The 45,956-nt window shown below is 34.6% G+C and carries 50 protein-coding genes (1 of these 50 only partly in view); 26 read left to right on the plus strand and 24 right to left on the minus strand.

The window, feature by feature from the left end:
- Both J2X31_RS12115 and J2X31_RS12120 read left to right on the plus strand, forming a co-directional pair.
- Positions 1-965, plus strand: partial view of a M14 family metallopeptidase gene (locus tag J2X31_RS12115; RefSeq protein WP_310027040.1) — the 3' portion only. 190 nt of this gene lie to the left of the window's left edge; the window shows 965 of its 1,155 coding nt (coding positions 191-1,155); the start codon falls outside the window, past its left edge; it ends in the stop codon at positions 963-965.
- A gap of 84 nt (positions 966-1,049) precedes the next feature.
- Positions 1,050-1,529, plus strand: a complete 480-nt coding sequence (locus J2X31_RS12120) for an Lrp/AsnC family transcriptional regulator (protein ID WP_026705124.1) — start codon at positions 1,050-1,052, stop codon at positions 1,527-1,529.
- Positions 1,530-1,600: 71 nt separating this feature from the next.
- Here the strand turns inward: J2X31_RS12120 and J2X31_RS12125 are convergent, their stop codons facing one another.
- Genes J2X31_RS12125 through J2X31_RS12135 form a run of 3 tightly spaced genes read right to left on the minus strand, consistent with a single transcriptional unit; the run spans position 1,601 to position 3,848 of the window.
- A complete protein-coding gene (locus J2X31_RS12125) occupies positions 1,601-1,984 on the minus strand; it encodes a DUF3037 domain-containing protein (RefSeq protein WP_310027044.1) in 384 nt (127 codons plus the stop codon).
- Positions 1,962-2,756 carry a HipA family kinase gene (locus J2X31_RS12130; RefSeq protein WP_310027046.1) on the minus strand — a complete coding sequence of 265 codons (795 nt, stop codon included), beginning with the start codon at positions 2,754-2,756 and terminating at the stop codon, positions 1,962-1,964. The genes J2X31_RS12125 and J2X31_RS12130 overlap by 23 nt, the downstream gene beginning before the upstream one ends.
- Before the next feature lie 54 nt (positions 2,757-2,810).
- Entirely contained in the window at positions 2,811-3,848 is a 1,038-nt protein-coding gene (locus J2X31_RS12135; RefSeq protein ID WP_310027048.1) for a formimidoylglutamase, read from the minus strand.
- A gap of 135 nt (positions 3,849-3,983) precedes the next feature.
- Here J2X31_RS12135 and J2X31_RS12140 point away from each other — a divergent pair, with 135 nt between their 5' ends.
- The gene (locus tag J2X31_RS12140) at positions 3,984-4,874 is read left to right on the plus strand and encodes a DUF8428 domain-containing protein (RefSeq protein WP_310027050.1); all 891 of its coding nucleotides are present in this window, start codon (positions 3,984-3,986) and stop codon (positions 4,872-4,874) included.
- Between the two features lie 94 nt (positions 4,875-4,968).
- Here the strand turns inward: J2X31_RS12140 and J2X31_RS12145 are convergent, their stop codons facing one another.
- Together J2X31_RS12145 and hutI are read right to left on the minus strand one after the other, a co-directional pair.
- A complete protein-coding gene (locus tag J2X31_RS12145) occupies positions 4,969-5,679 on the minus strand; it encodes an endonuclease/exonuclease/phosphatase family protein (RefSeq protein WP_310027052.1) in 711 nt (236 codons plus the stop codon).
- 65 nt (positions 5,680-5,744) lie between these two features.
- Positions 5,745-6,980 carry an imidazolonepropionase gene (gene hutI, locus J2X31_RS12150; protein ID WP_310027053.1) on the minus strand — a complete coding sequence of 412 codons (1,236 nt, stop codon included), beginning with the start codon at positions 6,978-6,980 and terminating at the stop codon, positions 5,745-5,747.
- Positions 6,981-7,265: 285 nt separating this feature from the next.
- Here hutI and corA point away from each other — a divergent pair, with 285 nt between their 5' ends.
- Together corA and J2X31_RS12160 are read left to right on the plus strand one after the other, a co-directional pair.
- Positions 7,266-8,348, plus strand: a complete 1,083-nt coding sequence (gene corA, locus J2X31_RS12155; protein WP_310027054.1) for a magnesium/cobalt transporter CorA — start codon at positions 7,266-7,268, stop codon at positions 8,346-8,348.
- A gap of 181 nt (positions 8,349-8,529) precedes the next feature.
- Entirely contained in the window at positions 8,530-9,225 is a 696-nt protein-coding gene (locus J2X31_RS12160; RefSeq protein WP_310027055.1) for a DUF1003 domain-containing protein, read from the plus strand.
- Between the two features lie 114 nt (positions 9,226-9,339).
- Here J2X31_RS12160 and J2X31_RS12165 read toward each other — a convergent pair whose 3' ends face one another.
- The gene (locus tag J2X31_RS12165) at positions 9,340-11,112 is read right to left on the minus strand and encodes an AMP-dependent synthetase/ligase (protein ID WP_310027056.1); all 1,773 of its coding nucleotides are present in this window, start codon (positions 11,110-11,112) and stop codon (positions 9,340-9,342) included.
- Between the two features lie 126 nt (positions 11,113-11,238).
- Between J2X31_RS12165 and J2X31_RS12170 the strand changes: the two genes are divergently transcribed.
- The gene (locus tag J2X31_RS12170; protein WP_310027058.1) at positions 11,239-13,170 is read left to right on the plus strand and encodes an LTA synthase family protein; all 1,932 of its coding nucleotides are present in this window, start codon (positions 11,239-11,241) and stop codon (positions 13,168-13,170) included.
- A gap of 127 nt (positions 13,171-13,297) precedes the next feature.
- Here the strand turns inward: J2X31_RS12170 and J2X31_RS12175 are convergent, their stop codons facing one another.
- From J2X31_RS12175 to J2X31_RS12185, 3 genes are read right to left on the minus strand one after another with little or no spacing between them, the layout of a single operon-like run.
- The gene (locus J2X31_RS12175; protein WP_310027059.1) at positions 13,298-13,453 is read right to left on the minus strand and encodes a DUF1398 family protein; all 156 of its coding nucleotides are present in this window, start codon (positions 13,451-13,453) and stop codon (positions 13,298-13,300) included.
- Between the two features lie 38 nt (positions 13,454-13,491).
- Positions 13,492-14,043 (minus strand): DNA-3-methyladenine glycosylase I, encoded by a 552-nt coding sequence (locus tag J2X31_RS12180; protein ID WP_310027060.1) that lies wholly within the window; start codon positions 14,041-14,043, stop codon positions 13,492-13,494.
- Positions 14,044-14,096: 53 nt separating this feature from the next.
- Positions 14,097-14,660, minus strand: coding sequence for a YdeI/OmpD-associated family protein (locus J2X31_RS12185; RefSeq protein ID WP_310027062.1), 564 nt, complete (start codon positions 14,658-14,660; stop codon positions 14,097-14,099).
- 124 nt (positions 14,661-14,784) lie between these two features.
- Here J2X31_RS12185 and J2X31_RS12190 point away from each other — a divergent pair, with 124 nt between their 5' ends.
- On the plus strand, positions 14,785-15,639 hold the full coding sequence (locus J2X31_RS12190; RefSeq protein WP_310027063.1) for a CvfB family protein: 855 nt from the start codon (positions 14,785-14,787) through the stop codon (positions 15,637-15,639).
- A 48-nt stretch (positions 15,640-15,687) separates the two neighbouring features.
- Positions 15,688-16,272 (plus strand): hypothetical protein, encoded by a 585-nt coding sequence (locus J2X31_RS12195; protein WP_310027065.1) that lies wholly within the window; start codon positions 15,688-15,690, stop codon positions 16,270-16,272.
- 187 nt (positions 16,273-16,459) lie between these two features.
- Here the strand turns inward: J2X31_RS12195 and dnaN are convergent, their stop codons facing one another.
- From dnaN to J2X31_RS12225, 6 genes are all read right to left on the minus strand, one after another.
- Positions 16,460-17,578, minus strand: coding sequence for a DNA polymerase III subunit beta (gene dnaN / locus J2X31_RS12200; protein WP_310027066.1), 1,119 nt, complete (start codon positions 17,576-17,578; stop codon positions 16,460-16,462).
- 250 nt (positions 17,579-17,828) lie between these two features.
- A complete protein-coding gene (gene gldG, locus J2X31_RS12205; RefSeq protein WP_310027067.1) occupies positions 17,829-19,493 on the minus strand; it encodes a gliding motility-associated ABC transporter substrate-binding protein GldG in 1,665 nt (554 codons plus the stop codon).
- Positions 19,493-20,218 carry a gliding motility-associated ABC transporter permease subunit GldF gene (gene gldF / locus J2X31_RS12210; protein ID WP_310027068.1) on the minus strand — a complete coding sequence of 242 codons (726 nt, stop codon included), beginning with the start codon at positions 20,216-20,218 and terminating at the stop codon, positions 19,493-19,495. Before gldF ends, gldG begins: the two co-directional genes overlap by 1 nt.
- Positions 20,218-20,937: a class I SAM-dependent methyltransferase gene (locus tag J2X31_RS12215; protein WP_310027069.1), complete on the minus strand. Its 720-nt coding sequence runs from the start codon at positions 20,935-20,937 to the stop codon at positions 20,218-20,220. Before J2X31_RS12215 ends, gldF begins: the two co-directional genes overlap by 1 nt.
- Positions 20,938-21,062: 125 nt before the next feature.
- Positions 21,063-21,359 (minus strand): putative quinol monooxygenase, encoded by a 297-nt coding sequence (locus tag J2X31_RS12220; protein ID WP_310027070.1) that lies wholly within the window; start codon positions 21,357-21,359, stop codon positions 21,063-21,065.
- Between the two features lie 82 nt (positions 21,360-21,441).
- Positions 21,442-22,293, minus strand: a complete 852-nt coding sequence (locus J2X31_RS12225; protein ID WP_310027072.1) for an SAM hydrolase/SAM-dependent halogenase family protein — start codon at positions 22,291-22,293, stop codon at positions 21,442-21,444.
- 152 nt (positions 22,294-22,445) lie between these two features.
- Between J2X31_RS12225 and J2X31_RS12230 the strand changes: the two genes are divergently transcribed.
- From J2X31_RS12230 to J2X31_RS12245, 4 genes are all read left to right on the plus strand, one after another.
- Positions 22,446-23,396, plus strand: coding sequence for a PhoH family protein (locus J2X31_RS12230; protein ID WP_310027073.1), 951 nt, complete (start codon positions 22,446-22,448; stop codon positions 23,394-23,396).
- 470 nt (positions 23,397-23,866) lie between these two features.
- Complete coding sequence (locus J2X31_RS12235) at positions 23,867-24,835, plus strand: phosphoribosylaminoimidazolesuccinocarboxamide synthase (RefSeq protein WP_310027074.1); 969 nt, start codon at positions 23,867-23,869, stop codon at positions 24,833-24,835.
- Positions 24,836-25,027: 192 nt separating this feature from the next.
- Positions 25,028-25,393: a hypothetical protein gene (locus tag J2X31_RS12240; protein ID WP_310027076.1), complete on the plus strand. Its 366-nt coding sequence runs from the start codon at positions 25,028-25,030 to the stop codon at positions 25,391-25,393.
- Positions 25,394-25,444: 51 nt separating this feature from the next.
- Positions 25,445-25,804, plus strand: a complete 360-nt coding sequence (locus tag J2X31_RS12245; protein ID WP_310027078.1) for an ankyrin repeat domain-containing protein — start codon at positions 25,445-25,447, stop codon at positions 25,802-25,804.
- 49 nt (positions 25,805-25,853) lie between these two features.
- Here the strand turns inward: J2X31_RS12245 and J2X31_RS12250 are convergent, their stop codons facing one another.
- The 9 genes from J2X31_RS12250 to J2X31_RS12290 form a co-directional block, all read right to left on the minus strand.
- Positions 25,854-27,203 (minus strand): DEAD/DEAH box helicase, encoded by a 1,350-nt coding sequence (locus J2X31_RS12250; protein ID WP_310027079.1) that lies wholly within the window; start codon positions 27,201-27,203, stop codon positions 25,854-25,856.
- A gap of 77 nt (positions 27,204-27,280) precedes the next feature.
- Positions 27,281-28,045 (minus strand): TIGR02757 family protein, encoded by a 765-nt coding sequence (locus tag J2X31_RS12255; protein WP_310027080.1) that lies wholly within the window; start codon positions 28,043-28,045, stop codon positions 27,281-27,283.
- Positions 28,046-28,495: a hypothetical protein gene (locus tag J2X31_RS12260; RefSeq protein ID WP_310027082.1), complete on the minus strand. Its 450-nt coding sequence runs from the start codon at positions 28,493-28,495 to the stop codon at positions 28,046-28,048. It lies immediately after the preceding gene.
- Positions 28,496-28,499: 4 nt separating this feature from the next.
- Entirely contained in the window at positions 28,500-29,165 is a 666-nt protein-coding gene (locus J2X31_RS12265) for an ABC transporter ATP-binding protein (protein WP_310027083.1), read from the minus strand.
- A gap of 67 nt (positions 29,166-29,232) precedes the next feature.
- Entirely contained in the window at positions 29,233-29,457 is a 225-nt protein-coding gene (locus tag J2X31_RS12270) for a hypothetical protein (protein WP_310027084.1), read from the minus strand.
- A gap of 81 nt (positions 29,458-29,538) precedes the next feature.
- Complete coding sequence (locus tag J2X31_RS12275) at positions 29,539-30,276, minus strand: hypothetical protein (RefSeq protein ID WP_310027085.1); 738 nt, start codon at positions 30,274-30,276, stop codon at positions 29,539-29,541.
- Between the two features lie 38 nt (positions 30,277-30,314).
- Positions 30,315-30,509, minus strand: a complete 195-nt coding sequence (locus J2X31_RS12280; protein ID WP_310027086.1) for a hypothetical protein — start codon at positions 30,507-30,509, stop codon at positions 30,315-30,317.
- Complete coding sequence (locus J2X31_RS12285; protein WP_310027087.1) at positions 30,502-31,353, minus strand: patatin-like phospholipase family protein; 852 nt, start codon at positions 31,351-31,353, stop codon at positions 30,502-30,504. Before J2X31_RS12285 ends, J2X31_RS12280 begins: the two co-directional genes overlap by 8 nt.
- 28 nt (positions 31,354-31,381) lie before the next feature.
- Positions 31,382-31,891: a M15 family metallopeptidase gene (locus J2X31_RS12290; protein ID WP_310027088.1), complete on the minus strand. Its 510-nt coding sequence runs from the start codon at positions 31,889-31,891 to the stop codon at positions 31,382-31,384.
- A gap of 261 nt (positions 31,892-32,152) precedes the next feature.
- Between J2X31_RS12290 and J2X31_RS12295 the strand changes: the two genes are divergently transcribed.
- The 14 genes from J2X31_RS12295 to J2X31_RS12360 all read left to right on the plus strand — a co-directional run bounded on the left by J2X31_RS12295 (position 32,153) and on the right by J2X31_RS12360 (position 45,920).
- Complete coding sequence (locus J2X31_RS12295; RefSeq protein ID WP_310027089.1) at positions 32,153-35,764, plus strand: hypothetical protein; 3,612 nt, start codon at positions 32,153-32,155, stop codon at positions 35,762-35,764.
- A 170-nt stretch (positions 35,765-35,934) separates the two neighbouring features.
- On the plus strand, positions 35,935-38,481 hold the full coding sequence (locus J2X31_RS12300) for a phage tail family protein (RefSeq protein ID WP_310027090.1): 2,547 nt from the start codon (positions 35,935-35,937) through the stop codon (positions 38,479-38,481).
- Positions 38,482-38,490: 9 nt separating this feature from the next.
- Positions 38,491-38,727, plus strand: coding sequence for a hypothetical protein (locus tag J2X31_RS12305; RefSeq protein WP_310027091.1), 237 nt, complete (start codon positions 38,491-38,493; stop codon positions 38,725-38,727).
- Between the two features lie 29 nt (positions 38,728-38,756).
- Positions 38,757-39,932, plus strand: coding sequence for a hypothetical protein (locus J2X31_RS12310; protein ID WP_310027092.1), 1,176 nt, complete (start codon positions 38,757-38,759; stop codon positions 39,930-39,932).
- Between the two features lie 14 nt (positions 39,933-39,946).
- Complete coding sequence (locus J2X31_RS12315; protein ID WP_310027093.1) at positions 39,947-40,285, plus strand: hypothetical protein; 339 nt, start codon at positions 39,947-39,949, stop codon at positions 40,283-40,285.
- Positions 40,286-40,327: 42 nt separating this feature from the next.
- Positions 40,328-41,239 (plus strand): cysteine peptidase family C39 domain-containing protein, encoded by a 912-nt coding sequence (locus J2X31_RS12320; protein ID WP_310027094.1) that lies wholly within the window; start codon positions 40,328-40,330, stop codon positions 41,237-41,239.
- 5 nt (positions 41,240-41,244) lie between these two features.
- The gene (locus J2X31_RS12325; RefSeq protein ID WP_310027095.1) at positions 41,245-41,739 is read left to right on the plus strand and encodes a hypothetical protein; all 495 of its coding nucleotides are present in this window, start codon (positions 41,245-41,247) and stop codon (positions 41,737-41,739) included.
- Between the two features lie 93 nt (positions 41,740-41,832).
- A complete protein-coding gene (locus J2X31_RS12330) occupies positions 41,833-42,783 on the plus strand; it encodes a cysteine peptidase family C39 domain-containing protein (protein ID WP_310027096.1) in 951 nt (316 codons plus the stop codon).
- Positions 42,780-43,301 (plus strand): hypothetical protein, encoded by a 522-nt coding sequence (locus tag J2X31_RS12335; protein ID WP_310027098.1) that lies wholly within the window; start codon positions 42,780-42,782, stop codon positions 43,299-43,301. The genes J2X31_RS12330 and J2X31_RS12335 overlap by 4 nt, the downstream gene beginning before the upstream one ends.
- A 73-nt stretch (positions 43,302-43,374) precedes the next feature.
- On the plus strand, positions 43,375-43,911 hold the full coding sequence (locus J2X31_RS12340; protein WP_310027100.1) for a YwqJ-related putative deaminase: 537 nt from the start codon (positions 43,375-43,377) through the stop codon (positions 43,909-43,911).
- 12 nt (positions 43,912-43,923) lie between these two features.
- Positions 43,924-44,412, plus strand: coding sequence for an SUKH-3 domain-containing protein (locus J2X31_RS12345; RefSeq protein ID WP_310027101.1), 489 nt, complete (start codon positions 43,924-43,926; stop codon positions 44,410-44,412).
- A gap of 73 nt (positions 44,413-44,485) precedes the next feature.
- The gene (locus J2X31_RS12350) at positions 44,486-45,163 is read left to right on the plus strand and encodes a hypothetical protein (protein WP_310027102.1); all 678 of its coding nucleotides are present in this window, start codon (positions 44,486-44,488) and stop codon (positions 45,161-45,163) included.
- Between the two features lie 2 nt (positions 45,164-45,165).
- Positions 45,166-45,414, plus strand: a complete 249-nt coding sequence (locus J2X31_RS12355; protein ID WP_310027103.1) for a hypothetical protein — start codon at positions 45,166-45,168, stop codon at positions 45,412-45,414.
- A gap of 8 nt (positions 45,415-45,422) precedes the next feature.
- Positions 45,423-45,920 (plus strand): hypothetical protein, encoded by a 498-nt coding sequence (locus J2X31_RS12360; protein WP_310027104.1) that lies wholly within the window; start codon positions 45,423-45,425, stop codon positions 45,918-45,920.
- Positions 45,921-45,956 lie beyond the last annotated feature (36 nt).

Here is a 45,956-nt window from a genome sequence, read left to right on the forward strand (position 1 = left end):
TCTGGTCACAAATGCACGGAAATGAAAGTACGACTACGAAAGCCTTGATTGATTTTTTGAATTTTTTAAATAGTGAATCAGAAGTTGCAAATCAGTTATTAGGATTTTTTACGTTCTATTCTATTCCGATGCTCAATCCGGATGGAGCGAAATTATACACTAGGGAAAATGCCAACAAGGTAGATTTGAATCGGGATTCTCAAAACCTGACCCAGCCGGAAAGTAAAATTCTTCGAAAGGTGTATGAAGATTTCAAGCCGGATTATTGCTATAACCTTCACGACCAAAGAACAATTTTTGGAGTTGCCGACACAGGAAAACCGGCAACAGTTTCTTTTTTATCACCTTCGTATAATGAGGAACGATCAATTAATGAGGAACGAGTAAAGGGGATAAATGTAATCGTAAAGATGAACGAAGTCCTTCAGCGATACATCCCAGGACAAGTAGGGCGTTTTGACGACGGTTTCAATATCAATTGCATTGGAGATACTTTTCAAAGCATGGGAACGCCAACTATTTTGTTTGAGGCTGGGCATTTTCAAGGCGACTATGATAGGGAAGAAACCCGAAAATTTATATTTTTTGCATTATTATCAGGTTTTATTGCGATTTACGAAAACGTTGTAGTTGGTAACCAAATTGTCGATTATATGAATATTCCGCAAAATAATCCTAATTTTTTTGATTTTGTTTACAAAAATGTCAGAATAAATTATGATAGTTCAGAATTAATCACGAATTTTGCTGCTCAGTACAAGGAAGAATTAATCAATAATAAAATCTTTTTTAACGCTTTTGTTGTTAAAATAGGCGATTTAGAGGAAAATTTCGGACATTTAGAGTATGATGCAAATAAAGAATTGTATTCAGATTCAAATCAAAATATTCCGAATTTAAATCAAAAAGCCGACTTTTATCTTGGAAAAAACGTTCAAATTGTTAATGGTTTGGTAAAATTATAATCAAATCCTGATTTTATTTAAAATTATTTAATCTCTTTGACTTGGATTATTTCAAATAATAAACAAAAAATAAAACTAAATACTATGAGCAAGTTTCGTTTAGATGAGGTAGATCACCAGATCTTGGATATGTTGATTGACAATACAAGAGTTCCGTTTACAGATATTGCAAAAAAATTATTGATTTCTGCAGGAACGGTTCACGTAAGGGTGAAGAAGATGGAAGATGCAGGAATCATTATGGGTTCTTCATTGACTCTTGATTATGAAAAACTAGGTTATTCTTTTATAGCTTATGTTGGGGTTTTCCTTAACAATACTTCTCAAACTAAATTTGTTTTAGAGCGAATCAACGATATTCCGTTTGTAACAGTTGCACACGTGACGACAGGAAAATTCAATATTTTCTGTAAAATCAGAGCAAAAGATACCAAACATGCTAAAGATGTAATCTTTATGATTGATGATATTGAAGGGGTTTACAGAACAGAAACCATGATTTCTCTTGAGGAAAGTATCAACGACAAAAAACGTTTGATGCACACGATTTTCAAAAATATGTAAGAAAGCATTTCATAAGATATTTAAATCTTCAAGGTAAGCACTTACTTTGAGGATTTTTTATTTGTGATGAGTTACAAAACCAATTCTTCAAATAATCGAGTAATGGTTTTTTCTAAATCATTCGACAAACCGGGATGCGGTCTTGAAGTTTGAATCACAGAACTTCTCACGGCCGTGAGCCATCTGAAGCGTTCAGGAACTTCCATTGACGCAATTGGACCTCCATTTTTATCGCCTTCGCCAATTTTTTGAAACGAAAGCAAATTCAGCTCCAGCTGTACAATATCAATTTCTGAACAGAGGCATTGGATTTTTTCAACATTCAATTCAAATAAGACTTTTATAAACCGTGATTTCTTGCAAAACAAAATGATGCCTACATTCACGAATTCTTCGCGTTCAACCCTTGGAACAACGCGAATCACGGCATATTCATATAGATTTCTGTCTTGCATTTTGTGCTTCTTTTATAAAAATTTCTGAATGGGCCAATCGGGTCGTCAAGAAATCAAAATAGACGTTCTTGATTGCTTCTGGACTTTCGTCCGATTCTTCCCAATGAAGCCATTCCTCTGGGATTAAATTCACGATTGCCTTTATTTTTTCTTGCGTCAATAAAGTCTTGAAAGCTCTGTCTGTTTCTTCAAGCAATGAAGCTTTTGGCAACAAAACGTGGTCTTTTATTAAGGCAAATGGACTTTTAGCATGGTTTTCCCAATTACTAAACGAATGATGAAAATAGAACGAAGCTCCGTGGTCAATCAACCAAAGTTCCTTGTGCCAAATCATCATGTTGGTATTCCGGAAAGTCCTGTCAACATTGGTAACAAAGGCATCGAGCCAAACAATCTGTGAAGCTAATTCAGCATCTACATTGGTTACGACTGGATCAAAATTAATAGCTCCAGATAAAAAGTGAAGTGCCAAATTCAATCCTTGGCTTCCTTGAAGCAAATCCTGAATTTCCTCATCGGCTTCGGTTCTTCCAAAATCTTCTGAAAGATGGGCGAAAACTAATTCGGGAATCCTCAAACCAAGTGTTCTTGCAATTTCGCCACCAAGCAATTCTGCAATCAAGGCTTTCACTCCGTGTCCGGCACCTTTGAATTTCAGTACATATTTAAAATCATCATCGGCTTCGGAAAGGGCAGGTAAGGAGCCACCTTCTCGCAAAGGAGCGATGTATCGGGTAACGTTTATGGATCTTAATTGGGGTAAATTATTCATAAGCAATTTTTATGTATCGTAAAAATACATCGTTTTTTAGAAATGGAATTTAAATTATTCCTCTTTATGATTGGCCTTGATGAAATCCGTCACCAGATAACCAATTAATTTTCCGATGAGATGGTTGTTCTTTTCTTCTCCTAAATCGGGTGCACCTTCGCAAATATGCAAATAGGAAGCATTTTGGTTTTGAGCAAAATAGCTGACAAACAATCGAACTTCTTCTACGGAATAACCACTCATGGTCATGGCACTACTGGCGATATTCGGCAAGGCATCCAAATCAATCTCAATACCAAAAGGATCGTTTTTGATGAAGTTCAAGGCTTGAAAAAGTTCCTGGTCGAAGTTTTTTTGCTTTCGGATGTTCACTTCGTCGTAGGTATTATACCGAACTCGGTCTTCAATTTTCTTGATGATGTCCAAAACACTTTTTGAAGTATAGCTTTCGTGAAGTCCGAAAATGAAGTATTTTTTAAGGAAACCTTCCTCAAAAGCATAAGAAAAACCGTTTCCGCTGTGACGTCCTTCCAAAATCCTAAAATCAGAATGGGCATCAAAATTAATGGCATTGATTGGTTTTCCTTTGGCCAAAGCTGAACCTTTTATGTTTCCGTAAGCATTGTTATGACCTCCTCCAATTACTATGGGAATTTTTCCAGCTTTTACAATGTTGAAAATTATATGGGCAACTTCCTTATCAATCTTTTCTACGGTTTGGCTTAATTTCACACGATCATCAGAGTTCATAAAATCAAGATTCTTAACCGATTCCATATCTTCTTTTACATCGAGAGAGCCTAAAACCAAAAGCCTACTTCCTTTGCAGAAACGGTTGTGCTGAATATTGGCAATGCTCTTGATGGCACTTTCCCAGGCAGAAGCTGCACCAGGACGACCATAATTGGCACGAATTCCAATATCTTCTGGAATTCCAAACAATACATACTTTGCCTCACAGGTTTTTAGAAATTCCATAGCCGAAACACCTCTCGGAACGGTATGCATTTTTTCGCCAAACTTGATTTCGCCGCTTCTGTGGTTGGTGATTTTTGCAAGGTCTGCAAGTGTAAATGGTATTAAGTTTTCCATGGGGTTATTTTGTGCTTCAAAAATACTATAAAAGTATAAACTTACGTTAATTAGATTGACACAGCTTAATATTATTTTAAATTTGTTAAAAGTAATATTTAGAATTAACCCTTTATTTATTAAAACTCACACTTTATGGAAAATCAAAAAAATAATTCAAGCCTAAAAGCAATTGTTGTTGTCTTGGCACTATTATTGGCTGGTAGTTTGGCTTATATTTTTAAAATGACAACTGATGCAAATGCACTTCAGACGGAATTGACTACTGAAAAAGGCGAGAAAGCCGATGTTCTTAAGCAACTTGAGCAATTGAGAGCTACTTATGATCAGGCTATTGCTGATAATACGGCTCTTTCTGACGATCTTGTTGCTGAAAGAGAAAAAGTTGTCAACTTGATTGCTGATTTGAAAAAATCTAAAGGGGATGCCGCTTCGATGGCAAAATACCGTGACCAATACAACAAGCTTCAAAGCAACATGAAGGTTTTGATTGCTGAAAACGAAGAGCTTAAAAAACAAAATCAGAAGCTGACGACCGAAAGAGACAGTACGGTTTTGGTTTTAGGAGAAGCCAAGAAATTCAATGATACTTTAGTGGTTCAGAATGAAAATCTTGCTAAAACGGTTGAAAAAGGTTCAAAAGTAACAGTAATGAATTTGAGAACCCAAGCGATAAAAGTGAGAAGTTCTGGTAAACAAATTGAAACTGAAAAAGCCAGAAGAGCCGATCAATTGAAGGTTTGTTTTGCCTTGGCTGCGAATTCAATTGCAAAATCTGGAGACAAGACTTATTATGTTCAGATTATCGACAGCAAGAACAATGTTTTGGGCGAAAAGAAAACCGAGAATTTTGGTGATATGTCGCTTACTTATAGCTTCACGACCACCGTTGCCTACAACAATGAAGCGGTTGATGTTTGCGAATTCCTTGATGGAAAAGGCGTTGATTTTGAGAAAGGAACTTATTATGTGAACATCTTCGATAAAGGAGATTTGGTTTCTAAAACAAGTTTTACATTGAAATAAGAATTTTAGTTAATTATTGATTCAACTAAAAAGAGTTCGTTGCAAAACGAGCTCTTTTTTTGTTCATATGAAAATTTACTCTAAATTCTAATATTTATATTTCAAATAATACTGTTAAAGGTTTGTGATCACTATGCTTAGTCCAATTTTCGTATTTCCCTATTTCGACATTTCTAATTTTTTCAATTAAATTTTTTGATGCAAAACAAAAATCAATATGGTACGGTCTGTCGATTTTTCTGTGCATAAAAAGTGTTGATGCAGTTTCTTTTCCTTGCTGTTGATTATAGAAAATATGATAAGTACTATGAATATTCATATTTTCTAAAAAGTTTACGAGATTTGTATGATTGTATATTCTGTTTGGTTTATCCCAAATAGAACTGCTATTAAAATCCCCTGCAAGAATTATATTTTCTTTTTTCAACAAGTCATTGTAAAAATGAACTGCATCCCAAATTTGTTCTGTGTAACAGTCATGCTTTTTAGGCTTTTGAGCCCATATAGCAAAAATTATAAACTCGGTTTTATTATTCTTAATTGATAAAGGTAAAACATATTCAAATTTAGGATTGTGAATACTCAAGAGTTCAATCTTATAGTCTGAATATGAAAATATCCCAAGTCCTTTATTTAGATTATTACCAAACCATAACGAGTCTGTAGGTTTAGTTATTTCATTTTTAAATATTAATTTATCGGGATGTTCACACTCTGGTACAATTAAAATGTCTGGTTGTTCAGTTAGAATAAATTCTGCTTTTTTACGGAAAGCCATATTACAATTCCAAGTAATAATTTTCATATGTTGGTATCTTATTTTATACTTTATAAAGTTTAAGTTAATTAAAAATTCTATTCTTAAATAAATTATATAATCACCCCATTAATAATAACATCCTGAATCAAATTACTTCCAAAAGCATAAGGCAATTGATAAAAAGAAGCAATTTGTTTTGTAATGATTAGATTCGCTTTTTTTCCAACAGTTATACTACCGTGAGTTTCGGAAAGTCCCATGGCGTAGGCTCCGTTTATTGTAGCTCCGTTGATGGCTTCTTCGGGAGTCATTTTCATCTTGATGCAGGCGGTTGCCACTACGAGATTCATATTTCCGGATGGTGTTGTTCCTGGATTGAAGTCTGTGGCTAATGCCAAAGGTAATCCTGCATCGAGCATTTTTCGGGCTGGCGTGTAGGGAATGCTGATGAAAAAAGAACAGGTTGGTAAAGCGACTGGCATTGTTTCGGAGTTTTTCAAGGCTTCGATGTCTTCCTCGGTTACGATTTCTAGATGGTCAACCGAGAGGGCATTGTATTTTACGCAAGCTTCGATTCCGTTGATGGCGGTGAATTGGTTGACATGAATTTTGGAACGCAAACCGTATTTTAATCCCGCTTCCATAATCCTTTCTGTTTCTTCCACTGAAAAATAGCCTGTTTCTAGGAAAGCATCGATGTAATCTGCCAGTTTTTCTTCGGTGATTTTGGGTAGCATTTCGTTGATGATGACATCAATATATCCCGCATGGTTTTCTTTGTATTCGGTTGGAAAAGCGTGTGCTCCAAGGAAAGTTGCTTTGATGGCAATTGGGTAATTTTCTTTTAATTTCTTGATGACGCGAAGCATTTTGAGTTCGCCTTCAACTGAAAGTCCGTAGCCTGATTTGATTTCGACAGCTCCTGTTCCTTGTTGCATTACTTCCTCAAGACGGAGTTTCGATTGGTTGTAGATTTCATCTTCGGAGGTTTCGTTTAGCTTTTTGGCTGAATTTAGGATTCCACCACCACGGTTTGCGATTTCTTCATAGGACAATCCGTTGATTCTATCCACGAATTCTTGTTCGCGACTTCCAGCATAGACGATATGAGTATGACTGTCACACCAAGTTGGCAGGACGGTTCTTCCTTGACAGTTTATTTTTTTATCGTATTGGAAATCGGGAAGATTTTCCATTGGTCCGAAGTCTTTGATGATTTCGTCTTCGATCAACAGATAGGCGTTTTTTATTGTTGGAAGGATGGCCATTTCTGCTCCTGAAACTTTTTGGATGTTGGTTTTTCGGATTTGAAGAAGTTCTTGTATGTTGGTTAATAAGGTTTTCATTTTCTATTAAAAGTTATACGTTATATGTTGTAGGTTATACGTGGATTGTGGAAATAGATTGTCTTTTTTTAGTTTAAAAGTATGCCTTTTGAATGTTCTCTAGCCCTGACTGGAGGGAAAATCCTTTTGTTTTTTTCTTTAAAAAACAAAAGATTTGGAAGGAAGGCAGGAAAATGGATTCCGATAAAGCCCAAGCCTTTCGCTCCTAATTGTGCTAGAGAATATATTTTGTAAATGTAAAATGGAATTTTAAAAACTCCTATCTTTATGACAAATTAATGTGATTTGAGACGGATTAAATATAAGAAGGTTCGAAAAGTTCAGCCGAATTTTTTTGAATATACTGGGATTCATACGAAGGATGCTGTTGAAATGCAGTTGTTTGTGTATGACGATTTGGGATATGAGGAGTATAAAAAGGTGTCGCTGGAGCGTGTGAAGAAGGAAATTTCGGATCCGTTGCAGGCGGAGGATGTGAAGTGGCTGAATGTTCACGGGCTTCATGATGTGGAATTGATTAAGGAAATTGGTGAGTTTCTGGAAGTGGAGAATTTTATTGTGAGTGATGTCTTGAATGTTTCCAGGCGTTCGCGAATGGAGGAATTGGATGATGTTTTGTTTTTTAGCATCAAATCGATTTTGCAAGAAGATGATGCTGATGTGATGAAAGTGGAACAGATTAGCTTTTTGTTGAAGGACAATTTGCTGGTTTCGTTTCAGGAAAAGAAGAGTGATTTTTTTACGCATATTCGGGAACGGATCAAGACACACAGCGGAATTGTTAGGAAAAAGAGGAGTGATTATTTGATGTATTTGTTGCTGGAGGCGGTGATGGAAAATTTTTATATCACGATTGAAAGCAACGAAAATGCTATTGAGGAATTGCTGATTGAGGCGAAAAGCAACCATAAATCGGAGGTTTTGGAGCGGATTGAGAAGGAACGGGAGAGTTTGAGTTTCTTGAAACGTGCTATTGTGCCACTTCGGGATGCTTTGTTTAATTTGAAAAGCATCAGGCAGGATGTGGATTTTGGTGGAATAGAGGAGGCTAATTTTACTTTTTTTGTTCGTTTGCACCAGAAGAGCTTGGAGATTCTGGATCAGATTGATTATGATTTGAAATCGCTTGAAAGTGCTTCGAATATTTTTTTTTCGATGCAAAGTCAACGGATGAACCAGATTATGAAAACGCTGACGATTTTCTCGGTGATTTTTATGCCCTTGACGTTTATTGTTGGTGTTTATGGAATGAACTTTGAAAATATGCCGGAATTGAAAAGTGAGAATGGCTATTTTATTGTTCTGGGTGTGATGTTTTTGACGGTGGTGGGGATGGTTTATTATTTTAGGAGGAAGAAGTGGTTTTAGTATTTAAGATTGGAGTATTAAGTATTAAGACAGCACTTGACGGATGTTAATACCTTAATGGTTTTGATTTTAACATTAAGAAGTTAAGGTTTGAACAATTAATCGATTAAGGGAAATTAAGGTAAAGCTTAATGAATCTTAATACCTTAATGGTTTAATTTTTTAAAGAGAATCTTTGATTATGGAAAAGTTTATTAGTGATATTTCGGGGAAGGAATATTCGGAGGTTGAGAAGGTTTCGGCGAAATTGGTTCGGAAATCGATTTTGGATTTTATACGAGAGAAGCATCCTGATTTTAAGGGTGAAAAATGCATGTCGATGAGTGAACTGCATGCCTTTCGGGAGAAATATATTGCGGAAATGCTTTTGAAGGAAACCGGAGAATTATCAGCAATGGAGCAAACAGTGGTTGATGCTTTGAGCGATAATGCCACGCTTTCGGACAAGCTGGATGATGAAATTCAGGATTTTACCTTTGGGCAGAAAGTGGCTGATAAAGTAGCATCTTTTGGCGGAAGCTGGACGTTTATTATTTCGTTTCTGTCGTTCTTGATGATTTGGATTGCCGCGAATGTTTTTATTTTGGCGAATAAAGGTTTTGATCCGTATCCGTTTATTTTATTGAATTTGATATTGTCGTGTGTGGCTGCTTTGCAAGCTCCAGTAATCATGATGAGCCAAAACAGGACGGAGGAAAGGGATCGTGACCGAGCAAAAAAAGATTATATGATCAACCTGAAATCGGAATTGGAAATCAGGATGCTGCATGAGAAAATCGATCATCTGTTATTGCATCAGGAACAATCGATGATTGAGATTCAAAAGGTCCAGATGGATATGATGCAGGATATTTTAGAACAGTTGAAGCAGCGGTAAAACTATAGGTTGTTTGTTAATTGGTCTCTGGTTTGGAAATTCAAAACAAAAATGACACAGATTTCACTGATTGATTAGTGAGAATTTGTGTCATTCTTGTTTATTCATGATAGGCTATCTGTAAATCTTATCGTATAAATCTTTGTAGATTTCCATGACGCTTTTTCGTTTGAGTTTCATAGTAGGAGTGAGGTGTCCACCGTCAATCGACCATACATCTGGAGTTAGTTCAAAACGTTTTATCTTTTCCCAATGTCCAAATTTTTGATTGATGGTTTCAACCTCTTCGTCAATACGTTTTTTAACTTCATCATTGGCACTGATTTCTTTATTGGTGCTACCGATGCTGATGTTTTTCTTTTTAGCCCATTGCTTTACGAATTCAAAATCGGGCTGGATAAAAGCACCCGGCATTTTTTCGCCATCGCCAACTACCATAATTTCGCCAATAAACCGTGATTGTTTCATGGCGTTTTCAATCAATTGAGGAGCAATATATTTTCCGCCAGAGGTTTTGAACATTTCTTTTTTACGGTCGGTAATCTTCAGGAAACCTTCGGCATCGACCTGTCCGATATCTCCGGTATGGAAATAACCATCCACAATGGCTTCGCTGGTGAGTTTTTCATCTTTATAATAACCCATCATGACGTTTGGTCCTTTGCATAGGATTTCGCCGTCTTCGGCAATTTTCACTTCTACATTATCGATTATTTTACCGGCTGTTCCGATTTTGAAACCACCATTACGTCTGTCGTTAACGGATATTACAGGAGATGTTTCGGATAATCCGTAACCTTCCATCACATAAATTTCAGCTGCGGCAAAAACACGAGCTAATCTAGGTTGAAGTGCGGCACTTCCGTTTACAATCAAATCCAGATTGCCACCCAAACCGGCTTTCCATTTGCTGAAAATGAGTTTTCGGGCAATTGATAGTTGGAATTCATACCACCAACCGTTTGCACCATCTGGTTCATATCTCAAACCTACAGAAATCGCCCAAAAGAATAATTTCTTCTTGATTCCAGTAAGTTCAGAGCCTTTGGCGATGATTTTTTCATATACTTTTTCGATAAGTCGAGGAACACCTGTCATTACGTTCGGTCCCACTTCTTTTACATTGTCAGAAATTTTCTCGATGGATTCGCCAAAATAGATGGCAACTCCATAGTATTGATAGATGTAGGTAACCATTCGCTCATAAATATGACAGATAGGCAGGAAGCTCAAGGCTTTGCTTTTTCCTGCTTCAAATGGAATTCGACTGGCAGAATCCAACACGTTCGAAACGATATTATTATGCGAAAGCATTACTCCTTTAGGTTTTCCTGTTGTTCCAGAAGTATAAATTATTGTTGCAAGCTCAAGTGGTTTTACATTGTTTTTACGTTCTTCGACTTCTTCTTGATTGCTGATGTCTTTTCCTAGTTCCAATAATTTCGACCAGTTTTTGCAACCTTCAATTTTATTAAAAGAGTAAATTTCTTTAAGTTTTGGAACATTTTGTTTGATGGCATTCAGTTTGTCCAGAACCACATCATCCGAAACAAAACAATAGCTGGCTTCCGAATGATTCAGTATGTATTCATAATCAGCTTCCGAAATTGTAGGATAAACCGGTACGGTTTGAGCTCCGGTTTGAAGAATTCCGATATCCATTATGTGCCATTCGGTTCTGTTATTCGAAGAGATTATGGCAATCTTGTCGTTTTTCTGAATTCCTAATCGCAACAAGGCTCTAGAAATGGTATTGGCTTTTTCAACATATTCTTCTGTTGAGGTTTTCACCCAAACACCGTCCTGTTTTGTCACCAAAGCGTCAGGAATATTATAGTTTTTTTGTTGATGGTAGGGAAAATCAAACAGTCGGGTTATTGCACTCATTTTTGATTGTATTAGGATTTACTGACTGCAAATTAATTAAATATATAATCATTCACAATATTTATGCAGAATATTAAATTTTCCTTATGAAATATGTAGTTTTGTACTTTTTAAATTTAAAATGAAATGCAGCAATTTTTCCGCTTCAACGAATATAAAGTCCTGTTTTACAGAATATTTTTGGCTTATCTCTTTTATTTTATAACCCGAGTTCTTTTTTACTTTTATAATTCCGATCTTATTGTAGTTGACTCTTTTTTTGAGTTTTTCAGGTTGTATTACCACGGTTTGGCGTTTGATACTACAGCAATCCTCTATTCCAACGGATTATTTATACTGCTCTCGATTCTTCCTTTGGTTATCAATACAAAAAAAGGCTTCCAGAAATTTTTATTCTATTTGTATTTCATTACCAATTTCATAGCGTGGTCCACCAACTTTATCGATTTGATCTACTACCGTTTTATTTTTGGACGAACCACGATTGCTGTAATGGATTCTTTGGAACACGAATCGAACAAGGCAACTTTGTTTGGAAACTTTTTGGTGAATTATTGGCACGTGTTTCTCTTGCTTGTTTTGTTTTCTTGCCTATGGGTTTGTCTTTATAAAAAAGTAAAGCTGGCTCCAGAAAAACCTGTAAAAAACTTCAAGTATTTCGGACTGTCAACACTCGAATTTTTATTTATCGTAACGATGTGCATCGGCGGTATCAGGGGCGATTTCAAGAAAAGTACCCGACCAATTAATTTATTGGATGCCAACCGTTATGTGAGTCATATTTCCCAAGGGGATTTGGTCTTGAATACACCTTTTGCAATTATCAGGACGATTAGTGCAAACAGTTTCAAGAAGCAGGATTTTGTACAACCAGAAGTCATTGCAAAATACATCAAACCTATAAAGCAATACGACCACAATCCGTCAACAAAGCCAAATGTGGTGGTTTTGATTTTGGAAAGTTATGCCAGAGAATATATTTCGAGTTTCAACAAAGAGCAAAATATCCCAAATTATAAGGGCTATTCTCCGTTTGTAGATTCGCTTGCACAGCACAGTATGATTTTTACGAATGCCTATGCCAACGGTTATAAATCCATTCACGGAATGTCGTCTATCTTGGCGGGAGTGCCTTCTTTCAAGGATGCCTTTACGTCTTCGCCTTACACCAAACAAAAAATCCAATCGTTGATTTCGGTTTTAAATGACGAGGGATATGACACCAACTTTTTTCATGGAGCTCCAAATGGTTCGATGGGTTTTTTGGGTTTTGGAAATATCTTGGGAATCAAGAATTACTATGGCAAAACCGAATTTAACAATGACGATGAATTTGATGGTGTTTGGGGAATTTGGGACGAGCCTTTTTTTCAATATATGAAAACCACACTCGACAAGAAACAGCAACCTTTTATGGCAACGCTTTTCTCTGTTTCATCGCATGAACCTTATAAAGTTCCTGAAAAATACGAAGGGAAATTTCCTAATGGCGATGTAAACATCCATAAATGCATTGGTTATACGGATTATGCTTTGAAGCAGTTTTTCAACGAAGCCAAAAAGCAACCTTGGTTTGACAACACGATTTTTGTCCTTGTTGCCGATCATGGAAACACGGTTTTTTATGAAGAATATATGAAGGAATTCAACCGACATACCGTTCCGATTCTATTTTATTCGCCTAATGAAAAATATTTCAAGGCTGGAAAAAGCGACGAATGGGCCCAACAAATAGACATATTTCCAACTATTATGGATGTAATGGGTTATAAAAAACCTTTCAGAAGCTGGGGTAGAAGTCTTGTTAGTAAAAACGAAGAGGAGGAACCGTTTGTAATTAAATATTCGGCCAACATCTATCAGTTTATGAGTGGCAACTACATCTGTACTTTTGATGGAAAAAAAGCGACCGGTTTCTATGACAAGAACGATAGGGGAATGGCAAAAAACTTAATCGCCAACCGAAACGCCGAAATGGATTTGATTGAACTCAAATGCAAGGCCTTTATCCAGGATTATATGGAACGGATTATTGACAAGAAGCTTGCTGAAAATTAAACGCAGATTAGACTTATTTTTACACGAATTGCACGAATTTCCACAAATTAATTAGTGAAAATTCGTGCAATTTGTGTTTAAAACGGAACTCTATTAATGAGGAACAACCTCGGTTAAAACAGCCGTTCTAAAACCATCTGCACCATAATAATCCGAATGGCTGTCGGATAAAAGTTTCAAAACTCAATACGCCAAGTTCTATTAAATCTTGGATGTAGTTTGGAAAATCGGCACCACTTTTCACTTTCGAGCGGGCCTGTTTAATTTGTTCTACTGTAAACATCTTATTGATTATTATTTATTGCTATTGTTTTATTGTTATTATTTATTTTTCATCCACATTGGCTTTTGCTTTGAAATAGCCATTTGTATCTTGCAGTTTGCATCATGGGCTCCAGGCAAATAACCGATACTCATCAGGAATTCATTTACAATTTCTCCGCCTGTGAATTTAAAGGTTTTCTTGAAAAGTTTCACCCATTCTTCCTTGGTTTTCGGATGATGGTGTTCCAGCCATTTCTCGAACGAACCGTATTCTTTTTGAAGTAGCAATATGGTTTTTGCATTTTCAATTGCCGCGTTTACTTTCAATTTATTTCGGATGATTCCCGCATCGGCCAATAATCTTTCACGGTCGGTTTCCATGTAATTTGCGACCTTGTTTATATCAAAATTATCGTAGGCACTTCTGAAAGTAGCTTCCTTTTTCAAGATGGTTTCCCAGCTCAACCCCGCCTGATTGATTTCCAGCACCAAACGGCAAAACAGTTCGTTGTCGTCGTGTATCGGAAAACCATACAGCTTGTCGTGATAGTTTTTATGAAGCGATTTTCTCGGTTCGGGCATATTTTCGATGGCGGTACAGTAGGACATAATGTATTATTTATTTGTTTATTTTTTATTATTTAAGGGTTATAATTTTTAATTCAATATTGCTTAATTCTTCTTCCTTCCTCACTAGCAGTAATTGCTTTTTCAAGTCTAGACAAACGTGTTGTTTCCTGTTTTGCCGTTACAATCCAATGGATGATGAGCTTCCTATAAGAAGGCGGTTGAACATTAAAGAACTCCCAAGCCTTTTTATTGATTTTAAATATTTTAGCTAAATCTTCATCGAGTTCTTTCGCTTCACTTTCGAACGAATATACTTTGGAGAGATGGTCTTTCCGGTGTTCAAAAGCTTCCATTCCTGCAGATGTCATAAGTCCTTCTTTTTGGAGCCGTTCTACATTTGCGATGTTCTTGGCACTCCAGATGCTGGTCTTTTTTCGAGGCGTAAATCGGTTGGAGTAACTTTCCTCATCTATTTTCCTTCTGATGCTGTCAATCCATCCAAAGCAAAGTGCCACATCAACGGCTTCTTCCCAAGTGATGCTTTTTCTGCCAAGTCCTTTTCTATAAAAAGCAACGATGATTTCGATTTCCTTCTGATGGTTCTTTTCCAGCCATTTCCTGAAATCTGCTGGTTTTTCAAAAAAATGATGCGACATAAGTAACAATTTAAGATGTAAATATAAATAAATCCTTTCTTTGATTTCCAAATCTTCAAATCCTTTCCTCTTTCAATCTTTCAATCCTTTTAACTTTGTACCTTTGCACTTTATAATAAAGAAAATGATTGAAATAGGAAAATACAACACTCTTACGATATTAAGAGATACAAAAGTGGGATTGTTTTTAGGAAATGAGGAAAAAGACCCAGAAGGCATCCACGATATACTTTTACCCAATAAATACGTCCCGCAGGATTTTAGGATTGGCGATGAACTTACCGTTTTTGTCTATCTGGATCACGAGGAACGTCCGGTTGCTACAACTTTGGAGCCTTATATATTGTTGAATGAATTTGCACTTTTGCGTGTGAATTATACCAACCAAGTAGGTGCCTTTATGGATTGGGGAATGGAAAAAGACATCCTCGTTCCGTTCAAAGAGCAAGCCCGTCCGATGGAAAAAGGAAAACGTTATTTGGTGTATTTGTATATGGATGAAAAAACCAATCGTTTGGTGGCTTCAAGCAAGACGAATCAGTTTTTGAGTAACGAAAACCTGACAGTCGAGAGAGGGGAGGAGGTTGATTTGATTGTTTCGCACATCACAGAAATCGGTATCAACGTCATCATCAATGAGCAACACAAAGGTCTGCTTTATAAAGATGAAGTTTATGATGATTCCATCCGAACGGGAGATCGAATGAGAGGCTACATCAAAACCATCCGACCGGATAATAAGATTGATGTTTCGATTGAAAAGATTGGTTATGAAAGAATCGAACCAAATGCTGAAAAAATTCTAAACGAGCTTCGTGCAAGCCGTGGTTTTCTTCGTTTGAACGATAACAGCCATCCAGAAGACATCAAAACGGTACTTCAAATGAGCAAGAAAACCTTCAAGAAGGCCATTGGAGCTTTATACAAGGATAAATTAATAGAGATTAAGGATGACGGGATTTATTTGGTGAAAGAATAAACCGAAATACAGTTTTTTTTTACACCATCAACTCAATAAATATCTGATATGAAACACTTTTATTTTTTAATTATATTCTTTGTCTTCCAGAATAGTTTTACTCAAGAATTTACCACCGAAAAATCTACGTTTAGTGGACAAATAGGTTTCTTTGGGGCATGGATTAATAATGAATCGCGACTTTCAAACCAATTTACGTTAAAATCTGAAGTAGGTCTAGATGCTTTTACTCGCCGATATGGTGATGGAATTAGTTTTGATGTTTATGCACCTGTAATCACGGTCGAACCTCGATGGTATTACAACCTGGAAAAGCGAGGAAATAAAGGAAGAAACGTTCACAACAACGGAGGTAATTTCTTGGCATTGACTATGAGCTATCATCCCGATTGGTTTGTTATTAAGGGAGTTCAAGAAGATTTGTATATTCCACATCAATTAGCAATCGTTCCAAAATGGGGAATCAAGAGGAATTTTGGAAAAAGCGATTTCAATTATGAAGCTGGAGTTGGGTTGGGCTATAATTTTATGTTTTTAAAACAATATGGCTATATGGAAAATCGTGGCGATGTGCTTTTAGATCTTCATCTTAGGATAGGTTACACCTTCAAATCTTCTAGAATCAAACCATAAATAGAAACGCTTCCTAAAGAGGCGTTTTTTTATGTAGATGATGTCTCTGTCTAAAAAATAATATTTAAATTGTTCACACAGGAATTCAATATTTTTGACCACATTACCCATAAAAGCAAAAAACCGTCAACGTTAATGAACGAGACGGTTTTTTAAATATAAAAAATGGTTGGTTGATTAGCTAATTTTAGTTGTTCAGCATTACAGGCATCACAAGCATGGTAACAGTTTCTCCATCTTCAAGACCGTCAACAGGAGTCAAGATACCCGCTCTGTTTGGCAATGACATTTCCAATTGAATTTCATCCGATTGAAGGTTGGTCAGCATTTCTGTAAGGAAACGTGAGTTGAAGCCAATCTGCATGTCGTCTCCTTGATAATCACAAGTCAAACGTTCTTCGGCTTTGTTTGAGTAATCAATATCTTCGGCAGAAATATTCAATTCTGCACCAGCAATTTTCAAACGGATTTGGTGTGTGGTTTTGTTTGAGAAAATCGCAACACGACGAACAGAACTCAAAAATTGAGCACGGTTGATCAATAATTTGTTTGGATTTTCCTTAGGAATTACCGCTTCATAGTTTGGATATTTTCCATCAATCAAACGACACATCAAGATATAATTATCGAATGAGAAAGTTGCATTCGAATCGTTGTATTCAATTTTTACTTCAGCATCCGAAGCTCCTAAAATACTTTTCAAGATATTCAAAGGTTTTTTCGGCATGATAAAATCGGCAACTTGAGAAGCTTTCACATCCGTTCTTGCATATTTTACCAATTTATGAGCATCCGTTGCCACGAAAGTCAATCCTTCTGGCGAAAACTGGAAGAAAACACCCGACATCACCGGACGTAAATCATCGTTTCCAGCAGCGAAAATCGTTTTGCTAACGGCTGTTGCCAAAACATCAGCAGGAACCAAAGTAGTAGAAGGGTCGTCTAAATTCACTGATTTTGGAAATTCCTCTCCTGGAGCATAAGCCAAGGCATATTTACCAGAATTAGAGCTGATTTCGATGGTATTATTGTCTTCTACCGTAAAAGTTAGGGGCTGTTCTGGAAATGTTTTAAGGATTTCCAAAAGCAATTTTGCAGGAACGGCAACGCTTCCTTTACTTGTAGAATCAATTTCAAGTGTGGCCGACATTGTGGTTTCTAAATCAGATGCAGAAACCGTCAATAAATTATTGTCTAATTCAAAAAGGAAATTATCCAGGATAGGCAAGGTGTTGTTGCTGTTGATAACGCTACCTAAAACCTGTAATTGTTTTAATAAGTACGAACTCGATACTATAAACTTCATTGTCATTTTTTTTAAATCAAACACTTTTTGTGGAGTGTAAGGTTTTTATATCCCACAAATATATCTTAAAGAATCAAATATTGGAAACAAATTTATTAACATTTGCTTTTTATAAATAACAAAAGGTAAATTCCAAATTCCAAATAAATTTCAATTGTTTAAATTTCAAAAACTTAAATGTGAAGTTTTGGAAATTATTTCTTCAAAAAATCGGTTTTGTTATTTGTGTTTTGTCTTTTGGAACTTTCTCCTAGCTGTATTTCCTCTTCCTCAAAAATGTAAACACCAAACCAAAAATTCCTAGCATAACAATTGGTAATCCAACAGTTATGATTTGAGAAAACGTATATTTTTCAATTACTTTTTGATCGTCAAGCAAAGGCAATTCAATGTTTTTGCTTCGGATGTTGATAAGTCCGTTGTCGTCCAAAAGATAGTTGACACAATTCATCATAAAATCTTTGTTGCCATAAACTTGTTGTGTCCATTGGTCTAAACCATTCACTAGCGGTTTTTTGTTCACATAGTTGTAGTTTACGATATCGCCATCGGCAATTACAATCATTTTGTTTGGAACTCCATTGTCAGCTGGTTTTGGGATTGCAAAAGGTTTCACTCTGTTTTTGAAAGAAGAGGTGAAATTTCCTTCCAGTAAAGCTCCTGTAATTTGATTCCCGTTGTTAAAGATAGATTCGTCCAGATCTTGCATAAATTGGTTTAAACCAACCAAAACAGGCGTTCCAACGACTCTCGATTGGGGAGATGTTTTCAAGAGAACCGTTTTCTTGATGTTGTTTTTTAAGGTATCAATCTGGTTGGCGAATTCCATTTTCACCAAATTGATATTTTTATTTATTGGATGATTTTCTTCAGATTTTAAAATAGGAGAATACAACCAATCAATTGGGAAATCAACTCCTTCGGCAGATTTTGCCGTAATTGGCGTCGATAATAAATCTTGAATCAATCGTGGATTAATTCGGAAACCATATTTAAAGAACATATCATCAAGATTCAAATCATTGGCTGTGGCCAAACTCATCTGATCTTCATTTTGAAGATGGTCCAAATCAATATTTACCTGATCGATAAGCCAAATGGTTTTCCCGCCATTCATAATATATTGATCTAAAATGTATTTTTCCTCTTCCGAAAAAGCTTCGGTTGGTTTTGCAATTATCGTAGCATCAAAACGTTTCAGGTTTTCCAAAACCCTTGGCAAATCATTTTTCAAGGAATCAAGATTGAATTCGCCTAAAGCGTAATATTCCTTCGTACTCAACAGAAAATCAGCCAAGTATTTGTCCTGCATTTCGCCATTTCCTTTCAGGATGGCAATTTTTTTCTTTGACGGATTGGTCAGTTTTGTGATGGCATCCGTGAAGGCAAATTCCAACAATTGAACGGATTGATTGATGTTTTGATCCGGATTATTGCCAAAATTATTCACCAATAAAGGAACCGCAACTGATTTTTCTCCGATATTGGCAATTGCCCAAGGAAATATTGGTGTCAGCGATTTTTTTCCTTTTACATTTTGGTTGATATTGGTTGGCGTCAAACCATAGCTCATAAGTTCAGCCGTATATTGTTGAGCAGTTGCTTCATCGGCAAGCGGATCGTTGAACCTGAAAATAATATTTTCGTTATAGGCCTGATATTCTTCTAAAATTTGACGTGTTTCACTTTGCAGACGCTTGAATTGAGCTGGAAATTCTCCATCCAAAAAAACATCAATCACAAGAGGTTCTTTGATGTTTTTTAAAGTATTCAAAGTTGTTTCCGACAAGGTATAACGGTTGTCTGAAGTAAGATCGAAACGCTTGAAAAACTGGTTTCCAAGTATATTTATGATAACGATAAGTACAACCGTAATCAATAATTTTTTGATGTTATTTTTGGTATAGCTGGTCATTACGATTTCAAGGATTTTAGTTTAAAAACAGTAAACGATAAAAATAAAACCGTTACACTCAAAAAATAGATAATGTCTCTAGTGTCCAAAACGCCACGGCTCATGCTCTTGAAATGGCTGTCCATTCCAAAGGTTGAAACCGTCTGTTCAAAACCTATTAGATAACCCGCAAGTCCTTCGAATCCAAAATAGAAAAAGAAACACAGGAACACCGAAAGTATAAAGGCCACAATTTGATTATCGGATAGGGTAGAAGTGAAAATACCGATGGCAGAATAGGCAGAAATCAAGAATAAAAGGCCAAAATAGGAACCCAAGGTGCTTCCCAAATCAAGGTTTCCTTCGGGTAATCCCAAACCATTAATCACCCAAACATAGATCAGGGTTGGAATGATGGCAATTATGATTAAAAGTAAAGCTCCAAAAAACTTTCCGTTCACTATTTGCCAGATGGTGACTGGTTTAGTCAATAGCAATTCAAGTGTTCCTTGTTTCTTTTCATCCGAAAAACTTCGCATTGTAACGGCTGGAATCAGGAAGATTAAAATCCACGGAGCCAAGGTGAAAAACGGACTTAAATCGGCAAAACCGCTGTCTAAAATATTAAAATCGCCTTCAAAAACCCAAAGGAACAACCCGTTGAGCAAAAGAAAAATGGCAATCACCAGATAACCGATTGGCGAACCGAAAAAGGATTTTATTTCTCGTAATAAAATTGATTTCATTAAATTTTCTTTATAATTAAAATATCTTGATGTTCATTCAAAATGCCGGGTTTTGCTCCAGACCAGTTTCCTCTGAAAAAGTTTGTTACTTCAAACCCATTTTGAGCAAATAAATTTAAAATATACTCTTTTTGAAATCCGACATTGGCTTCCTTTACAGTTTTATCCATTAGGGAATAGTTGCCAAATTTATGAGGAAAGTTCTTCTGGCCATTCTTTAGCATTGAAATTTCAGAGTCTTCATCCAAAATGAAAAAAGTGGCAAAGCACTTTTTCTCTTTCTTTAAGACTCTATGAATTTCTTTTACATAATTTTCTAAATCGGTAGGCATCATATGTGTAAAAACGGATGTCAGAAATACAAAATCAAAAGTGTCACTTTTGTATGGGAATTTTAAATTCGAGGCAACATCTTCGGCACTTAAATTATACAAATCATTTCTTAAAGGAATTAATTTAAAATTGAAATTTGGGAATTTTTTCGAAATATTTTTGTTACACCAATCAACACCTGATTTAACAATATCAAAACCTTCAAATTTACCTTTTTCTGAAAGAAATTCAGTAAAAGGAACGGCCATTCTTCCAATTCCAGATCCAATATCCAGAATGGAATCATCGGGAGTCAATTCTCCGTATTTTTTAAAATAACTAAAAAATTGTTTTCCAATTTCCAGATAGGCTCCAGAACCAGTAAATATCATTCCTTTTGGAGGCATTAATGGATGTCTTTTTTTTATTAAATCTTGAGGCAAATAAATAATTCGCCTTACCATATAGCGAAAATTTACAGGCAAAAAATAAAAAGCTTTTCGTAGAATCACATTCATTATACTGTATAAATTTATTCCAAGCTGGCTAGTTTATCCACACTCCAAGCTTCGGGTTTGTCATTAAAAAACTGTTTTGTATAGGTCCAAATCTCATCAAAAAGGGCTGATTTTCTGTAGTTTTCCAAGTCTTCTTCGGTTTCCCAATAACTGTAGGTAAAAAAGATGCTCTTGTTGTTCTTGTCCTGATACAATTCTAAAAAACGGTTTCCTGGAGCATTTCGTATTTTTTCCTTCATCAATTCGAAATTTCCCAGAAATAGCGGAATCTTTTCTTCGTGAAAACTCAATTTTACTATTCGTACAAACATTATTTTATTCAATTAAAAATTAAAAATTAAAAATTTCAATCTTAATCTCCAAACTCACAACTCACAACTCACAACTCCGAACTTACTTCCCAAAAACAACCGTAACTTCATCCCTATAATACAATCCTAACAAGCTCGAAGCACTTCCTACAGAATTTGGATTGCTTCTAAAAATCGCAATTTCAAGATAGCCCGCTTCGTTAAAGATGGCCATCTTATCGCCTTCGTAATATTTTACAGGATATTTTTCGGAAACAGCGATATCCGAATATTTTGGCCAGATGTTCTTGATGTTGGTCTTATTCTGATAGCGAACATTTTTATTTAAAATAATTTCATAAGGTCGGCCTTTTGCGGTTTCAACAAAAATTTTCTTGGAAATATTGGTCACAACGTTTCCAAAATGATCGATGTAAATCACATATCCTTTGATTGAATTTCCGTCGGTGGCAACCACAGGCTGTAATTCGGTAATCTCTTTTATGTTTTTAATTTCCTTTCCAATAACGTTCAATAAACCGCCTTTTGCCAAATGACAGGCTACTTTTACAAACACATCCAAATCGGTTGCATCCGTCGGAAAGCGATCGTGAATATTGATCGTTACCATCTTTTGAGGCAGGATTTTTTGTGTCAGCATGCTCAAAATTCCATTATCTGCACAAATAAAAAAATGATCGTTCCATTCAATCGCAATGTGCTGATTTTCCTTGTTCCGTTCTAAATCTACACCAATCAAATGTACAGTTCCTTTTGGGAAGCTAAAATAGCCTGCTCCAATAACATAACTGGCTTCGGCTGTATTAAATGGATCAATGTCATGCGAAATATCAATAATTGTTGCCTCTGCAAATTCCGACAGTATCTTTCCCTTCAAAGCACCCACAAAGTGGTCTTTCAATCCATAATCGGTAGTGAGGGTAATTATTGACATAATTTTGTTTATAACTATTGGCGGAACTTTAGCCTATTTTTTATTAAATTTGAGAAACGCAAAGCTAAAGCATTTTCGGCTTTTAATTAAATAGAATTTTTTATTTGTAGTTTCGGAATAACATAAAAATAGTAACCCTAAAAAATCTGCATTTGAACGAAAGAACAATCGAGCTCATAGACATCGCCCCGAAAGATTTTTGGGGTGCTCAAGACACTCATCTTGAAACCATTAAAAAATATTATCCAAAATTGAAAATCGTTGCCAGAGGGACAACAATCAAGGCATTTGGAGAAAAAGAAGTGCTGGACGAATTTGAAAACCGTTTCCAGCGATTGATGCTTCACTTTACACGTTATAATAATATTGATGATAATGTCATCGAAAGAGTCATAGAAGGAGGAAGCCAACAAGTAGAACGAATGGGCGATCACGACAAGATTCTCGTTCACGGTGTTGGAGGAAAAATCATCAAGGCGATGACACCCAATCAGCAACTGCTTGTCGACACGATGAACAAGAACGATATGGTTTTTGCTGTTGGTCCAGCTGGAACAGGAAAAACCTACACAGGTGTCGCAATGGCCGTGAAAGCCTTGAAAGAAAAGCAAGTCAAGCGAATTATCCTAACTCGTCCTGCCGTTGAAGCTGGTGAAAACCTCGGATTTCTTCCAGGAGATATGAAGGAAAAACTCGATCCGTATATGCAACCGCTTTATGATGCCTTGCGCGACATGCTTCCAAACGAAAAACTCGAAGATTATATCCTAAAAGGAATTATCCAAATTGCACCATTGGCGTTTATGAGAGGAAGAACTCTCGATAATGCTTTTGTAATTCTCGATGAAGCCCAAAACACGACGCATTCTCAAATGAAAATGTTCCTAACCCGTATGGGAAAAAACGCCAAGTTCATGATAACGGGCGATCCAGGACAAGTTGATTTACCTAGAAGAACCATTTCCGGGCTCAAAGAAGCGATTTTGGTGTTGAAAGATGTGGAAGGTATCGGAATTATATACCTGGATGACAAGGATATTGTTCGCCATAGATTAGTGAAAAAGGTGATTGATGCTTATAAACAAATCGAAAACCACGATTAAGATATAATTATTTAGGAACGAATCGCTTGGGCAGAGAATAATCCATGTTCCCGCTTTCCGTTACAATAAAATTCCCCCAAACCCTGGGGGAATTTTATTTCCACTACAATCGGGGTTAATAGGTGAATGTAATTTATGAAAAAACTAGTCGTAATTCTTTTTATTTTAGGTATAATACTTCTCGTATTACTCAACAATTTTGACTTTTTTACCTCCATCATTCCAGGTTGGCATGCCACCATTTATCCACTTTGGGCAATCGGTTTAGCAATTCTGTTAGTTTCGACTTTTCTACTAATAGCAATTAAAATTCTAAAATTATTTTTTAAGAAAAAGTAAAAAGCCTTTAAAAATCTGTGCATCTGTGGCAAAAAAAACGATATAGTAATCTTTAAAACAAACTTTGCAAAACTCTCTGAAATAGTTTTAAATTTGTACTTCAAAATAACAACACAACAACAACACACCCAATGAGTAATACAATAACTACAACCGACTTCAATTTTCCCAATCAAAAATCAGTTTACAGAGGAAAAGTTCGCGAAGTCTATAACATCAACGATGAGCTTCTTGTAATGGTAGCTACCGATAGGCTTTCTGCATTTGATGTCGTGATGCCAAAAGGAATTCCCTACAAAGGTCAAATCCTTAACCAAATTGCCACTCGTTTCATGCAAATGACCGAACATTTGGTTCCAAACTGGCTGATTGCGAATCCAGATCCAAACGTTGCAGTTGGACATTTATGCGAACCTTTCAAGGTAGAAATGGTCATCAGAGGGTATCTTTCGGGTCATGCCGCAAGAGAATACAAGGCCGGAAAAAGAACAATTTGTGGCGTTACAATGCCAGAAGGTTTAAAAGAAAATGATAAATTTCCAGAACCCATCATAACTCCAACCACAAAAGCAGCAAATGGTGAACACGACGAAGATATTTCGCGTGAGGATATTTTGGCAAAAGGAATCGTTTCGGAGGAAGATTACCTAGTTCTTGAAAATTATACACACGTTTTATATAACAAAGGAACCGAAATTGCAGCCGATAGAGGTTTGATTTTAGTAGATACAAAATATGAATTCGGAAAAACCAAAGACGGAAAAATCGTCTTGATTGATGAAATCCACACACCAGATTCTTCGCGTTATTTCTACAAAGAAGGTTATCAAGAACGACAAGATAGAGGAGAGGAACAAAAGCAGCTTTCAAAGGAATTTGTGCGTCAATGGTTGATTGCAAATGGTTTCCAAGGAAAAGACGGTCAACAAATTCCAGACATGAATGAGGAATATATCGCTTCGGTTTCTGAACGTTATATTGAATTATTTGAAAATATCTTAGGAGAAAAATTCAACAAAGCCGATATTTCAAACATCAATGAGAGGATTGAAAAGAATGTAAATCAGTTTTTACAAGAATATAAAAACGCTCAATCTTGATTTTTTGTTAAAATTAAAAAATTTTTTTGAACGAAAATACGCTCGAAACCGCCGTCAATTGGCGGTTTTTTGTTTTTATAAGAGTTTGATAAATGTTAAAATCTATTTTTTAATAAACTGATGGTGTAACAAATAGAAAAGCTTGGCGTCTACTTTTATATAATCATCAATCAATCATTTAAATCAATCATCATGAAATCAATCACAACATTAGTACTGGCGTTAGTCGCTTTTTCTAACGTAACATTAGCTTCAACTTCAGAATCAAAAGCTAATAAAAATTTAACTTCAATTGAAACCTTACAAAAAAATTCTGAAGTAATTTTATCAAAATTTAAAAAGGTAAAATCTGTAGAATCTGAACAGTTAAGTCCTGAAGTTGAGAATTTTAAACATCAAAAAACCATCGACGAAGTTATTGCCGAAGATTTGAAAGTTATCGAAAGTAATCCATTCGAAACTGAATTTTCAGAAATTGAAAGTTTAAAACGTCAGCAAACAGTTGAGGAAACTATTACAGAGAACCTGAAAATAATCGAAGGAACGGATGCTCTGTAATTTCAAAAAGTAATTTAATCAAATAATCAATAATCATTAAAATCAATCATCATGAAAAAATCAATCGTTTATTTAAGTTTGGCACTTGCCCTTTCTGCAAATGCATTTGCAGGGGATTTCAATCCAACTTTTTACAAATCAAGCAATCCGCTTTGTGTAGCAATCAGTAAAGGAGATTCTGAAACTGCAAAAAAAATCATCGAATACGGGGGTGATGTAAATCAGTCTTATAACGGAATGACGCCATTAATGATCGCTTCTCGTTATAACAACGTAGAAATGATTAAGCTTTTGCTTTCTAAAGGAGCAAATTTTAATACAAAAGACGAAAAAGGCAATACAGCTTTAAAGCATGCGGAACTTTCAAATGCAAAAGAAGCAGTTGAATTTTTAAAAGCATACAAGAAATAAGAAAATTTAATTTGAGTTAGTTTGAAAAGATAAAAGGTAAACCAAAAATTTACTTTTTATCTTTTCTTTTTTTATCCCTAGTCTTCAACATATTTCGGTTTACGGAACCCGAGGTTTTCTTTTTGGTTTTGGATGGGCCTCCAAGATTTACTTTCTTATTCTTTTTAGCTTTTTCGTGAAAAGCACCATCGCCATCAAGTTTCACCTTTTTCATTAAAAACTTGATTGGTTGTTTGTCTTTTTCTGGTCCAATTAGCACTGTTGAAATTTCTACTTCTTCTGGAAAAGTTTCAACATTCAATTCGGTATTCATTAGCAATTCAACCTCAATTTTAAATTCTTCTTCGCGAGGAGTAAAGAAGCTTATCGCAGTTCCTGTAGCATCAGCACGACCAGTTCTACCAATCCTGTGCATATACAATTCAGGAAGTTCAGGCATTTCAAAATTGATAACGTGGGAGATGTTTGAAATATCCAAACCTCTTGCCATAATATCAGTAGTAATAATTCCACGAAGATTTCCTTCTTGGAAAGAGGCCATTGTGCTCAAACGATAATTCTGGGATTTGTTGGAATGGATTACACCAAACTCGCCTTCAAAATCAGCTTCAATTCTTTCGTGAAGCATATCTGAAATCTTTTTATTGTTCACAAAAACCAAAACGCGGTCCATTGTTTCATCTGTTTTTAGAAGATGTTTCAACAGGTTTATCTTGGTGTTGAAATTTGGAACATTATATGTTATTTGTTTGATGTTTTCCAACGGAGTTCCTGATTCTGCAAGTGTAACTTCTTCTGGAAAATCGAAATAATCGTTCAAAACAGCATCCACTTCATCGGTCATTGTAGCTGAAAACAAGATATTTTGACGTTTTCCTTTCATCATGGCCAAGATAGCGGTCAATTGTGTTCTGAAACCAAGATTCAGCATCTCATCAAATTCATCAATGACCAATTTTTGTGTATCGTCAAATCGAATTACGGCATCCAAAGCCAAATCCATCACACGTCCAGGAGTTCCGACTAAAATGTCAATTCCTTCATAAACGGCTTTTTTCTGTGTGTTGATGTTGACGCCTCCATAAATCCCCAAGGTTTTAACCGACATATATTTGGTCAGTTTTTCGACTTCTTCCACCACTTGAACCACAAGTTCCCGAGTTGGCACCAAAACCACGATTTTAGGGGTGTTAGTATTGGTAAATTTATACAGTTTTAGTAATGGTAAAAGATAGGCAAAAGTTTTCCCCGTACCAGTTTGGGCAATCCCCATCATATCGCGACCGGACATAATTACAGCAAAAGATTTTTCCTGAATTGGAGTTGGAGTAGTAAACCCTAATTCATCAATTGCTTTTTGTACGGATTTAGGAAGATTGAATTGCTCAAAAGTAGTCATTTGCCTTAAATTTTTGCAAATATACGTTTTTTGAAAGGAAAGAGTGGATTATGTGATTGTAATGGTTTTTAATACATTTAAAAATTCTCAAAAACACCTAATCCAAATAATGCAAAATCATATTTGACAGGGTCATTTTTATCTAGTTCCCGAAGTTTTGTGTCTAATTCCAATAAAGCTTTTCCGTCATTTTGCTTTCGCATAAGCAATCCGAGTTTCCGGGCTACATTTCCAGAATGAACGTCGAGCGGACAAGAAAGGAGGGAAGGCGAGATGTTTTTCCATATCCCTAAATCAACACCTTTATTGTCCTGACGGATCATCCAACGGAGAAACATGTTGATGCGTTTCGCTGCTGAATTATTTAGTGGATCCGAGATGTGTTTTTGAGTCCTATCTTGATGATCGATTTCAAAGAAAATCTTTTTAAATTCGTGTATGCTTTTTTGCATTGAATTTTCATCCTGATGCTTATGAAATACATTTTCAAGACCATCATGATTTTTATAAATGTGTTGAAGACCTTTTATAAAACTGATAAAATCCTGACCATTAAATGTTCTATGAACAAAATGTTGCAATTCCTCAAGCTGATAATCCTGATGTGACATCACAAAATCATAAGGCGAATTCCCCATTAGTTGGATCATCCGATGCGAATTTTTGATGATCATTTTTCGGTTTCCCCAGGCGATTGTGGCACTCAAAAATCCAGCAATTTCTATATCTTCTTTTAAAGTAAAAAGATGCGGAATCTGTATTGGGTCGCTTTCAATAAAATTCGGATTGTTGTATAATTCGACTTTTTCGTCGAGGAAAAATTTTAGTTCATTGAAGTCCATTTAAATCTCGTATTCAAGTTTACAATTTAATACAATCTTTGGTATATGAGATTCCTTGTTTTTTCGAGGTTCGGTTCCTTCAATGATGGCTTTGAATTCATATACCTGATGTCCACTTTCGTTTTTTATAATTTTGAATGAAGAGGGAATTGCCCAAAATTTTAAATATTTATGATCCGGATATTTGTTTGTCGTTTCATCATTGATGTACATCGTTAGGATTCCATTTTTTGGATCAAATATGATATGCGATTCATAGGATGAATAGTTCATCTTTGTATCATCGATTCTTAATTCGGTTTTTTCTAAAACACCAATAATGTCTTGTAATTCGGCATTAAATTCGGTTCTTCCTGAATCTGATTTGCACGTTAAGAAAGCAGTTCCCGAACCATTATTAAAACTTGTGAGGGTAAAGAATATAAGAAAAATTAAAATTGTATGTTTCATTGTGTTATGATACTTTAATATTTCCATCCACCATTACTAATTTCCTGTCGGCCATGTTTGCAAATTCCTCGTTGTGGGTAACAATAACAAACGTCTGACCAAATTCCTCACGTAATTTAAAAAACAATTGGTGTAAATTTTCAGCCGAAACGGTGTCTAGATTTCCCGAAGGCTCATCGGCAAAGATGATGGCGGGTTTGTTGATTAACGATCTTGCAACGGCAACCCTTTGTTGTTCTCCACCCGAAAGCTCTCCGGGTTTGTGGTTGATTCTGTGCGATAAACCTAAATATTCCAACAATCTTTTGGCTTCGGTTTCAGTTTCGGCTTTTGTTTTTCCTGCGATGAAAGCGGGAATGCAAACATTTTCCAAAGCTGTGAATTCTGGCAAAAGTTGGTGGAATTGAAAGATAAAACCAAGATTGGTATTCCTGAATTTTGATAATGCCTTGTCGTTCATCTTCAAAATATCTTCTCCGTTTATGATCAATTCGGTTCCTTTTTCTGAAGAAGGATGATCTAACGTTCCCAATATTTGCAATAAGGTTGTTTTTCCAGCTCCCGAAGCACCAACGATGGAAACGATTTCGCCTTTCTTGATGTGTAAATCAACACCTTTTAGGACGTGAAGCTTGTCGTAATATTTATGGATGTTTTTTGCTTGAATCATTTTTTGCAGTTTTAAGCAAAGAAACGAAGAATTTTTGTATTTAGGAATTAGGAATTAGGATTGTGGATTAGGATTGTACAGGAGGCTTGTTTGTTTTGGCGGAAGCCTTGTTTGATTTGTCGGAAGCTTTGTTTGATTTGTCGGAAGCCTTGTTTATTTTGTCGGAAGGCTTGTTTGTTTTTGCGGAAAGTTTGTTTGATTTGTCGGAAGGCTTGTTTGTTTTGGCGGATGTCTTGTTTGATTTTGCGGAAGGCTTGTTGTTATTTCCTCCTAAAATTAAAAAATAAACCACAGGTTATTGGTTTTTCCTGTGGTTTTATTGTTTGAAATGCTTTAATACTTTATGGGGGTAGGTATTCTTTTTCAAAATTGGTTATGGTTTTTTAAAATTTATTTTTGCTATTGCTTTGTATTGGCTTGACTTGGTGTCTAGAATTGTTGCTAAATAATCTTTTGCTTTAGTGAAGGTTTCTACATAATTATCTTTTGTGATGTACATTATGTTGTTGCGACTGCTTCGAGCATTGTTTAGCGGAACGAAAGTTTTGCCTACGTTTTTTGTTAGTTTCAGCATTTCTTCTCTTTCATTTTTTAGGGTATCTACTTGATATTCTGTTTCGTTTGGTTTATAGTTTGGGGTGTTTTCTAGTAATGAAATGAGTATTTCATAGTTGTTTGTTCGTTGATCATAGCTCAATTGTGAGGTGGAGTGTTGTTTTTTTTCTTCTGAGGTGTCGTTTTCATTGATTTTGGCAGGTTTGCTCGTGCCTTTTATTTTTCGAGAAATTGTCATAAAGTCTTCTACTTGTGCTGTTGAAACGTCTAGTGTTGACTTGTAAGCTTTTTTGAGCTTTGTTAATTTTTTACTTAGGGGAGCGAAGATTTCTTCTCTTTGATCTACTGCTAGAGAATAGGGGCTCAATGATGTATTGACTTTTGATTGTTCTTTACTTGCTTCTGTATGAAGTTCTTGCAGTTTAACAAGTTGGAGGTTTGGGTTTGAAGGGTTGTATGTTTCTGACATATCCTCAATATGGGTAATGAGCAATAATCCGTTTGCAATGTTTTTTGCATGTCCTTTTTCGCTTGTAGATGTTTTTTTAGTTTCCATTTTTTTAATTTTTTTTTGTTGGTTATTATTTATTTCTGTTACTTATTTTTTATAATCTTCTTGACAATTAGATCGAGTTCTTTTTTGTTTTCGCTGACGTATTTTAGTCCGTCCTGAATTAGATTTTTGATGTTTCTTGGAGAAGTGTCGTCCATTTCGGTTGAGGCATGAACCAGGTTTGGTGATAGCCTATGATAGTTTTGTTTGTTTCTTGGGCCTAGCGTTTCATACATTTTTTGTAATTGATAGTCGACTGTTTCGGCGTTTGCAGAAAGCAGAATATCGATTAGTGGGTGCTATCCATTTTAGTTTTCCGGCATTATCAAAGTCCTTAAAATGGTAGGGTTTTAGGACGGTTCCTGTTCCTACGGAAATAACTATCATATCGTTTGCAGTTGGATAATCGGATTTTTGGGGTTGACTGAGCACTTTTGAGAATTGAATTTTTCGTGCTTCGGCATAGGCACACAGGGCGGAATTATTGGCATATACGCCACCGTCTATTAGTGTGAAGTTTTGTTTGTAGAGCGATTGAATTTGTGCGGGTTCAAAATAGGTGGGTGCTGCGGCTGTGGCTCTGCAAACGTCTTTTACATAAAAGTTTTTGATGGGTTGTTGTGCATTATGGCTGGTGAAAAGCAGTGCTTTTCGAGCTGTGATGTCATAGGAGGTGATGATGCAGGGTTTTATGAGGTTTTTTAGTTCAAGTTCGCCAAAGACTTCCTGGAGTTGTTTTTCGAGATTGAGGTCGGATATTTTTTCTTTTAGAAGCCCGAAGGGATTGAGGAGGTGGTTAAAAAAGGGCACATTGAAGATGTCTTCGCCTTTTTTCGCATAGAGGTTTAGTGCTTCTTCGACCGAGAATTTTGCGTTTTTGTTTCCGTCTGGAAAGAGGAGTAGGGCGGTTATTAGTCCGCCGGTGCTGGTTCCTGCAATGAGGTCAAAATAGTCGCCAATTTTGGCGTTAGGGTTATCGTGTATTTGGAGTTGCTCTTCGATGTATTTTAGGATCACGCAGGAGATGATACCACGGATTCCGCCACCATCAAGGGATAGTATTCTGATTTTTGAGTTCATTTTTTTTTGGGTTTTTTGTTTTTTGGTATTACAACATCACATATCCGTTTTTGTCTAGCTTAAGTTTAGAAAGTTTTTGCCAGGAGTTGTATCCTTTTTTGTCAAAGTGAGGCAAATCTTTAAAGGTTTTCCAGTTTCCGCCCCATTCCCATCCGTGTTTTGCGAAAATTTTTACACATTCATACCAGTCGGCCACTTGGTCGTTATCCCAGTCTTTTGTGGTGTTCCAAGAAACATTTTTGCCGTCAATGATGAGTACCATATCTACTGCAAATCCATAGTTGTGAATGGATTGTCCTGCTTTTGCATTGGTGACTTTGTTGCCCATTGGTTTTTTTAGTGATTTTCCGTCGGGATTTACTTTTGTTCTGCCAAGTGCATAAAGGTCTTGTTGTTCTTTAAACGTTCTGAGACCTTGTGTGATTCTAATTTTGGCTCTTCCTGTTAATGCAATGTCACATTCGTGAATGATTTTGGCAACTTCTTCTCTCACTAAAGGGTGGAGTTTTGCAATTCGGTTTTGTGTTGGGATGTCCATAAATAGTTAATATATCGATTTGTATTTTTTTAGAACGAATTTACTTTATAAATATTTTATTTTATCACACAATTTTATTAAATAAAAGAAGTTATATGTTTTTATAAAGCTAAAATAGTGAAAAATAACTTTATATTTATTTTACTTAGGTTTTTTAGTTCAAATATTTATATATGTTTGTATATCTGTATTTATGAGTATTTTGAATAGTTAAAGTTTTAAATATGCTTAATGGTTAGTTAAATTTTTAAATTTTTATATATGAACAATGAAATTAAGAACACGCTCTTTAGATTTGTGAATTTTAGAGCACCAGAATTGATTAGTGATTTGGAAAAACATCCAGGGTTTGTGGTTTATGTTAAACCAGATCAGAATGCGAAACTATTAGGCGAAGATTTAGTAATTGCTGCTGGTTCAAAAGGATCAAAATTGAATGCATTAAAAACTGCTGCAACAAATTTTGGAGCAACTGCTAAAAAAGTGGGAGATATTAAGGCTTTTTCGGCTGACTTGTATGTATTTTCAGAATGGTTGTCTAAAAATCGTTTCAAGGCGACTGAGGTCGAAATTCAAACGAAAGCTACTGATTCAAAATTGAAAGTTACAGCCGTAACTAATTTTGACATGAAATTATTATGGGACAATTTGATTTATCAAGTGGTTACTCAAAATGATTATTATGTAAAAGAGTTGCTGATGCAATATCTGTTAGCCCTTCATGTTATTAAAAACACAGGAATTGGAACTTATAAAGAACGGGCATTGGCAAAAGTGGTTTTGCCGGAATATCTATTTGTTGAAAACTCAATTGATGAAACACCAGAAGCATCAGGAATTAAAGAATTTTTAAGTCCTAATCTATTGTTTCAATCACATGATGGGCAAGCATTGGCTCAACAAAACATTAAGCTATTGAACACGCTTCAAGAAGAATTAGAATTAGCCGAAGAACAATATCAAAAAGAATTTCAGCTAGCACAAGCTACTGCTTTTGAGGCTCACCAAGCCACTCCAGCCTATGTTGCTGAAATGTTGCGATATGAAACTGAATTAGATAACACAAAAAAAACTTGGATTGCAACAAGAAATCCGGCTATTGTTTTTAATCCTGCAGACCCTTCTCATCAAATTCCTGATGTTAAACCGCCTAAGTTTCCCAAATTTGTGTTTACTGCTGCATCACAAATGGATGATTCATTTTTAATTGATGTGTTGAGTGAACAAAGCTACAACGTATATCATGAAATTCTTCACTCGACAGACGATGATGATGATGCATTGGATGAAATTAATGTTTCTAAAATTGCCGCTGGATTTAGAAAGGTAAAAGATACTAATAGAACATTTGCAACAACAAAAGAGGTCATAAAGAAATTTATTACTGCAAATTCTAATTTTTTGAGTAAAAAAACAGTCGATTTAGGCAGTACATCCTTAATTATTGGAGGAACAACCTTGCAAATGTTGAATACTCAAAGCCCTTTACTTCCTTTTGAATGTGAAATAAAAACTCGAAGAACGTCAACTTTTTTTAAGCCTGGTGAAAAAAGCATCCAGCTTATGCTAGGACTACCAGATGAAGATTGGAAAGTCACTTTGGTTGAGTATAAGATGACGAAAACCAATAATACTTTTATTGTAAAAAAATCATCTCAAGTGGAGCATTATTCTGGATATGATGTAATGTTGGATTTGTCTATGGGGGGAATAGACGAAAACTTAAAAGAGTTATCACTTACGTTTCAATTTCTGAATGGAAAAACAGGTACGTTAAAAATTACGAATTTTGACTTAAACAAAGTATATAATGGCAAAGTGGTTCTGCCGCTAGAATTATTGACTACTTTTCCTGCCATTAGGAATTCGACTGTTGCACCAGAAAAGCATTTTATTCCTTCGGGTTTTGGTGTCAAAAACATTGGTGTAGCCGAATACAACAAAGTAGAGCAAAGCATCCAAGGATATGTTGAAGGCGAAGTGGCCCATATTGAAAACATTATGGCCCGTGAGTTTAAGGAAAAATCTACCAGAAGACTCAGACGAAAGGAAGAGACACAAACCTTAACCAGCGAAACCGAGCGTGAACAATTGACGGACACTTCTACTGTTGACCGATTTGAAATGCAAAGCGAAGTGGCTAAAGTTATTGCCAGTAGCAAGGATTTTAATGGTGGTGTTAATGCCACTTATGGCAATAAAGCGGCAAACTTTGAAATCAGTGCCATGGCTAACTATGCTTCCAACAACACGAAAGAGGAAAGCACCCGAATGGCCGTTACCCAAGCCAAGGAAATAACCGAGCGGGCTCTGGACCGAATTGTAAGCAAGGTAAAAGAAGAACGAATTGAAAAAATCGTGGAGGAGTTTGAAGAAAACAACACCCATGGTTTTGACAATCGAAAAGGTGACCAGCATGTTGTTGGGGTTTATAGATGGGTTGATAAAGTGTATAAAAACCAAATTGTGAATTATGGAAAACGCATGATGTATGAGTTTGCCATACCTGAGCCAGCACGCTTGCACAATTTAGGGATGAGCACTCTGGTTGATGAAAATAAGGCTAAAGCCCTACCTTTTCCTCAAGACCCTAGAACTTCAAGGCTTCACAAGCTTACAAGTTTTTCTGATCTTGATGACACTCGCCTGAAGCATTGGACTGGGGTTTATAATGTGGAGTTTACTAAAAAGCCAGATGAATTGGCATATTTTGGTAAATCAATATCAATTGAAAAACAAGATGGACCTCATGAAAGTGTTTCGAAATCAGATAGCATTAAAATAGATGAAAAGTATGTTGCAAAAAGATCTTTTGTAGTTATAGCTGGTCATGAGGATACAGATGCTAATCAAGCCCATGTGATTAGTGTGCTTGTAGGCGATACATCTATTTCTTTACTTACAAGATTAAGAGGTGTTCATACAACTGAAGGAACTTTTTCGAATGTTCAAGAAATGAGCAACATAAGGGGTGAAGTGCCATTTTCAATACAATATTACAACTATCATACCGGTGTTGTAAATGTAACAGTTGAATGTAAGCTTTCAGTCGAAGCCCTAGCCCAATGGCAACAAGAAACCTTCAATGCCATTATAAAAGGCTATGAAAAAGCTCTAGAAAAATACAACGAAGCATTAGCCGTTGAAACCGCTAATGGTGTTCAGATTTTGGGCTCTAATCCAGGTTTTTATAGAGAGATTGAAAATATCATTTTGCGAAAAAACTGTATTTCCTATTTGATTTCTAGTAATCCGAATTCAAAACTCACCTTTGGTAAGGATTTTTATAAGAAAAACAACTCCGAAAGTACGCTTCATTTTGGCAATGCCATGATCAATAACACGGCTGATTTAGACAGCTATGCGGCATTGGTTAAATTCATCGAGCAAGCCTTTGAGTGGGATATTATGAGTTATTATTTTTATCCGTTTTATTGGGGCAATCGCAGCAACTGGGTTTCGATGTATCAGTATGATCAAACCCATGATCCTCTTTTCAAGGCCTTTATGCAAAGTGGAATGGCGAGGGTTATTGTAACGGTTCGTCCAGGATTTGAAGAAGCGGTTCGCTATTATATGCAAACGGGCCAGATTTGGATGGGAGGCGAAGTGCCTGTAATTGGCGATAAATTATACCAATCTATTGTTGATGAAATGCGTAAAACCGAAGGTGAAAAAGTGGGTATGGCGTGGCCAACGCGTGTGCCAACTTCAATGACCATTTTACAGGCCGAAAGTATTGGTTTGACAGTTGAAAGTGCCTTGCCGTTTGACACAGAAGGCTTGAAGGATTTTGAATTCCCTGATGAAGTGCCACAATCGAAAATGTTTGTGCAAAATGAAGCACAAGTAGGAATTGAACAAAGGTCATAAAAACAGCACGTTTGACAGGAATTATAGGACCCTAACCGTTAACTTCAATGTTAGACGAAATTAAGTAACAGCCACTAGAAGCATTCTTGACTGCTTTTTTTTAAATTAAAATTGTGAATTAAGATTTAATTATAAAGCAGTTGAGGGTGTTTTTTTTAAAAACAAAAAAAATGAAAGCAATTGATTATGGAATCCAAAATTTTGGAAATTATTCCTATAAAAATACAACCTCCAATATCTATATTTTTAATGAAGGGATAGTGATAGAGGATGAAAGCAACGATTCTTCAAATCCAGATAGTATTGATTTAATTATTTATAGGCAAATTGAATTTGTAACCGAAGAAAAAGATGTTTTTAAGTATCTAAATGATGGCGATTATTTTCTATCGAGTACACTATTGTATATTCAAGAAAGTGGCATCGTTCCTGTTGAAGCTTTTTTAGTAACTACCAGAAATGAAACTACTTCAGATGATGAATGGAACTATAGTGAAAAAACAATATATACCATCGAAGGAAAAATGTACACCACTAATGATGATGTAAATTTTGAATTAGATGATGTTGTAGTTTCCCCTGCAACCCATACGAAAAAAAACAAACCCTTATTTCTTTTAAACGACATCTTGCATGAAAAATCCATTAGTGTAGTGGCTTTTATATCTGATGATGGCGTGAAACTGGAGCGAGCTTATCAAAGTATAGAATGCTATGCCAATGAAGTGGTTTTGTTTTTAGAAAACGATTTTGGGAGTAACCTCTTTGGTTCGACACTTCGAATAAAATTAGGTAAAAACATTACCGAAAACAGTAAATTTCCGGCAAGTCAAACCGCAAAAGTCATACAGGCTTTTAAGCTAGGAATCGACATTGATGCCAAAACCTTGACGCAAGCCATTGTAGCCCAAGTTAGAAGTAATGTGGGACTAATGCACTTCATGAAAAACCGATTATCGGCTGTTGATAAAATCGTTTCTATCCCTATAAATATTGCTTTGGATAAAGTTGAAATTGGTTTAACTGCTATTGCAAATGGCATCGGAAGTCTAAAATTTGATGAAAACCGATGGCGTTACTACAATCCCGATGGCACGAAAAACAAGGATGAAAACCTGCTGTTTTTTAATCCAGCAGTTTTTGAAGCCTCCGACGAAAAAGCCCAGAAAAAGGCACACAACATGATGTTTTCGCATGCCTTAAAGGAAGTAAACAGTCTTGAAAAAAGTTTTTATCAGCATGTCAATATCGCAAGAAGCACCCATGCAGATTTAAAAGATTTTGACAGTTTTTTAAGTACCGCTCTATCAAACCTTCTCAGAGCATTATACCCCGTGAAGGAGTTTTTGTTGAACCCAGAAGATTTGATCATCTCGATAACCAAAGATGCCCTCATTGCTTTAAACGCTTTTGTGGTAGGGTTAATTAATGGAATTATAGACATTTTCAAAGGAATTTTTGATATCCTTGCCCTTTTGTGCAAGGCATTTTCAGGAGCTAGAAACGGCTTTCGTGAAGTAGTTTCTAACCTCGGGAGCTATGTGGTGATGTTCTTGGAAGCACTGGAAAACATGGTGGACACCGTCACTAATTTATTTTCAAAAGAAAACCTCAAGGCCTTTGTGGTGTTTTTTATGGAGTTGCAAAAAATACTTTTTGTGTTGCCTTTTGTTTTTGCACTCTTTGTTTGGAATACTGGCCAAAGTATTCATGTTGATGCCCTTGGTTATTATACCGGCTTTATCATTGGGATGCTGGTTGACATTATTATCAGTATTGTATTTACAGGTGGAGCAAAAACCGTTGCAGATGTTATGCGACTACTTCAAGAACAATTAAAAACAGTTTTCAAACTCATTCAAAAAGCTGTTGCCAAAACAGGAGAAGCCATTCTTAGATCCATAGACGAAATTATTGCTATTTTTGCTAAGATTAGAAACGGGGCGAAGAACATAAAGCCGTTTTTGGATGAGATTTTGGAGTGGTTGAGAGTGTTTTTTGGAGCCTTACCAAAACAGTTGTATGAGTTTTTTACTAAGTTTGGTATAAGCATAAAAAAAGTACCGCAAGGGGTTTTATACTCTGGAATTCCAGTAAAAGTAGGGGATGATGTTTATGCTTTGATAAAAGATGGTAAGGAAATTTTTAGGGGAACGAGAAAGGAAATAGATGATTTAGCTAAAAAGCTTGATGAACTTAGTGAAGAAGCTGGGAAAAAGTATTTAGACGATTTGCTTGAGCAAAAAAAGTTAGATGATTTTATAAATTCTCAAAATTTTAAGTTTAGAAAATTGGGATACATATATTCACATTTTATTAGAAAATCTAAAGATGGAGTTCTAGAAATTAATCATTATTTAAAAAGCAATAAAGGTGAATTATATTGGCAAGGTATGTCTACAATTTCTAAAGATGGGGTTTTATTCAATGTTTTTGAAGTTACATTGCAACAACATGATGTTTCAACAGCAATGTATAAATTATTAGACAAATACGGATTCAGTAAAATTGAAGCTCATTATGGATCTGGCTCATTAGGAACAAACTACAAGGAGTTTATGAAAATTTATAGTATAGAAAAAGACAATAGGATTGAAGCCGCATTAGCAACACCAGCGGGTAAAGCTTTAAACAAGGCTTTAAACAACAAATTTACCCCTACAAATATAATTATTAAAGAGAACGACAAAATTGAACTTTTTTGGATAAAAAAATAAAATGTAATTATGAAAAGCGAAATAACAATTAAAAGAAACCAAAATAAAGATTTAATGATGCTTAAAGTATTATCAACTCTATTACATTATGGTGCGGATTTTAAAGCTAGTGAAATTCCATTTTATATGGATAAATATGAAAATGAAGATCAAATAAGTATAAAAGCTAATGAAGAATGTATTGAGAAATCTTCAAAATATTTTGATGAAATAGGTATTAAATATACAATTGTAAAAGTACATTAAAAAAGAAAAGCTACCCTGAAAAGTAGCTTTTGTATTTTAAAGAAAACCTCAAGGCCTTTTTGTTGTTTTTTATGGAGTTGCAAAAAACACTTTTTGCCTTGCCTTTTGTTTTTGCACTCTTTGTTTGGAATGCAGACCTTAGCGTTCCTGTTGATGCACTTGGTTATTATACCGGCTTTATCATTGGGATGCTGGTTGACATTATTATCAGTGTTGTATTTACAGGTGGTGCCAAAACCGTTGCAGATGTTATGCGACTACTTCAAGAACAATTAAAAACAGTTTTCAAACTCATTCAAAAAGCTGTTACCAAAACAGGAGAAGCCGTTCTTAGATCCATAGACGAAATTATTGCTATTTTTGCTAAGATTAGAAACGGGGCGAAGAACATTAAGCCGTTTTTGGAAGAGATTTTAGAGTGGTTGAGAGTGTTTTTTGGAGCCTTACCAAAACAGTTGTATGAGTTTTTTACTAAGTTTGGTATAAGCATAAAAAAAGTGCCTCAAGGGGTTTTATACTCTGGAATTCCAGTAAAAGTAGGGGATGATGTTTATGCTTTGATAAAAGATGGTAAGGAAATTTTTAGAGGCACTAAAAAAGAAATAGACGACCTGGCTGATAAACTCAAAAAAATGAGTGATAAAGAAGCAAAGGATTTTATTGATGAGTTAGTAAAGCTGAAAAACGCATTTAAATTTAAAAACTTTGCATCTTTATTTGATGACCATATATTGAGAGGAGAAATAAAAATAACCATAAAAAATGCTCAAACAGGCGAAGTCAAAGAAGTTTATAAATACGTCACAGGAAAAGGAGGAAAAAATGCAGATGAAATTTTACCACCTTGGCAAGTAAAAAAAGAAGTGTCCGGGGTACATACTTATAAGAATATTGATGAAAAAATATTGAGAATTAAAAAAGTTAAAGAGGTAAAAATTATTCATACAGGTGAAAAAGTAGAACTAGTAGAGCTTGAATTTTTTGTAAAAGAACTAAACAAATGGTCTAAAAAAGACAAAACCTCTACACTTTGGCCTAAAAGTTGGAGTTTGGATAAGATTAGAAGAGTTACAATTGAAGCAAGTGAGAATATAACCAAAAATGACCGAAGTAAATATATTGGCATATCGAAAGAAGGTTATAAAGTAGAGTTCTATTCTACAAGAGAAGGAATAATTGATAACGCATATTTAAATTTTGAATAATTAAAATGATAATAATGAATAATAGATTAAAATTTGATAAACAAGTAGGTTGGGCAGTTGGTATAGATGATAAAGATGTTCTTTTGGGTTATTTTGTGTCTGACACCAAATACGACCTCCCAGAAACCATAGTAACTTTAGAATCGGTAGAAAAAGGAGAAAAAACTTTTGAAGATTTTTTAGATTATAGTGAGGGTTGGTCTATAGCAGATGGCTTTGGTGGTATCTTTACTTGCGACCAAAAGACTGCCTATTTTACTGCAAACGAAGATAGTAGTTTGCCAAGTATGCAAATGCCGTTAAAAGAATTGATAGAAATTCTATATGATTTTAAAGCCTTTTTAGGTAAATAAAAAACACTAAAGCTACTATAAACAGTAGCTTTTTTTATAGCCTTGCAAAAAACACTCTTTGCCTTGCCTTTTGTTTTTGCAGTCTTTGTTTGGAATACTGGCCAAAGTATTCATGTTGATGCCCTTGGTTATTACACCGGCTATATCATTGGGATGCTGGTTGACATTATTATCAGTGTTGTATTTACAGGTGGTGCCAAAACCGTTGCTGATGTTATGCGACTACTTCAAGAACAATTAAAAACAGTTTTCAAACTCATTCAAAAAGCTGTTGCCAAAACAGGAGAAGCCATTCTTAGATCCATAGATGAAATTATTGCTATTTTTGCTAAGATTAGAAACGGGGCGAAGAACATTAAGCCGTTTTTGGATGAGATTTTGGAATTGCTGAGGAAGCTATTAAAATCTAATAAAGCTGATGATTTTTTCGATTTTATAAAAAAGTTACAAAAAGGAGCAGGAGATATAAATAAAACTTTTGCGGAAAATGCAGGAATTAAAATCGAAAAATGGCTGACTGAAGTAAAAGTTATAGGACAAACAACCGACCATACTTGTGCTGCAACTTCCTTGAGAATGATTTTAGAAGATAAAGGAATTATAAAATTGGAAGATGAATTGGCAAGGGCTTTAAAAACAGATGTTGATGGAGCATCAATATTAGATATACCCGAAGCATTGTACTTTAAAAGATTAGAAGATCAAGTAGAAGCTGTTGCAGAAGGAAAAATAAAACTTCAAAGTTTAATAGAAAAATTAAATGAAGGAGATAAAGCTATTGTAAGTGTTTTCAAAAAAGATTTTGGTAGTCATGCTATGGTTTTAGAAAAAATAGAAAATGGAAAAGTATTCTTGAGAGACCCATTACCAAAAAATCATGGAGCATCTTATATCATGGAAGTGAAAGAATTTAAAAAAATATTCAATGAGAAAGCAGTAATTATTAAAAAATAAATGATATGATCGAAATAAATAATATAAAATACAACATCAAAGGGGAAAAGCCCACAAAAGGATATGAAATTATTCATGTAAGAGGTATTTCTAATGCTAAAGAAGTTTTAGAAAATTTTAAAAATGCAGTCATGGTAATTTTAAGAAACAAATCTTTAAGCGATGAAGATTCAAAATGGGAGAAATTATTGCCAGAAGGGATAGTAAATAAAATTAAACAATTAGATGATGACAATAAAAAATATGATGAATTGCTTTATGATATAGATTCAAGTATTTACCACTTTCAAGATTTAAAGGATTGGGAATGGTATAGTTCATTAGAAGTAGAAAATGGTTTCGATATTATTGTAAAAGGAGATTTTTCAGCAAGGTTTGTTAATTTTATTCATTGTCAAAATGTGCCATTAGCCAATATAAAAATTGTAAATGCAGATAAAAATGAATATTATGAATTAAAAACATTTAAAGATTATACTACATATAAAACTTTGAAGTAAAATCCAAAAGCTACTCTAAAAAAGTAGCTTTTTTTTATAAAAACAGTACCCTAAAAGCTCAATTTATTTTCAAAAGAAAATCTCAAAGCCTTTTTGGTATTTTTTATTGAGTTGCAACAAATACTTTTTGTGTTGCCTTTTGTTTTTGCACTTTTTGTTTGGAATGCAGACCTTAGCGTTCCTGTTGATGCCCTTGGTTATTATACCGGCTTTATCATTGGGATGCTGGTTGACATTATTATCAGTATTGTATTTACAGGTGGTGCCAAAACCGTTGGCGATGTGGTAAAACTACTTGGCAAGCAGTTTGACGAATTATTGAAATTGGGCAAAATAGCAGTCGATAAAAGCAAAAAAGTCATCAAAAACTTGCTAGACGAAATTATTGCTATTTTTGCTAAGATTAGAAACGGGGCGAAGAACATTAAGCCTTTTTTGGATGAGATTTTAGAGTGGTTGAGGAAAACTTTAAAAGAGGCAGGAATAAAAAATGTTTCAAAAAGAGCTAAAAGGACTGCTAGAACAGCTCCAATTGGCGATATTAACAAATCTTTTTTTGAAAATGCAAATATTATTTTTAGAAATGAAGAAGGATTAGGACTCATATCAGGACAAACAAAAGGAAACACTTGTGTGGCTAATTCTTTAAGGATGGTTTTAGATGATTTAGGAATTGTTAAATATGAAGATACTTTAGAAGCAGTATTAAAAACTGACAAAAATGGAGCAAACATTTTAGATATACCGAAAGCATTAGAAAATGCTTATATTGAAGGCGTTCAAACTATTGCCAGAGGTTCAAAAAAGGATATAAATGTAACTTTTACTACTTTGGAAAATGCTCTAAAAACAGGCAATAAAAAAGCCGTAGTAAGTGTTAAAACAAAAGACTTTGGAGCACATGCAATCGTAGTAAATAAAATAGAAAACGGTAGAGTTTTTGTGAGAGACCCACTACCATTAAATATTGGATCATCTTATAGCGTAAGTATTGATGATTTTATAAGTGTGTTTAATGACAAATTTGTAACTTTAAAATTATGACAGAAATAGAAAGAATTAAGAAAAATATAGACGGTGAGTTGCCTAAAGGTAAATACGGAATTATAATTGTTCAGGATATGCCCAATCCAAAACATGAATTAGAAATTTTTAAACAAACAATATTAGCAATATTAGAAAATATAAGTTTGCATGAAGAAAATTCTAAATGGGAAAAACTATTACCTAAACAATTAGTAGAATTTACCAATCAATTAGAAGAAGAAGATTATCATAAAGACGATTTGATTTCTCATATACCAAATATGATTAGACATTTTAGAGAGCAAAGAAAATGGGAATGGTTTAGTTCTACAATGTTAGAAAATGATGAGGGTTTTGAGGTTATCGTTATTGGTAATTTAGATACAATAGCTTTACCGTTACTTCATCATCAAGGCATTCCCTTTACAAGTATTTTTTTAGAAGAAAATGACAAATTATATCCTACAAGATATATAACAGATGTATTAACTTATAAAACATTTGATACTAAGACTTTAAAGTTGAAAAAGAAGTAAAAACAAAAGCTACCCTAAAAAAGTAGCTTTTTTTGCTAAGATTAGAAATGGGGCGAAGAACATCAAACCTTTTTTGGATGAGATTTTGGAGTGGTTGAGGAAGCTATTAAAATCTGGAAAAGTTGATGATGTTATTAGAGGAGTTTTCAGATTAAGTGATGAGGCCGAAATTTTATTAAAGAAATATGCTGATAACGCTATTTTGGGATATTCAAAATTAAATAGACCTACTGTAGTTTCTGTTTTAGAGGGTAAAGGTAAAAGATTTTTTGCATATTCAAATAAAGCTAAATTAAATGCTGATGAAATCCCAAAAGGATTACATCCTTTAGTAACAAAATGGTTAAATGAAGCTGATGAAATAATAAAACAAATTCCACATCACGGCAAATGTGCAGAACCATCGGTTATATCCAAATGGCTTTGGGATATAGACCCAAAAGGAAAAATGACTATAAAACAGGCAAGAGATGAATTTGAAGGAGTAGTAAGCAAGGCTGTTAATATAGAAAGTAAAAAAATAAAACCTATTGAGCACGGTAAATATAAAGAAGCATGTGATTCTTGTAATCCATTATTAAAATATTTTAACATAAAAGAAGTACATTAAATTATAAATATTATGAAATTTACAGAAAAAGTACAAAAACAATTTGAATTAGCAGGTTGGACGAAAGACAGAAATGTCAAACAAAAATATGAAAATGCAAACATTTTAAGATTTGATGATTTTCCTGATTTCTTAAAAGAGTTTTTATATGAATATGGAGATTTAACCATTGATGTAATTAAGTCTTTTGAGTCTAAAGTAATTAGTAAAATAAAATTAGGAGTTGAATATGCTGGATATGAAGATTTGGAAGATTATGATGATGATATTAATATGGTAGGAAAAATGCTATACCCTTTTGCTTTTCATAATACAGATACTCCTATGATTGCTTGTGATGAAGAAGGAAAAGTGTATATGCTAGGTGATTACGTATATAGAATTTCAGATACATTTAAAGAAGGAATAGAAATTTTAGTTACATACGATTGGAGTAAAGGATTTTATCAATTAGATGAAGATACTGGAAAATGGACAAAAAATAAACGATGGGATGATTAGATTGGGAGCTACTTTTAAGTAGCTTTTCTTTTTTTCTAAAATTAGAAAAAGGGCGAAGAACATCAAACCTTTTTTGGATGAGATTTTAGAATTTTTGAGAGTGTTTTTTGGAGCCTTACCAAAACAGTTGTATGAGTTTTTTACTAAGTTTGGTATAAGCATAAAAAAAGTACCGCAAGGGGTTTTATACTCTGGAATTCCAGTAAAAGTAGGGGATGATGTTTATGCTTTGATAAAAGATGGTAAGGAAATTTTTAGAGGCACTAAAAAAGAGATAGATGAACTGGCTGAGAAACTCAAAAAAATGAGTGATAAAGAGGCAAAGAAATATATTGATGATTTAATACAATTCGATTTCCTAAAAAAAATTGGTGTACAGGAAAAAGCTATGTCATTATTTTTAAAAGGAGAAACTGTTACTTTTGAATTTTTATCTAAAACAGGAGGCTATGTTTCTGGTTTTTTAACTAAAACACCTTATGAAGTCCAAAGTTACATTTTTTATATAAATGATAAAACTGGTAAAGCTTTAAAATCATTTTTAGAGTATAGAGAGAAATCAAGTATGATAGCTAGTTCCTTTAAAATAAGTACACTTGAATTAGGAGGATCATCAATTATTAATCCAGATGTATTAAAAATGGTAACTAAAATGGGATTTGAAAAGAAAATAATAGATGTACCAAAAAGTTTAGGTGGTAAGAATGGTGAAAAAATGGAAATATTTGTTAAAAAATTTAATGTGAAATAATTATGGACGCAAAAGAAAAATATTTAAAAATTAAAAAAGGAAATAAAAATGTTTTTGATATTTTAAATGAATTAAAAAAAGAAAATAACTCAATAGATTCAATGGTTAAATTAAGAGAAGTTTTTCCAGAATTGACTCTAATTGAGGCTAAAGAAATTCTAATAATTAGCGAAACTTCTTTTAATAGTTTAGCTGAATACCAGCAAGATTTTTTTAATAATTTTGAAAAGCTATCGGATGAAGATTTTTGACAAATATCATGATCGAAATAAATAATATAAAATATAACATCAAAGGGGAAAAACCTTCTATAGGATATGAGATTATTCATGTAAGAGGTATTTATAATGCTAAAGAAGTTTTAGAAAATTTTAAAAGTTCAGTTATAACTATTTTAAAAAATATCAATTTAAACGATGAAGACACTAGGTGGGAGAAATTGTTACCCGCTGGAATTGTAGATAAAATTAAACAATTAGATGATGATAATTTTAAGTATGATGAATTATTAGATTACCTAGACTCTACTATCAATAATTATCAAGAAATTAAAGAATGGGAATGGTATAGTTCATTAGAAGTAGAAAATGGTTTTGATATTATTGTAAAAGGGGATTTTAATGCAGGTCAATTTATTAGTTTTATCCATTGTCAAAATGTGCCATTAGCCAATATAAGAATAGTAAATGCAGACAAAAATGAATATTATGAATTAAAAACATTTAAAGATTATACTACATATAAAACTTTGAAGTAAAATCCAAAAGCTACTCTAAAAAAGTAGCTTTTTTTT

Origin of the sequence: Flavobacterium arsenatis, from assembly GCF_031456785.1 — a bacterium.
In the GTDB taxonomy this organism is placed as follows: domain Bacteria; phylum Bacteroidota; class Bacteroidia; order Flavobacteriales; family Flavobacteriaceae; genus Flavobacterium; species Flavobacterium arsenatis.

What these genes read in the sequence shown, in the direction of transcription:
- J2X31_RS12120 (WP_026705124.1), top strand. Translation starts at nt 1,050, where the DNA reads ATGAGCAAGTTTCGTTTAGATGAGGTAGATCACCAGATCTTGGATATG.
- J2X31_RS12125 (WP_310027044.1), bottom strand. Translation starts at nt 1,984, where the DNA reads ATGCAAGACAGAAATCTATATGAATATGCCGTGATTCGCGTTGTTCCA.
- J2X31_RS12130 (WP_310027046.1), bottom strand. Translation starts at nt 2,756, where the DNA reads ATGAATAATTTACCCCAATTAAGATCCATAAACGTTACCCGATACATC.
- J2X31_RS12135 (WP_310027048.1), bottom strand. Translation starts at nt 3,848, where the DNA reads ATGGAAAACTTAATACCATTTACACTTGCAGACCTTGCAAAAATCACC.
- J2X31_RS12140 (WP_310027050.1), top strand. Translation starts at nt 3,984, where the DNA reads ATGGAAAATCAAAAAAATAATTCAAGCCTAAAAGCAATTGTTGTTGTC.
- J2X31_RS12145 (WP_310027052.1), bottom strand. Translation starts at nt 5,679, where the DNA reads ATGAAAATTATTACTTGGAATTGTAATATGGCTTTCCGTAAAAAAGCA.
- hutI (WP_310027053.1), bottom strand. Translation starts at nt 6,980, where the DNA reads ATGAAAACCTTATTAACCAACATACAAGAACTTCTTCAAATCCGAAAA.
- J2X31_RS12160 (WP_310027055.1), top strand. Translation starts at nt 8,530, where the DNA reads ATGGAAAAGTTTATTAGTGATATTTCGGGGAAGGAATATTCGGAGGTT.
- J2X31_RS12165 (WP_310027056.1), bottom strand. Translation starts at nt 11,112, where the DNA reads ATGAGTGCAATAACCCGACTGTTTGATTTTCCCTACCATCAACAAAAA.
- J2X31_RS12170 (WP_310027058.1), top strand. Translation starts at nt 11,239, where the DNA reads ATGCAGCAATTTTTCCGCTTCAACGAATATAAAGTCCTGTTTTACAGA.
- J2X31_RS12175 (WP_310027059.1), bottom strand. Translation starts at nt 13,453, where the DNA reads ATGTTTACAGTAGAACAAATTAAACAGGCCCGCTCGAAAGTGAAAAGT.
- J2X31_RS12180 (WP_310027060.1), bottom strand. Translation starts at nt 14,043, where the DNA reads ATGTCCTACTGTACCGCCATCGAAAATATGCCCGAACCGAGAAAATCG.
- J2X31_RS12185 (WP_310027062.1), bottom strand. Translation starts at nt 14,660, where the DNA reads ATGTCGCATCATTTTTTTGAAAAACCAGCAGATTTCAGGAAATGGCTG.
- J2X31_RS12190 (WP_310027063.1), top strand. Translation starts at nt 14,785, where the DNA reads ATGATTGAAATAGGAAAATACAACACTCTTACGATATTAAGAGATACA.
- J2X31_RS12195 (WP_310027065.1), top strand. Translation starts at nt 15,688, where the DNA reads ATGAAACACTTTTATTTTTTAATTATATTCTTTGTCTTCCAGAATAGT.
- dnaN (WP_310027066.1), bottom strand. Translation starts at nt 17,578, where the DNA reads ATGAAGTTTATAGTATCGAGTTCGTACTTATTAAAACAATTACAGGTT.
- gldG (WP_310027067.1), bottom strand. Translation starts at nt 19,493, where the DNA reads ATGACCAGCTATACCAAAAATAACATCAAAAAATTATTGATTACGGTT.
- gldF (WP_310027068.1), bottom strand. Translation starts at nt 20,218, where the DNA reads ATGAAATCAATTTTATTACGAGAAATAAAATCCTTTTTCGGTTCGCCA.
- J2X31_RS12215 (WP_310027069.1), bottom strand. Translation starts at nt 20,937, where the DNA reads ATGCCTCCAAAAGGAATGATATTTACTGGTTCTGGAGCCTATCTGGAA.
- J2X31_RS12220 (WP_310027070.1), bottom strand. Translation starts at nt 21,359, where the DNA reads ATGTTTGTACGAATAGTAAAATTGAGTTTTCACGAAGAAAAGATTCCG.
- J2X31_RS12225 (WP_310027072.1), bottom strand. Translation starts at nt 22,293, where the DNA reads ATGTCAATAATTACCCTCACTACCGATTATGGATTGAAAGACCACTTT.
- J2X31_RS12235 (WP_310027074.1), top strand. Translation starts at nt 23,867, where the DNA reads ATGAGTAATACAATAACTACAACCGACTTCAATTTTCCCAATCAAAAA.
- J2X31_RS12240 (WP_310027076.1), top strand. Translation starts at nt 25,028, where the DNA reads ATGAAATCAATCACAACATTAGTACTGGCGTTAGTCGCTTTTTCTAAC.
- J2X31_RS12245 (WP_310027078.1), top strand. Translation starts at nt 25,445, where the DNA reads ATGAAAAAATCAATCGTTTATTTAAGTTTGGCACTTGCCCTTTCTGCA.
- J2X31_RS12250 (WP_310027079.1), bottom strand. Translation starts at nt 27,203, where the DNA reads ATGACTACTTTTGAGCAATTCAATCTTCCTAAATCCGTACAAAAAGCA.
- J2X31_RS12255 (WP_310027080.1), bottom strand. Translation starts at nt 28,045, where the DNA reads ATGGACTTCAATGAACTAAAATTTTTCCTCGACGAAAAAGTCGAATTA.
- J2X31_RS12260 (WP_310027082.1), bottom strand. Translation starts at nt 28,495, where the DNA reads ATGAAACATACAATTTTAATTTTTCTTATATTCTTTACCCTCACAAGT.
- J2X31_RS12265 (WP_310027083.1), bottom strand. Translation starts at nt 29,165, where the DNA reads ATGATTCAAGCAAAAAACATCCATAAATATTACGACAAGCTTCACGTC.
- J2X31_RS12275 (WP_310027085.1), bottom strand. Translation starts at nt 30,276, where the DNA reads ATGGAAACTAAAAAAACATCTACAAGCGAAAAAGGACATGCAAAAAAC.
- J2X31_RS12280 (WP_310027086.1), bottom strand. Translation starts at nt 30,509, where the DNA reads ATGTATGAAACGCTAGGCCCAAGAAACAAACAAAACTATCATAGGCTA.
- J2X31_RS12285 (WP_310027087.1), bottom strand. Translation starts at nt 31,353, where the DNA reads ATGAACTCAAAAATCAGAATACTATCCCTTGATGGTGGCGGAATCCGT.
- J2X31_RS12290 (WP_310027088.1), bottom strand. Translation starts at nt 31,891, where the DNA reads ATGGACATCCCAACACAAAACCGAATTGCAAAACTCCACCCTTTAGTG.
- J2X31_RS12295 (WP_310027089.1), top strand. Translation starts at nt 32,153, where the DNA reads ATGAACAATGAAATTAAGAACACGCTCTTTAGATTTGTGAATTTTAGA.
- J2X31_RS12300 (WP_310027090.1), top strand. Translation starts at nt 35,935, where the DNA reads ATGAAAGCAATTGATTATGGAATCCAAAATTTTGGAAATTATTCCTAT.
- J2X31_RS12305 (WP_310027091.1), top strand. Translation starts at nt 38,491, where the DNA reads ATGAAAAGCGAAATAACAATTAAAAGAAACCAAAATAAAGATTTAATG.
- J2X31_RS12315 (WP_310027093.1), top strand. Translation starts at nt 39,947, where the DNA reads ATGAATAATAGATTAAAATTTGATAAACAAGTAGGTTGGGCAGTTGGT.
- J2X31_RS12325 (WP_310027095.1), top strand. Translation starts at nt 41,245, where the DNA reads ATGATCGAAATAAATAATATAAAATACAACATCAAAGGGGAAAAGCCC.
- J2X31_RS12335 (WP_310027098.1), top strand. Translation starts at nt 42,780, where the DNA reads ATGACAGAAATAGAAAGAATTAAGAAAAATATAGACGGTGAGTTGCCT.
- J2X31_RS12345 (WP_310027101.1), top strand. Translation starts at nt 43,924, where the DNA reads ATGAAATTTACAGAAAAAGTACAAAAACAATTTGAATTAGCAGGTTGG.
- J2X31_RS12355 (WP_310027103.1), top strand. Translation starts at nt 45,166, where the DNA reads ATGGACGCAAAAGAAAAATATTTAAAAATTAAAAAAGGAAATAAAAAT.
- J2X31_RS12360 (WP_310027104.1), top strand. Translation starts at nt 45,423, where the DNA reads ATGATCGAAATAAATAATATAAAATATAACATCAAAGGGGAAAAACCT.